45 protein-coding genes, 1 tRNA gene and 1 CRISPR repeat array (2 of these 47 only partly in view) are annotated in these 57,671 nt (G+C 50.3%); of the genes, 20 read left to right on the top strand and 26 right to left on the bottom strand.

All coding sequences use genetic code 11. The features are described 5' to 3' along the window. The 4 genes from CA264_RS08465 to CA264_RS08450 all read left to right on the top strand — a co-directional run. Positions 1–397, top strand: the 3' end of a protein-coding gene (locus CA264_RS08465) for a Kelch repeat-containing protein (RefSeq protein ID WP_025606310.1). The gene continues 521 nt to the left of window position 1, outside the view; the window shows 397 of its 918 coding nt (coding positions 522–918); the start codon falls outside the window, past its left edge; its stop codon occupies positions 395–397. A 349-nt stretch (positions 398–746) separates the two neighbouring features. Then, positions 747–2,312: a T9SS type A sorting domain-containing protein gene (locus CA264_RS08460; protein ID WP_025606308.1), complete on the top strand. Its 1,566-nt coding sequence runs from the start codon at positions 747–749 to the stop codon at positions 2,310–2,312. 141 nt (positions 2,313–2,453) lie between these two features. Continuing rightward, complete coding sequence (locus tag CA264_RS08455) at positions 2,454–3,272, top strand: helix-turn-helix domain-containing protein (RefSeq protein ID WP_025606306.1); 819 nt, start codon at positions 2,454–2,456, stop codon at positions 3,270–3,272. Positions 3,273–3,348: 76 nt separating this feature from the next. Beyond that, a complete protein-coding gene (locus CA264_RS08450) occupies positions 3,349–4,212 on the top strand; it encodes a class I SAM-dependent methyltransferase (protein WP_025606304.1) in 864 nt (287 codons plus the stop codon). A 124-nt stretch (positions 4,213–4,336) separates the two neighbouring features. Beyond that, positions 4,337–9,748: direct repeats of the CRISPR family, unit length 30 nt; unit sequence CTTTCTATACCTCTAAGGTGCTATTGAAAT. A 218-nt stretch (positions 9,749–9,966) separates the two neighbouring features. Here CA264_RS08450 and cas2 read toward each other — a convergent pair. The 9 genes from cas2 to CA264_RS08405 all read right to left on the bottom strand — a co-directional run bounded on the left by cas2 (position 9,967) and on the right by CA264_RS08405 (position 19,912). Further along, positions 9,967–10,230 (bottom strand): CRISPR-associated endonuclease Cas2, encoded by a 264-nt coding sequence (cas2, locus tag CA264_RS08445; RefSeq protein ID WP_025606300.1) that lies wholly within the window; start codon positions 10,228–10,230, stop codon positions 9,967–9,969. Between the two features lie 117 nt (positions 10,231–10,347). Further along, positions 10,348–11,433, bottom strand: coding sequence for a type I-B CRISPR-associated endonuclease Cas1b (cas1b, locus tag CA264_RS08440; protein ID WP_025606298.1), 1,086 nt, complete (start codon positions 11,431–11,433; stop codon positions 10,348–10,350). 301 nt (positions 11,434–11,734) lie between these two features. Further along, positions 11,735–12,286 carry a CRISPR-associated protein Cas4 gene (locus CA264_RS08435; protein ID WP_025606296.1) on the bottom strand — a complete coding sequence of 184 codons (552 nt, stop codon included), beginning with the start codon at positions 12,284–12,286 and terminating at the stop codon, positions 11,735–11,737. A gap of 3 nt (positions 12,287–12,289) precedes the next feature. Beyond that, a complete protein-coding gene (locus CA264_RS08430) occupies positions 12,290–14,755 on the bottom strand; it encodes a CRISPR-associated helicase/endonuclease Cas3 (RefSeq protein ID WP_025606295.1) in 2,466 nt (821 codons plus the stop codon). Positions 14,756–14,904: 149 nt separating this feature from the next. After that, complete coding sequence (cas7p, locus tag CA264_RS08425; RefSeq protein ID WP_025606294.1) at positions 14,905–15,807, bottom strand: type I-PGING CRISPR-associated protein Cas7/Csp1; 903 nt, start codon at positions 15,805–15,807, stop codon at positions 14,905–14,907. A gap of 48 nt (positions 15,808–15,855) precedes the next feature. Beyond that, the gene (locus CA264_RS08420; RefSeq protein WP_157593664.1) at positions 15,856–17,436 is read right to left on the bottom strand and encodes a hypothetical protein; all 1,581 of its coding nucleotides are present in this window, start codon (positions 17,434–17,436) and stop codon (positions 15,856–15,858) included. Further along, the gene (locus tag CA264_RS08415; protein WP_025606290.1) at positions 17,433–18,233 is read right to left on the bottom strand and encodes a hypothetical protein; all 801 of its coding nucleotides are present in this window, start codon (positions 18,231–18,233) and stop codon (positions 17,433–17,435) included. The genes CA264_RS08420 and CA264_RS08415 overlap by 4 nt, the downstream gene beginning before the upstream one ends. 3 nt (positions 18,234–18,236) lie before the next feature. Then, on the bottom strand, positions 18,237–18,911 hold the full coding sequence (locus CA264_RS08410) for a CRISPR-associated endoribonuclease Cas6 (protein ID WP_025606288.1): 675 nt from the start codon (positions 18,909–18,911) through the stop codon (positions 18,237–18,239). A gap of 62 nt (positions 18,912–18,973) precedes the next feature. Then, positions 18,974–19,912 carry a helix-turn-helix transcriptional regulator gene (locus CA264_RS08405; RefSeq protein WP_025606286.1) on the bottom strand — a complete coding sequence of 313 codons (939 nt, stop codon included), beginning with the start codon at positions 19,910–19,912 and terminating at the stop codon, positions 18,974–18,976. Positions 19,913–20,649: 737 nt separating this feature from the next. Here CA264_RS08405 and CA264_RS08400 point away from each other — a divergent pair. Then, positions 20,650–21,297 carry a hypothetical protein gene (locus CA264_RS08400; protein WP_157593663.1) on the top strand — a complete coding sequence of 216 codons (648 nt, stop codon included), beginning with the start codon at positions 20,650–20,652 and terminating at the stop codon, positions 21,295–21,297. A 489-nt stretch (positions 21,298–21,786) separates the two neighbouring features. Next, positions 21,787–22,902, top strand: coding sequence for an acyltransferase family protein (locus tag CA264_RS08395; RefSeq protein WP_025606282.1), 1,116 nt, complete (start codon positions 21,787–21,789; stop codon positions 22,900–22,902). A gap of 384 nt (positions 22,903–23,286) precedes the next feature. Here CA264_RS08395 and CA264_RS08390 read toward each other — a convergent pair whose 3' ends face one another. Next, a complete protein-coding gene (locus CA264_RS08390; protein WP_025606280.1) occupies positions 23,287–24,600 on the bottom strand; it encodes a S41 family peptidase in 1,314 nt (437 codons plus the stop codon). 247 nt (positions 24,601–24,847) lie between these two features. On the opposite strand from CA264_RS08390, the gene CA264_RS08385 reads away from it, so the two are divergent. Further along, positions 24,848–25,903, top strand: coding sequence for a sensor histidine kinase (locus tag CA264_RS08385; RefSeq protein ID WP_025606279.1), 1,056 nt, complete (start codon positions 24,848–24,850; stop codon positions 25,901–25,903). A 5-nt stretch (positions 25,904–25,908) separates the two neighbouring features. Further along, positions 25,909–26,616 carry a LytR/AlgR family response regulator transcription factor gene (locus tag CA264_RS08380; RefSeq protein WP_025606277.1) on the top strand — a complete coding sequence of 236 codons (708 nt, stop codon included), beginning with the start codon at positions 25,909–25,911 and terminating at the stop codon, positions 26,614–26,616. 200 nt (positions 26,617–26,816) lie between these two features. On the opposite strand, the gene CA264_RS08375 is transcribed toward CA264_RS08380, so the two are convergent. Further along, positions 26,817–26,888, bottom strand: a tRNA-Glu gene (locus CA264_RS08375). Between the two features lie 228 nt (positions 26,889–27,116). On the opposite strand from CA264_RS08375, the gene CA264_RS08370 reads away from it, so the two are divergent. The 3 genes from CA264_RS08370 to CA264_RS08360 all read left to right on the top strand — a co-directional run bounded on the left by CA264_RS08370 (position 27,117) and on the right by CA264_RS08360 (position 28,675). Then, positions 27,117–27,392: a hypothetical protein gene (locus CA264_RS08370; protein WP_025606276.1), complete on the top strand. Its 276-nt coding sequence runs from the start codon at positions 27,117–27,119 to the stop codon at positions 27,390–27,392. 75 nt (positions 27,393–27,467) lie between these two features. After that, entirely contained in the window at positions 27,468–27,800 is a 333-nt protein-coding gene (locus tag CA264_RS08365) for a hypothetical protein (RefSeq protein ID WP_025606275.1), read from the top strand. 158 nt (positions 27,801–27,958) lie between these two features. Beyond that, on the top strand, positions 27,959–28,675 hold the full coding sequence (locus CA264_RS08360) for an SIMPL domain-containing protein (RefSeq protein WP_025606273.1): 717 nt from the start codon (positions 27,959–27,961) through the stop codon (positions 28,673–28,675). A gap of 74 nt (positions 28,676–28,749) precedes the next feature. On the opposite strand, the gene CA264_RS08355 is transcribed toward CA264_RS08360, so the two are convergent. Beyond that, the gene (locus tag CA264_RS08355) at positions 28,750–29,748 is read right to left on the bottom strand and encodes a hypothetical protein (protein ID WP_036775923.1); all 999 of its coding nucleotides are present in this window, start codon (positions 29,746–29,748) and stop codon (positions 28,750–28,752) included. Between the two features lie 412 nt (positions 29,749–30,160). Here CA264_RS08355 and CA264_RS08350 point away from each other — a divergent pair, with 412 nt between their 5' ends. Then, the gene (locus tag CA264_RS08350) at positions 30,161–31,714 is read left to right on the top strand and encodes a GAF domain-containing protein (RefSeq protein WP_025606269.1); all 1,554 of its coding nucleotides are present in this window, start codon (positions 30,161–30,163) and stop codon (positions 31,712–31,714) included. A gap of 27 nt (positions 31,715–31,741) precedes the next feature. Then, positions 31,742–35,875 (top strand): chemotaxis protein CheB, encoded by a 4,134-nt coding sequence (locus CA264_RS08345; protein ID WP_084196182.1) that lies wholly within the window; start codon positions 31,742–31,744, stop codon positions 35,873–35,875. A gap of 165 nt (positions 35,876–36,040) precedes the next feature. Here CA264_RS08345 and CA264_RS08340 read toward each other — a convergent pair whose 3' ends face one another. From CA264_RS08340 to CA264_RS08295, 10 genes are all read right to left on the bottom strand, one after another. Continuing rightward, positions 36,041–36,454, bottom strand: coding sequence for an OsmC family protein (locus tag CA264_RS08340; RefSeq protein WP_025606265.1), 414 nt, complete (start codon positions 36,452–36,454; stop codon positions 36,041–36,043). A 137-nt stretch (positions 36,455–36,591) separates the two neighbouring features. Further along, positions 36,592–37,443 (bottom strand): metallophosphoesterase, encoded by an 852-nt coding sequence (locus CA264_RS08335; protein WP_025606263.1) that lies wholly within the window; start codon positions 37,441–37,443, stop codon positions 36,592–36,594. A 143-nt stretch (positions 37,444–37,586) separates the two neighbouring features. Next, complete coding sequence (locus CA264_RS08330; protein ID WP_025606261.1) at positions 37,587–37,898, bottom strand: metal-sulfur cluster assembly factor; 312 nt, start codon at positions 37,896–37,898, stop codon at positions 37,587–37,589. A 7-nt stretch (positions 37,899–37,905) separates the two neighbouring features. After that, positions 37,906–38,334: a SufE family protein gene (locus CA264_RS08325; RefSeq protein ID WP_025606260.1), complete on the bottom strand. Its 429-nt coding sequence runs from the start codon at positions 38,332–38,334 to the stop codon at positions 37,906–37,908. A gap of 5 nt (positions 38,335–38,339) precedes the next feature. After that, the gene (locus CA264_RS08320) at positions 38,340–39,590 is read right to left on the bottom strand and encodes an aminotransferase class V-fold PLP-dependent enzyme (protein ID WP_025606259.1); all 1,251 of its coding nucleotides are present in this window, start codon (positions 39,588–39,590) and stop codon (positions 38,340–38,342) included. Between the two features lie 3 nt (positions 39,591–39,593). After that, positions 39,594–40,934 carry a Fe-S cluster assembly protein SufD gene (gene sufD, locus CA264_RS08315; RefSeq protein WP_025606258.1) on the bottom strand — a complete coding sequence of 447 codons (1,341 nt, stop codon included), beginning with the start codon at positions 40,932–40,934 and terminating at the stop codon, positions 39,594–39,596. Next, positions 40,935–41,705, bottom strand: a complete 771-nt coding sequence (sufC, locus tag CA264_RS08310; RefSeq protein WP_025606256.1) for a Fe-S cluster assembly ATPase SufC — start codon at positions 41,703–41,705, stop codon at positions 40,935–40,937. A 19-nt stretch (positions 41,706–41,724) separates the two neighbouring features. Continuing rightward, positions 41,725–43,179, bottom strand: a complete 1,455-nt coding sequence (gene sufB, locus CA264_RS08305; protein ID WP_036775919.1) for a Fe-S cluster assembly protein SufB — start codon at positions 43,177–43,179, stop codon at positions 41,725–41,727. 33 nt (positions 43,180–43,212) lie between these two features. Continuing rightward, positions 43,213–43,539: a HesB/IscA family protein gene (locus tag CA264_RS08300; RefSeq protein WP_025606254.1), complete on the bottom strand. Its 327-nt coding sequence runs from the start codon at positions 43,537–43,539 to the stop codon at positions 43,213–43,215. A gap of 260 nt (positions 43,540–43,799) precedes the next feature. Beyond that, positions 43,800–44,396, bottom strand: coding sequence for a pseudouridine synthase (locus tag CA264_RS08295; protein ID WP_025606252.1), 597 nt, complete (start codon positions 44,394–44,396; stop codon positions 43,800–43,802). Between the two features lie 344 nt (positions 44,397–44,740). Between CA264_RS08295 and CA264_RS08290 the strand changes: the two genes are divergently transcribed. From CA264_RS08290 to CA264_RS08280, 3 genes are all read left to right on the top strand, one after another. Continuing rightward, positions 44,741–45,889: a PQQ-dependent sugar dehydrogenase gene (locus tag CA264_RS08290; RefSeq protein WP_025606251.1), complete on the top strand. Its 1,149-nt coding sequence runs from the start codon at positions 44,741–44,743 to the stop codon at positions 45,887–45,889. A gap of 224 nt (positions 45,890–46,113) precedes the next feature. Next, entirely contained in the window at positions 46,114–46,698 is a 585-nt protein-coding gene (locus CA264_RS08285; RefSeq protein ID WP_025606250.1) for an EF-hand domain-containing protein, read from the top strand. Between the two features lie 264 nt (positions 46,699–46,962). Beyond that, entirely contained in the window at positions 46,963–48,468 is a 1,506-nt protein-coding gene (locus CA264_RS08280) for a Do family serine endopeptidase (protein ID WP_025606249.1), read from the top strand. A 102-nt stretch (positions 48,469–48,570) separates the two neighbouring features. Here CA264_RS08280 and CA264_RS08275 read toward each other — a convergent pair whose 3' ends face one another. Both CA264_RS08275 and CA264_RS08270 read right to left on the bottom strand, forming a co-directional pair. Next, positions 48,571–49,170, bottom strand: coding sequence for a DUF4136 domain-containing protein (locus tag CA264_RS08275; protein WP_025606248.1), 600 nt, complete (start codon positions 49,168–49,170; stop codon positions 48,571–48,573). A gap of 76 nt (positions 49,171–49,246) precedes the next feature. Next, a complete protein-coding gene (locus CA264_RS08270; RefSeq protein ID WP_025606247.1) occupies positions 49,247–49,837 on the bottom strand; it encodes an EF-hand domain-containing protein in 591 nt (196 codons plus the stop codon). A 767-nt stretch (positions 49,838–50,604) separates the two neighbouring features. Between CA264_RS08270 and CA264_RS08265 the strand changes: the two genes are divergently transcribed. From CA264_RS08265 to CA264_RS08250, 4 genes are all read left to right on the top strand, one after another. Beyond that, on the top strand, positions 50,605–51,138 hold the full coding sequence (locus CA264_RS08265) for a TetR/AcrR family transcriptional regulator (RefSeq protein WP_025606243.1): 534 nt from the start codon (positions 50,605–50,607) through the stop codon (positions 51,136–51,138). 184 nt (positions 51,139–51,322) lie between these two features. After that, on the top strand, positions 51,323–52,273 hold the full coding sequence (locus CA264_RS08260) for an NADP-dependent oxidoreductase (RefSeq protein ID WP_051364388.1): 951 nt from the start codon (positions 51,323–51,325) through the stop codon (positions 52,271–52,273). Between the two features lie 278 nt (positions 52,274–52,551). Further along, positions 52,552–53,361 carry a PepSY domain-containing protein gene (locus CA264_RS08255; RefSeq protein ID WP_025606240.1) on the top strand — a complete coding sequence of 270 codons (810 nt, stop codon included), beginning with the start codon at positions 52,552–52,554 and terminating at the stop codon, positions 53,359–53,361. 58 nt (positions 53,362–53,419) lie between these two features. Then, complete coding sequence (locus CA264_RS08250; protein WP_025606239.1) at positions 53,420–56,341, top strand: DEAD/DEAH box helicase; 2,922 nt, start codon at positions 53,420–53,422, stop codon at positions 56,339–56,341. A 190-nt stretch (positions 56,342–56,531) separates the two neighbouring features. Here CA264_RS08250 and CA264_RS08245 read toward each other — a convergent pair whose 3' ends face one another. Next, complete coding sequence (locus CA264_RS08245; protein ID WP_025606237.1) at positions 56,532–57,299, bottom strand: MBL fold metallo-hydrolase; 768 nt, start codon at positions 57,297–57,299, stop codon at positions 56,532–56,534. A 61-nt stretch (positions 57,300–57,360) separates the two neighbouring features. Beyond that, positions 57,361–57,671, bottom strand: the 3' portion of a protein-coding gene (locus tag CA264_RS22195) for a helix-turn-helix domain-containing protein (RefSeq protein ID WP_237151199.1). Its footprint extends 217 nt past the window's final position; 311 of the gene's 528 nt are visible here — the last part of the coding sequence; its start codon lies beyond the right edge, outside the window — the gene reads right to left on this strand; the stop codon is at positions 57,361–57,363.

Below are 57,671 nucleotides of genomic sequence, written 5' to 3'. Positions count from 1 at the left end.
TGAAGCCAAAGAAGCCAGGGGTGCTATAGTAGACGGGCACCTGTACACACTTGGAGGGTACAACGGCAAACAATCCTCTGAAGTCGCTATGTACGATTTGCACACCGGCACCTGGGCGCATGTTGCCGACCTGCCTGTGAAGGTTTCGGGGCATGCCGTTGCCGTGAATGGAACGGATATTTACCTGGTCGGCGACTACACTGACCTGGCTCGCCTGGGGTACTTCGACACCAGAACACGAACCTACCACGCCTTGCAAAGCAATATGACCGGGCGGCGACATGCCGCAAGCCACATCCTGGATGGCAAACTGTATGTAGCAGGCGGTAACCGGCAAACGCCAATTACAACGTCGCTGTCAAAGCTGGAAGCTGCAAGTATAGATACGGTGGATTAAGCAAGTATAGCATGCAGCCGTGTGTGCATCTGCTCTGCTGCTTGTAACCTGTGGCGTTACCTTACAAAGTATAAAATCGCCTCACTTATTAAGGGGAAAGATGCTGTGTCCCAAAAGCCGCACCACGTAAGATGGTGCGGCTTTTTTATTGCTGGCCTGTCGCAGCGCAGGATTAACTGCACCAGGTAAGGCGGCGGCGGCTGTGGCAGTGGCTATGTTCTGGCGATGCTTCCATTTCTCTGGGTGAGAGTTGAGGGAGATATTTTTAAATATCCTAATTTGTATAAGTAAAGTATAAAGTAGCGGGTGAGATACGCTAAGGTGTCAAATCGATTCAAGGTATAACGCAATGAGGCTGGTTCTGCTTTTCTTGTTCCTGTGTACACCGTTAGCGGCTTTCGCTCAGAAGGAGGCGGCTTACTGGTATTTTGGCAACAAGGCAGGGCTGCGTTTCATCGGCAAGGTGCCTGAGGCCCTTACGGATGGGAGCCTGGTAACAGAAAGCGCCACTGCCACCGTCTCAGACAGAGAGACGGGTGCGCTGCTGTTCTACACCAACGGCCGAAACACCTGGGACAGGCAGCACCGCCTGATGCCCGGGAGCGATACCTTCGAAGTGCCTTGCCCGTCCGCCATCAGCCAACCCGCCCTCATTATGCCGGTGCCCGGAAGCGAGCACCGTTACTACGTGTTCTCTGTGCGCTTCAGCGCCCCGGCCGACCACTACAACTGCATCTTCGGCTATATAGATGAGGTCCTGCAGCCTTCCTACAGCTGTGAGCTGCGCTACTCTATCGTGGACATGCGTCTGAATGGGGGGAGCGGAGACATCGTGGCTTCCGAGAAGGATGTGCTGTTGCAGGGCAATATCACAGAGAAGCTCACAGCAATTCCGCACGCCAACGGCAGCGATTTTTGGCTGCTCACCCACGAGTGGAACAGCGATGCTTTTCTGGTGCAAAAGGTTTCAGCGGCAGGCGTGGCAGCGGAGCCCTCCGTGCAGCGTATCGGGTCAGCCCACCGCAGCCGCACCTACGCTGGTAAGGTCAGCAACAGCGAGATAAGAGGAATGATGAAGCCTTCGCCCGACGGCACCATGCTGGCCTGCGCCGTCGACTTTGAGGAGGGGCGGCCGTTCGACCTGTTCGACTTTGATGCCTCCACCGGCACGCTCTCCAACTACCGGAGCCTCGGCGACCTGGAGGCGCAGTACGGGGTATCCTTCTCCCCCGACAACTCCAAGCTCTATGTCAGCTGCCTTAGCCCTCGCAACACTGCTTACAAGGACGTGATACGGCAGTATGACCTGTCCCTGCAGAGCGTAGAGGCCGTGGTTGCCTCAGGCAAAAGCATCATCCAGGGGAACCCTGACACTAACATTCCGCCCAGGCAGTTGGGCACAGGGTACTACGATCTGCAGATCGGGCCGGACGGCAGAATCTACGGCACGAGCCACCATGTGTACAGCGGGCCCGAAATCCCGGGCAACCACACGATGCTGGTCATCGGGCAACCGAACGCGCCTGGCTACAGCTGCCGGGTTAACCTGGTTGACTTCGACTTCGGGGACGGAAACGTGGCGCTTGGGCTGCCGAACTTCATACAGTCATACTTCAACGGGCTGGAGCCGGAAGGGCAGGAGCCGGTGGGCTGTACGCCGGAGGCTTTGCAGGTGTACCCCAACCCGACTGGCGGCAACGTGAGGTTCGGTACGGCGGGGGACTGTGACTTTAACCAGCGCTTCGACCTGATGGTCGTGAACGTGATCGGCCAGCAGGTCGTGCCCCTGAAAGAAGGAGTAACTGCAGGGCAGGAGGTGGATATATCGGGCCTGGCGGATGGGCTGTACCTGTTCTGCCTCACTTTTCCAGATGATCGGGTGGTTGTGCGAAAGGTGGTGAAGGTCAGTCTGTAGCGGCAACAGACTTTCAAAAGGAGCTCTACGCCTTGCATGAGTCGTGATTACTTTCGTTACTTTGAGGTAGTAATTCTCTGTACCACAGCAAGCGCTTAAAGCCCTCTTTGTAGCGGCGGAAGCTGCGCCACCCTTTAGAAGATGAACATTCGTGTGTTGCCCGTTAGCCCGATACTACAGCCCTATCTGCGTAAGGTGTGGGTGTTTGAGAGCGCTAACGATGTTCCGCTGACCGACATTAAAACAGTGGTTCCCTCGGGGCACATCACGCTCACCTTTACCTATAAAGGCAGCTACAGCACCTTGGTTCACTCCTCCAAATTGTTTCATACCAGGGAAGCCACCCTTAGCCTGATTGGCCACCAGTCCAGGCCTGTGCTACTGTGTGGGGGAGGAAACGTAGTGACAGTAGGCATCAGCTTTAAGCCCTTTGCTGCCTACAGGTTTTTCCCGTTCCCGCTGCAGGAGGTTGCAGATGCGATTGTGCCTGGGGATGACCTTTTCCCGAGGGATGCAGACCTGCTGGTTGAGCAGCTGCTAACCATAGGCGACCCTGACCGGATGGCTGCCAAACTGCAGGAGTACCTGATCGGCAGGTTGAGGCCAGCTACAAGCCTGGAGGGGATCGCGCGCTTTTCTATTGAAGAGCTCTTCAGGCTAAAGGGGCAGTTGGGCATGGGCCCGCTGGCAGAGAAGACGGGATACTCTCAGCGGCACCTTAACAGGGTTTTTAAGGAGGTGGTGGGGCTAAGCCCGAAAGACCTAGCCCGGATTGTTCGGATAAAGCACATGCTGCTGTTGCCGCCAGAACTTGCCCAGCCCGGTGAGCAGGCCTACTACGATCATTTCTTTGACCAGTCTCACTACATAAAGGAGTTTAAACGCTACACAGGCTACACGCCCCATAAGTACGCCAAGGTAGAAAATGCCTTCGGGTCTTTGTTCAACCAGTTGGAGTAGCGGCTGGGCTGTCCGGATTTTACAATTTTGGCTGGGCCTGCGTTGCTAGTTTTGCGCCAGATCAAACATACTTATCATGGACAAGACCAGAGATTACACCGCTATCAGTGACTCCGCGATCGCACTCATGCTGCTGAGGGCCCAGACAAAGATTCCGTACGCCTACGAAGCCGCCACCCATTTTTTATCCTCCGGAAAAGTAGAAGCCTCTTTCGACAAGAAGGACTTCGGGGCCTGGGCCAGCGTTGTGCATTTCGAGCACCGGTACGCCACGATCAACCAGCTTGTTGCTGACAGTAAAATGGATAACCTGCTGGAGCTCTCCTCGGGCTTAACCTTCAGGGGGCATGCGCTTTTGCAGCAGGGCCTGGTCAGGCATTGCATCGACACGGACCTGCCGCAGGTGATTCAGGCAAAGGAGAAGCTGGCAAACGAACTGGGCATTGCCTTGCCGGAGGGACGAAAGCTGCAGATGCTTCCGCTGAATGTGATGGACCGCGCGCAGTTTAACCACACAGTGGCAAACTTCGGTGATGGACCGCTGCTGATTGTAAACGAGGGCCTGCTGGTATACCTCAGCAGAACCGAAATTGAACAGCTCTGCCAAACAATCCACGATGTTCTAAAGGTGCGGGGAGGTTACTGGATAACTTCTGATATTTACATCAAGCATGATTTTGTACAAGGGGCAACCCGGCAGACCAAAGAGTGGGATGCCTTTTTCCAAAAGCAAGGTGCAAGCAACTTCTCTTTTGCGGATTTCCAGGAGGCGCAGGATTTCTTCGAGGCCAATGGGTTCAAGCTCGACAGGGTTGCTGCGCCTGCGTACGAAACGCTAAGTGCAACGCCCAGCCTGTTGGCTGTTGCCAATGAGCAGCAACTGAACGCCTTAAGAAGCGGAGGGCAGGTGCAGGCCACCTGGAGGCTAAGCTGCAAGTAAAGTCAGCGGAAACAGCGTGAGGGCAGGCCGGTTTCTGCAGGTTTGGGAGCCTTGGGATATGGTTGCTGCATCCCTGTCTACTTTTGTCGACAGGGGTGCAGCGGCTTGTGAGGCTAATACTTTACTTTCTATACCTCTAAGGTGCTATTGAAATTCACCTTCTGAAAATCCTACAGCGAAGTGCATCAGGCTTTCTATACCTCTAAGGTGCTATTGAAATAAAGAACCAGAGGAGATGATAGCCCCTGGCGTATAGCTTTCTATACCTCTAAGGTGCTATTGAAATTCGATTGTAGCCAAAGACGGGGAAGTTGAGGCGCGTATCTTTCTATACCTCTAAGGTGCTATTGAAATGGAGGTCTTCACCTACCCGGGCGATGAGGTGAAACCTTTCTATACCTCTAAGGTGCTATTGAAATTGATCACCAGCGAGTGGGCCAACGACACCATAGGCGCTTTCTATACCTCTAAGGTGCTATTGAAATGTGTACATAAAGATGCACCTACGCGACGCGGAGGAGGCTTTCTATACCTCTAAGGTGCTATTGAAATGCCTGGTCTGCCTTTGCCTTCAGGGCATTGTAGTCCTCTTTCTATACCTCTAAGGTGCTATTGAAATACGCGCGGCTCTTTCGGCTTGCAGTCTTGGGTGTCTTTCTTTCTATACCTCTAAGGTGCTATTGAAATACCGCCACACCTTACCGCCTCGATGGCAAAGGGCTCTTTCTATACCTCTAAGGTGCTATTGAAATCCTTCATGGCCCAGAACTCCTTTATCTTCTCCTCACTTTCTATACCTCTAAGGTGCTATTGAAATTGTACCATAGCCGCAGAAACACGCGGGGGTACGCGCCTTTCTATACCTCTAAGGTGCTATTGAAATTAGCTTTTAGGTATGCGTTTGTCGAATACCTGCAAGCCTTTCTATACCTCTAAGGTGCTATTGAAATTGGAGATCAGCACACCGTCCGCGGTCCGGTATTGCACTTTCTATACCTCTAAGGTGCTATTGAAATGCTCTTCCATTTCTTCTGCTGCCTCTTGGATGCGCCTTTCTATACCTCTAAGGTGCTATTGAAATCTCCTCGTTAAAGGTCCAGTTACCGTTCACATCGTAACCTTTCTATACCTCTAAGGTGCTATTGAAATTGCACCTTACGCGAAACTGGGGGCTGCAGTGCTGCAGGACTTTCTATACCTCTAAGGTGCTATTGAAATTCTAAAGGTGCCTTTCTCTGTAGCCCAAACACCACCTTTCTATACCTCTAAGGTGCTATTGAAATGCCCTTAAACGTCAGGTCTGTGTTCTTAAAGAAAGTAACAATCTTTCTATACCTCTAAGGTGCTATTGAAATCGGGAACATGAGATAAGCCGATTGAAGGGGGAGCCTTTCTATACCTCTAAGGTGCTATTGAAATGGTGCTTCCAAAATCATGATTGATTACAACTCTGATCTTTCTATACCTCTAAGGTGCTATTGAAATGACGTGCACACGCTTAAGAACATGCTGGCGCATGAGTCTTTCTATACCTCTAAGGTGCTATTGAAATGCTCTCTTACTGCCGTGGTTATCCCTCTTGATCAACTTTCTATACCTCTAAGGTGCTATTGAAATGCTCTCTTACTGCCGTGGTTATCCCTCTTGATCAACTTTCTATACCTCTAAGGTGCTATTGAAATGGAGCTTAAAGATATTGTGCCAAAAACTAAATTAGTCTTTCTATACCTCTAAGGTGCTATTGAAATTTGTGTCCACAGACCGCACGAAGCTGTGGAAAGCAACTTTCTATACCTCTAAGGTGCTATTGAAATTTGTTCAGCTCGTCTATCTTTGCCTGCAAGGCGCGCCTTTCTATACCTCTAAGGTGCTATTGAAATTTTGGCAACAGAACCTTTAACCTGCGCTCGTCAATCTTTCTATACCTCTAAGGTGCTATTGAAATGAGTTCCTGCAGTACGCTGCTGCATAGCGCTCCAATCCTTTCTATACCTCTAAGGTGCTATTGAAATAGGCGCAGGAAGTAGAGCCGCCAGTAGCCGCCAGCACTTTCTATACCTCTAAGGTGCTATTGAAATTAGCCTGCGGCCTGCAGGACCAGGGGTACAAGGCAGGCAGCTTTCTATACCTCTAAGGTGCTATTGAAATTGCCCAATCCCAAACCAGCACCAACGCGCTATGTCAAGCTTTCTATACCTCTAAGGTGCTATTGAAATTGAAGGTTTTAGGCGAGTAGGAGCAAACGTTCTGATCTTTCTATACCTCTAAGGTGCTATTGAAATTGAAAAAGCAGCAGCAGCTGAGGCCGCACGATTAACTTTCTATACCTCTAAGGTGCTATTGAAATCAAGGTCGTCTGCGCCCGCCGCCGAAGGCAAGCCGCCTTTCTATACCTCTAAGGTGCTATTGAAATGATAATGGATTATGAAGGCGGCGCGCAGGAGCCAGCTTTCTATACCTCTAAGGTGCTATTGAAATGTAGGCATCAGAGCTTTGCAACCCTGCCCGCTCCAAACTTTCTATACCTCTAAGGTGCTATTGAAATGACCGCGAGCATCTCCGTGTCGGTCAGTACGCTCACCTTTCTATACCTCTAAGGTGCTATTGAAATCGGGAACATGAGATAAGCCGATTGAAGGGGGAGCCTTTCTATACCTCTAAGGTGCTATTGAAATGGTGCTTCCAAAATCATGATTGATTACAACTCTGATCTTTCTATACCTCTAAGGTGCTATTGAAATGACGTGCACACGCTTAAGAACATGCTGGCGCATGAGTCTTTCTATACCTCTAAGGTGCTATTGAAATGCTCTCTTACTGCCGTGGTTATCCCTCTTGATCAACTTTCTATACCTCTAAGGTGCTATTGAAATGGAGCTTAAAGATATTGTGCCAAAAACTAAATTAGTCTTTCTATACCTCTAAGGTGCTATTGAAATGAGGGGGGTTGCGGTAGGCCTCCTGAGCCAGGCGACGCACTTTCTATACCTCTAAGGTGCTATTGAAATAATTCAGGGACCTGGGCGTGTTCCAGAACCGCAACGCCTTTCTATACCTCTAAGGTGCTATTGAAATCCTCTCCGACTGGACCGGGCAGGCGTCCCACGACTACCTTTCTATACCTCTAAGGTGCTATTGAAATGTGGAGCTGGACTACCTGAGCGAAAAGTTTGAGAAGGCTTTCTATACCTCTAAGGTGCTATTGAAATGCTGGCAGACAAATATAACAAGAGCCTGGCGCAGCACCCTTTCTATACCTCTAAGGTGCTATTGAAATTCGCCTATTTTTTCTTTCAGCGCCGTTTTCTGTGCGTCTTTCTATACCTCTAAGGTGCTATTGAAATGCACCATCTGGAGAAAGCAAAACCAGAGCACCAAAATCGCTTTCTATACCTCTAAGGTGCTATTGAAATTGATGCCGCTGCCTGATCTGTCGGAGCTCATCGTCACCTTTCTATACCTCTAAGGTGCTATTGAAATACCGCCAGCACCTGGACCTGGTGAAGCTCCTTTACCCTTTCTATACCTCTAAGGTGCTATTGAAATGCAGGATTGAGGTCCAACCCATGCACAGGCAGGAACTTTCTATACCTCTAAGGTGCTATTGAAATGAACGACCTGCTGGTGAAGCGCGAGGCGCTGTACCCTTTCTATACCTCTAAGGTGCTATTGAAATATAGTATAGTAATATGGTACAAGGTCGGGGAGTTGTACTTTCTATACCTCTAAGGTGCTATTGAAATGTCGAACAATACCAAAGCCAAAGGCGAGGCCATCATCTTTCTATACCTCTAAGGTGCTATTGAAATTTATTCTGTCGCTGCTAATAAAAACTCTGCTATCTCCCTTTCTATACCTCTAAGGTGCTATTGAAATGGTGGTGCCCTCAGTGGTAATATCGTCCGTACTGTTGACTTTCTATACCTCTAAGGTGCTATTGAAATGAAAAAGGAAACAGACAATGCCCAAGCAAATCACAACTTTCTATACCTCTAAGGTGCTATTGAAATGTTGCCCACCTCCGATACGGTGTGCGTGTGGCCAGTGTCTTTCTATACCTCTAAGGTGCTATTGAAATCATCTTAGAGACGGAAGTTTCAAGCAAGTATTTCCTATCTTTCTATACCTCTAAGGTGCTATTGAAATGTACGTACCTAAGTACATTAGGACTACTGATATCAACTTTCTATACCTCTAAGGTGCTATTGAAATTCGAAGAAGCCCATCGTTATAGTTGCCACCTTGCTGCCTTTCTATACCTCTAAGGTGCTATTGAAATCCGGGCGCAGGCCGTGCAGCTGCGCCAGGCTTACAGCTTTCTATACCTCTAAGGTGCTATTGAAATTCAACGACGACCTGGTGATCATCGTGCCGCTGAATAGCTTTCTATACCTCTAAGGTGCTATTGAAATGAACTACACCCGCTTCGGGTGTTACCCTACGACCAGCTTTCTATACCTCTAAGGTGCTATTGAAATAAGCAAATACAATGGCAATTACAAAAGAAGAGAAGGCCTTTCTATACCTCTAAGGTGCTATTGAAATACACTGCTTAGAAGAAACGAAGTAAATACAGACTTCTTTCTATACCTCTAAGGTGCTATTGAAATGCTGCAAAAGGAGCAGGAACGGCAGGCAGAGCGCAACCTTTCTATACCTCTAAGGTGCTATTGAAATTATCCGAGACCAGGCAGTTATTGCCTCGCTTGCCACAAACTTTCTATACCTCTAAGGTGCTATTGAAATCCCGTTGCGCTGCCTGCTCCTGCTTTAGCTTTTGCCTTTCTATACCTCTAAGGTGCTATTGAAATAACATGCCGACCACCTCCACTGCAACACCCTCCTGCTTTCTATACCTCTAAGGTGCTATTGAAATGCAGGTGGATATTCCAGAGGCGCAGCAGGTGCCCACATCTTTCTATACCTCTAAGGTGCTATTGAAATGTCTAGTAGAACCTTTAAGTACACATTATCCCCAACTTTCTATACCTCTAAGGTGCTATTGAAATTGGGCTGAGGACTTTCACACTGACATAGACGAACCCCTTTCTATACCTCTAAGGTGCTATTGAAATACAAGCGCGGAGGTCGCTTTCTACAGCATTAAACTCACTTTCTATACCTCTAAGGTGCTATTGAAATGATTGGATGGCAAGGGCTAAGTCAAAGACGAAAGCGCCTTTCTATACCTCTAAGGTGCTATTGAAATTGCTTTATCCAAGATTGTTGCCTTTATCTGGTCGAACTTTCTATACCTCTAAGGTGCTATTGAAATAATTTGGCGACATAGTCTATGCCGCCCCTGTTAACTTTCTATACCTCTAAGGTGCTATTGAAATAATGTGCAGCACGCCCGCGTCCATGGAGGCCGAGGTCTTTCTATACCTCTAAGGTGCTATTGAAATTGCATTCACTTGAAGTATAGCAAAATGCGGTTTAAACTTTCTATACCTCTAAGGTGCTATTGAAATCGCAAGGGCATCATCACCAAGAGCGTGATCGAGACCTTTCTATACCTCTAAGGTGCTATTGAAATGCAGCCCAAAACTAACAATAAAAAGCCTTTCAGGCTTAATCTGGATGGATTTTAAATAAATAAGCTTTGCCTGAAAAGCGTCATGTGGCGGTAGTGTAAAAAAGACGGGGAGCTGACGACTTATTTAGGTGGCTTACTATCAGTGATTTAAATGTGATTTCAAGCCACTTCTAGCAATATTATGTAACGTATAGGTGTTGTTATCATTCACCTGACGACTACAGAAAACGCTGTGGCTTGCCTTTGTCCACTCCTAAAACATGGCGTTCGTGGTAGCGCTCCTCCCGCATGCGGTAAATTACCACACCGTCTCCTTCCTCCATAAGCATGTTGGCTTCGTGGCGGAGGCGCTGGTATTGGGCTTCTGTTAACTCACCTTCAAACACGGAATTTTGGATCCAGGTGAGGTACCTGCGGAAGAGTTTCAGCATCTTGCCTACGCGCTTCTGGTTTACATCATATACGGCTATAAAGTAAGGCATGTCGTTTAATTTATTGTAGTACGTCAAAGAACAGGTTGTTACTTAAGAGTTTAGGTGTAAGACACGAAATTGCCTCCCCCTTATCGAAAGCGATTAACAGACAATAGAAATGTAAAGCTACCACCACATGTGCAGGCCCTGGTACGTGTCCTGCTTCGGGTCGCAGAGGTGGCGCACGAGTTTGTGGCACTCCAGCCGTACCAGGCGCTCATAGGAGATATGGCGGTTCAATGTCCGGTGCAGTACCGTTTGCTGCAGGCGCTGGTCCAGATGCGCCATAAAAATCTTGCGTCCTTCTTCTTTCAGATAACACCCGCCTAGCCGTTGCTCAAAATGCTTTGGCTGTATCTCCCCATTCTTCAGGAGCTTAAAAATGGCGCGATCTATGAGCAGGGGCTTAAAAATCTCGGCCAGGTCCAGTGACAGCGAATAACGACGGTCGCCGGGCTCGTGCAGAAACGACACCGTAGGGTCCAGCGCCGTACGATAAATCTGCCGCAGCACCACCGAGTAACAAATAGAATTTCCGAATGAGATCAGGGCATTCAGCGGGTTTGACGGTGGCCGGCGCTCCCGTTTATCAAACGGAAACTTCTTTGCCACGGCCTCACCCAATATAAGCGGCCAGGTCTTGTAGTAGCAGTCGCGGGCACGGCCCTCGGCACTCATTAACGTAGGTATATCAGGGCAGGCAGCAATGCGACCGCGTTCTGTTTCAATCTGCTCACAGCTCTCCTGCATAGCCAGCGCCTCCGGCTCGGGCAGGCGTGGCACATAGTAGCGCATCACCCGCAAGATGTTAAATAGTGCCGCGTCAACAAATTCCTTCGCCAGTACCATCCGTTTCTTTGGACTGAGATAATGTTGCGCCTGTGCCATCCGGACACGGCCGCTCACCACCGGTTGGCGAGGGTACAAGGAGGCCGTATAGTTACCATAATAATCGAAGAAGAACAGCGGAATGCCCTGCTGGGCCAGAAAAGTTACCAGTTTTGTGTTGATGTCTATCTCCCCGAACAAGTATAAACTGTCCACCGACTCCACGGCAAAAGGCAGGCGCGGCCCATCGGCTGGTTGACTGGGTAAACCTTCTGTGTCTTCATCGTCAGGAATACGGCAGTCGGAAACGGCCTTTTCAAGGGCCAGCGTGTTATGCTTGCGGCGCAAACGGCCGCTGGAGAACAAGTAAAAAGGACGTTTCATGGGGCTTTGCCGAATTATGAATTAAAGATTATACTTGGAGGCAGGTAGGCTTCCTATTCATCAAACCAATACTCAAGCTTAAAGCATGGGTTGTACAGACCTACACACCAAACTGTGCCCAACTATGCCGCAAGTTTAGCGGCAGCGCAACTTGTGGCCTAATAAGCAGCCAGTTTGTAACTGGCGTGATCCAAAACTATACTTTCACCAGTTACAAACTGGCTGCTATACTTTACCACGAGTTCCCGCTTCGCTCAAACTGGCGGCATGTGTGATTAATCGCTCTACAACAGGATCATACTTATCCATAGCAAAGCTCCTCAAAGGCGCACTTGCTGCAGAACGCACGCTTGCTGATCCGGGCAGGAGGGTGTGGTTCCTCCAACAACCTTGTCAGGTGCCGAAGCTGCAACACCAACGCTTCTTCCTGCTGCGGCCCCATTGTAACCGGCTCTGATCGTCGCAAGGCAGGATAGTCGATCTGGCCTTTAAATGGTGCCCCGCCCGGACCTGTTACGCCATTCAGCTTCAGGAGCCACAGGTAAAAGCGCACCTGGCTCAGGTGCGCCTCCTGGCAGGTACGTCCTTTCTTGGTTTCATGCAGCACCCCGTCGCGCAGCAAGGCCCGGTCAACTTTGCCTACAAGCGGTGTGCCGTCGGGAGCGGTAGCGTGCAGGTCCAGGTGTTTCTCGTTGCGGCTGTAACTGGTTTCATCCAGCAGTTTGCCCAGCGCCACGTCTTCAGATTCCTGCTCCATATAAATTCCCTGCCGCACCAGCCAAGCCTTGCGCGGGCAGATGAGGTAGTAGGAGAAAAGCATACCACCAATTGGATAAGATGTAGATGTACTCATAGTTTAACCAAAGTTTGCTAGATCGTCAGGGGGCGCATTAAGGATTGGATAGTTACTTCCTAATGCTGCCAAACCTATTTCATCGTTGTAGCCGGAGTAGATATATAGTTTATGTATATCTTTTTCATCTTGCCCTATAGAATAAGCGAATACAGTCAACTGTCCGGTTTTAAGCCCTTTTTTAATCAAGTAGGTGGGGCAGGAGATACTGTACTCCAGCTGATAGCTTCTAAAAGCATCGTAGTTTAGAAAAGGAAACACCCTCTGATCATTTCCTTCTGCGGCATCTGTATCAGAAGGAGGTCTTACGTAAACTGTGTCTTGGGCATCTATATCACGAGACTTCCAGAGGCCCGCCTGTCCATTCTCTTCATCAGTCTTAGCATGAGGTACTATGAGCCAGTTGTCCCGCATGCAGTTGTAAAGCAGGTTTCGGTTTGATTCAGCATGTGACATCAACGCTTCTGGTTCAGGATATAGCTCATTCACCTTAATTACAAACTCTCCGGAGGTGATTAATTTGGGAGTACCGCCAGCATACTCTTTTTGAATAGCTGTGAGGGTTTTTGTGAACGCTTCCGTGGCCTCCCATACGTTGCTAGCCTGGTTGTATGAACCGTAAGGAGCTGGATAAATAGCACCTTTACTCATAGGAGAACCAACGAAAACAACTCCCTTTTCACTTTCGGCAAAACGATTAAGTCTACCGATACGTTGTGCAAGTCTGTCCCAAGGGCAAACATCAGAATACATGATAGGAGAGCTAATATTTATACTCATCTCACCTATCTGCGTAAGTATTGCAATTCCTTTGGCACTTCTGTTTTTCCAAGCATCTTTACCCAAGTGCAGTATAAGCTTTTCTTCCAAGTATTTCTTATCTGGCTCTGTAAAACGACTGTGGTAGAAAATTAGAGGTACATCTTGGCCAGCAAGTGACTTTTGCAAGAATTGATAGAATGAGAAGCCACGAGCGACAGTATTGGCGAATACAATGCCTTGCCCTGTATTAATCATCTGTTCAAAAACCCGCTGCAATTCCTCTGATAGTTCCTGGGAGATTTCTTCGTCTTCAAGATCATCATTAGGATGCGCATTAACTTCAGCTAAAGCTTCTCCTACAAATTGAAGATGTCTGATGGGCTCTGCTTCCCGTTGCGCTTCCTGAATAGAATCCGTTATTTCGTAAAATTGACGAGCAGAGTCAGGTACAGTTGCACTCATAATAAGTATAGGCACTTTTAGCAACCTTAGCGCTTTAATCAGTACCTGTATATTGGCTTGAATATAAGAATCATAAAAGTCTGCTTCGTCTATCACCACGCAGGAGTTGGCAAGGAAGAAGAATGTACTGTGGTGTTCTTCCTTTGTGCCGGTAAGGCACATTAGCAAGTGGTCGATTGTACATACGCTTACAGGTGTAGCCAATAGCTGTGCTAGTTTGTGCACCTCTTTTGCATTATCCCTGTCTGATCCCTTAAGTTCATTCCCGAAACGAGAATACCAGGCGCTGGAGTGGTAAAGGCCTGTATCACTTACACTTTCACCAATGTTAAGTGCAAGTGCGTTTGAGGTAAACCTCGTTGGCATGGCAATGATCAGCCTGTCAGCTCTTCCTTTATCTACTTGTTCTTTTGCCCAAAGTAAAGAAGCGTCCGTTTTCCCACTACCTGTGGGGGCTCGCAATATACTTACAGGTTGCTGGGCGCAAGCTAAGGCCTGTTGCTGAACTGGCCGCAGGCTTAGACAACCGTCTGATTGCTTATGAGGAAACTCATACTCAAATTTAGTGAGTGTAGGCAACTGCTTACCTGCTTCCTTGCGGCTGGCGCGTGTATCTGCTAGCTGAAGGAGACTTCTGACAGCAGTCACTTTATAGCGTTCCCGTAGTGTTAGTTCCCATTTTCTGAATGGCTTTTCTCTGCGCCCAATAATATTTCCTTCATAAACTAGGCCCTCCCAATAATCACTAAATCGGCCATTCGCATCTTCTTTCCAGCGCTTAAGATGGCGATGGTGTAACTTTCCATGATGCGCAGCAATAGCAGCTCGCACAGCAAGCGATAACTTTTCAGGTTTACTTAAATCCAGCGATGCAAATTCATGGCGCAATTGTGCCTTTTGTAAATGTGGAGCAGAGGCTTTCTGTGCAATAAAGCAATCAAGGGTATATTCCTGGTAAGTTGCGGGAGCGTTTATTGCTGCTATTTTACCGTTTGCTTTGCACCATGTTTCATATAAAGCAAAATCTTGCTGACACGCTCTCTGCCATACATCATCTTCTTTACCTGCATCGTGCCAGTGAACCGCCAGGCAGAGTTCTTCCTGCAAATCTCCTCCCGCAAGTTCTTTGTACTTGATGCTCAGGTAAGGCAAGTTTTTTAAAAAATATTCTGCTTCCTCCCACACATGTTGCGTGTGGGAGGATAGCAAAATGCCTGATGGCTTGGCTAATGTTGATGCATGCATAGCTGCGTAGGATATGAGACGCTGGTTTATCTTAAAATCAGTACACCTGTCATTCTGGAAGAATCTTGGTTAAAGTGATTTTTAGCGGCTTACCCACAAAATCCTTTCAGAATGACATCTAGGTTTAGGAGGTGCCGGCTTGTAATTGCTTAGTGAGCTGCCGGTGTGTAAAGCTCATTTCCCTGTAAAGCCTCAAAAGCTTTTTGATACGCTTCATAAACAGGTGTTTCAGTTAGCTCACCTGTGTCATCTCCTAAGAAATAAAGGGCGTCGCGGCTATCTAATTCTTTTAAGATATTTTCTCTTTCAGCAGCTGTTGTCTGTGGTGCAAAGTAACGGATGGCTTTGCGGCTATGGCGGTTGTCCAGTACAATCAGTACTTTCTGCGGCTCACCAGAAACAGCGTTGCGGGCTTGATTGGCGTAATCTGTCATGGAATTAGTAGCTTCCAGAAACAGCTTTACTCGGCGTTGCTTTTCAGAGGTATCTGCTAAATGATTTTCATATTCCGTAGCAACGTGCTTTTCAGCTTCGTACTGGTATTTTTTAGTTAACCCAATGGCACCAACGTCTAAATGGAAATTCATCAGCATTGTATCTGTTTGGCTGTACTCGTTCGTAGCAAGTGCTTGTTTCTTTCCTTCGCCTTTGTTTTGGCCATCCATCTTGAGACGTACCAACAGGTCTCTGCCTACTTCGCTTTCTTGTAAGGCAATGGCAGGCGTGGCGGTGAGGGGAGCTGTTCTTCTGCCAGAATAATCACCTTGGTTGGTGTCTAAGAAGCCTCCTAAATCACTTCGTAGATCTTTGCTGATGTCCAGCGAAACGCCGTCTCCATTGGATACATAGGTGCTGCCGTTTTGCTCATCATCAGCGTTTAAGCGTTCCATAGCACTAAACAAAACATGGCGCTGCATTTGGCCGGATATGTAAACACGGCCATCAGGGCGTCGCTTGATAGAAGAAGCATTGCCCAAAAGCTTTTCACCTCGGTTAGCAGCATGGTCAGACATTGGGGCAACAACAGAAACAAGTATAGATTTTATTTTCATGGTGGTATCTTTAATAGTTTAAAATTTAAGGTAGAGATTAAGTATAAATTAAGCTTCTGCTGATGCTACAGTTGTATTTTTAGCTTCTTCTGTGGAGGCAGTTGCAACAGATCGTAGGCGCATGAAAGCGGTAATAAGATACTGTGCCTGCTTCAGCGACACTTTCTCTGTCAGCACTTCTTCCATAAACTCACCAGCTTCGGGGTAAAAGTCTTTGCCTGTCATTCTGCCGATGGTTATGCTGATCTGACTCAGGAGTTCAGGTTTAGATTTTGCGCTGAGTACTCTGCTTTCAAGTTCAGTAAGAATACGTGCTTTATTTTCATCTACACTAAGACCTGCTCTGCCTGCTTTTTGGTCTTCTTCATACTTCTTGTTAGCTGTGCGGTAAGCAGCATTGTTTAGTGACTGGCCGTAAGCACGCGCAGAACGGACAAGTGTAGGAGATAGGTTTTCTGCATCCATAAAATAATTGTTGAATATTGGTGAGAATTCAGCGGGATATTCCGCTCTGTAAGCCATGAAATTTTTAAAGTCGGTAGAAGTATAAAGTTGTAACAAATGAGTAAAAGCCAGGTTGAATAACTGTCGCTTCGGATCATCAAACTTTTCCACTCCATAGATCTTGCTTCGCCACACAGCCTTTTGCAACTTAGGCACGTCATGCTGTAGTGCGAGTGAGATAAGGTGGTGGCTAAAGCGCTCCTGGCGGGCAAATTCATACGAAACAATATAAAGCGGGCGTCCTTTCAGACTATCCAGAACAGCTTTAATGTGCGCTGCTCGCTTGCCTTGTTCAAGATTCTTTTTATACCATTCAGCTATCGCAGCCACAACTGAAACTGCGTTCAATTTGCTATCCGAGGGAGCGTTTGGATAATTTCCTTTATGCAGATTTGGTCTTCTAAAAGATTTCTTATCAGGAGCCACTTCACCTATCATGTAGTGATCTGCTTTTATAGACTCTTGCATTTTCCTGAACTCTTCTACAAAGTCAACCATAGGGTAGCTAGGCTCCTCTTGATCCTGTTCTACACTATAAAGAGGTAAGTCAGGAATCATAACGGCGTTGGCAAAACTACCTTTTTGATAAGCTGCGTATACAGCTGGCTTAAATCTGGTAAGCGTAGTGATACAGGTAAATGCGGCATCACGTAACGATGCTTTTGGATTCTGAGCACTTTTGCTCCCATTATTCACCTTTGAGGTAAGAGGTGCAAAAGAGCGTTTCAAATCATAGGGTTTAAAAAGATCTTTTTCCGTCTTACACTTCTCTAATGTCTGTATAAGCAGTTTAGCCTCACCAACTGTATTTGCCGCCGACCCATCTGAAGTAACTACATGAGGAGCTAGAAAGTATCCTTTTGCGGCAATCTGTCCACTAGCTTTTCCAGGGTTAAGGTCTGTTTTTACATAATCAAAAGTTAGTGCTGTCGTGGCCTCTAAAGCAGGATCATCTTTAGTGAACACAGAAAAGTAATTTAAACCGTCTTTCAAGGTTTCTACTGCCAACTGCCTTACGTCTTCCCACGTCTCCAAATGCTCGGGAATGTTAAAACTTTCAGAGGCAACTAAAGCTGCGGCAAATCCATAGCGGGGGTAGGGGTGCTGAAAATCTATCTGTTTCATATCTTTTCGATTGTAGCGTGTACCCATCCATCATTTGAACCGAGGTATAACGGAGCCGCTGGGTTCTCTAATGCTTCAGTAAGCAGGTCTAAAACTTTAGGTGTTGTATTAAAGCGGAATAGATAATCTGGATCTCCAACTTTCTTATTGATTCTTGTTGGCTCCACATACTCTCTTACAGTTGGCAGACTTGCGTAGTACTGCGGGAAAAGATCCCGAATACTCCGATAATTGACTTTGGCTCCTTCTTGCAAATTATCAAAATCGGTTGCTTGTATGTCTTTGTATTCTGCTCTGTCCCCAAATTCAATTTCTTTATTGCGAACTCTATTTATGGTCGTTTCCAATGAAGCATCATAGTGTCTGCTGCCTCCAAAGAACGACCTGCCAGAGTCCCGTAAAAGCTGTGACCACAGATCATCATAAGTAAGTGTATCTGGCTCGAAAACGCAGGGTTCAAACTCCAGGTGGTACTGTAGAAAAGAGAAATATTTGCTGTCTGACATTTCAGGTTGTGCTGTCAGCCAAGAGGACTTTGCATCTTTTTTATTTGCTTTCTTTGCGTCTTTCTGCAACTGCTTGAACAGAGCTTTCCTGATATCTTCAGCGAAATGCCAGCCTAAGGCATTCTCCAGCATTCCGAACAACATGTGCGGGGAAGGGGAACGAAGGCTTTGGTAATAATTACCTGGATGACCACTTGCCATTGAAAGTGGAGCTAGTGCTTCTATTTGTAATAAACCACTTGCAGTATACTCTGGTGGCTCAAAGAAAAAAGAGAAATCCATATTGTTCATGTTTTATTGTAAAGCACCAAAACCAGACCCAGTAAGCTCGCCTATGCCCACTAACCATGCAAAACGGGTGATAGAAGGTTTTCCCTCTACAACCACAGGGCAGCTACTGCACTTATGATCCACACCTTTTATGGATACCATTCTAGTCCGAGATTTACCCTTATTGTCTCTGTAAAATCTCACATTTGTGTTTTCTGCATCTTCAGTACTGAAGCCTGCATCCAGCATTTTTTTTCGGAAAACCCTAGTTAGAGCTTCATCTGCCTCTGGGTTGTCGTAAAGCAGGTATTCTCTTGTTAGATCATCTCTAACTTGCCGTGCTACTACGGCACCATCAACTCTAAAAATCTGCTTTTCAGTAAACTGTGGGAAAGGCATTTCTAGCGCTTTATCAACCTGCATTCCAAAGAAGGCACTCCGGTCTGCAAGTATACCTTTGGCTAGTTGTATGCCATAGTCGCTATCATAAAAGCTTACATTCCATGTCGCGCCATTTGGAAACCAGAGGCCATTCCCGATGCGCTCTCCACCTCTTAACCACCCAAAGCTGTACAAGCTGAGTCCGTCGTGAAGGTCGTTCCCTGGGCCTAGCCAGTGGTGCAGCCGCTTAGTGAGCACATGCAGGTGGTTGAAGGGCACCGGCTGCGTATTAGGCGATAGTTTAAGTTGTATCCTCATATTTTGATTTTAATAAAGCAATGCTAATAATTTGATCCGCCAAAGTATGGCAGAGTGCCAGTTTATTCTAAAATAATTTCATTTCTGTACTTCCTTATTAACTGCTGTACCCGCTCCCTTATCTTTACCCGCAACTTGGCCGGTTCCAGCACCTCAACATGCTCGCCTAGCCCCAGTATAATAGACTCAAGTTCATGGTTAAGGGCAATGCGAAGTGAAATTGTCATGCTGCCGGCGGTATGTTCCTCCAAAATTGTTTGGCTATGGTGAATAGGAACAGTCTTAATATAGGGAGCCATTGTTCCGCTCACCCGCAGTACGACCTGTGCCACTTCTTGGTCAGGACCAAAATGCACTCCCAAAGCCTCCTGCTTTAGCAGCAGGAACTCGGCTCTTTTATTTTGCAGCACCGGAACGTTTGTGAGCTGTGGCTCCTGCATCCGCTCCAACCCAAAGGTTTTGAAGCGCTCGTCAGCAGCATCCCATGCAGCCAGGTACCATCGGTTGCGGTACTCTAGCAGAACCAGCGGGTCTATCTGGTAGGGCTTGGGTAAAGGAGTCTGGAAGGTCTGATATTGGAAGGTGAGTTGGCGTTGCATCCGGAGAGCGTTCCAGAGCAGGGGCAGGTGCTGCAGGCCCAACTGCGACTGGTTGTCTTCCAGCAGCAGGTATTTGCTGGTGCGCAGGGCATCAGACGAATGGGTGAGAAAGGCCAGTCGCTCACTACGCTCCAACAGCTGGAAGAACTGGCGGAAGTTCAACAGGTCTTCGTCCTCAGGTTGATTGAGGAAGTAGCCCCTGTGCCGACGGCAGTAACTAATGGTGATGCCATAAAAGTTCTGAATCTCTTTGATGTCACGATCAAAGGTCCGCTCCGAAACCGAATCAAGGTCTTCCTGGTGCAGGCGGTCCAGCAGCTTGGTTTTGCTGGGGTAGGAAAAAGGCGGCTGTACCAGGCGTAGCATCGTTAAGTGCCGCTGGAGTATAGTAAGTTGGCTCATAGCTTGGCTTGGGGTTGAAGTCTAATATAATAATATTATTAAATATATTGGTTATTTTATGTTAATGTTTGCTGCGAGAAGAGTATTAAGGTGAAAGTGGTATCTGTGCAGGTGTAGCGTGTTCCAGGATTGGTTGTATGCTTACTGCCTTGTTTTGCTCCTTATTCCTCGCAGTGCAATTCGTGTTGGATGTGTAGCTGTCCTGTAAAGAAAAGCAGGAACTGCCAGGCCTCTCCAGTAGGGGCAGCCCCAAGCTTTTGTGTTTTTAACAGCAAGCGCAAGCAGAGTGCCTAGGTTTTGCACCATTCTTATCTACAGAGAACAACCTGCTTAAAACTTGGAGGCCCTTCTGCTTTTCTGCATACCCTTCGTCGTGTTTTTCTGCTGGCGTCCCTGCTGTTTTACCCTCCCTGAAAAGCAACGTTGCTGCCAACAGGTGGCTTGGCTTGCATCCGAAGCACTTTTACAACCCGTAGGGGTACAATTCAGTCCCGGTCTACAAAGTTTTGGTTGCCTTGGAGCAGTGCGTAGGAGAGGTGTAGTATGTTGTTTTATTACTACGATTTATAACGATGCGTTACTCCACTAGTCCCTGGATGTGCGTTGCGTATACAGCTACTGTAAGAGAGAGGAATATTTTAAAAATAGCACCTGTTAGCAGACTCTCTCCTCCGCAACCAGGGACAAAGTCTGTAGTTCTGCGTATCCGTTAGGTGTATGTTCTAAACCAGACTATAATGAAAGAATTGTTGTGCCTGATTAGCCTTGTGGCAGTTACCTCCTGCACGGAAAACACGGCTTCCAGGGAAGAGCCAGTTTCAGGAGGTACTGCGGTGGCTATTTCCCAGAACGACCCCTCTGAAGCGTTGCCTGATATAAAACGTGTGGAGGACATAAAGGACGCGTACGCGTACGTTACCTCCAGGGTGGAAAGCGGCAAGATGGACTCCAGCTCGTTCAACTACAACTGCTACGGAGAGAGGAAGGGAACGGTAAGCTACTTTTCTGAGAAAGGGCAGCTCCGGCTTATAAGGCACAGCTACAGTGAATACAGCCACTTTTCAGCAGTAGACAGCTACTATGTGCAAGCGGGTGCGCCTTTTTTTGTCTTTCACGACCGGTTGGCCTGGAGCTTTGTGCAAGAGGGCCAGACCAAAGACGATGTGACGCAGAGCAGGATCTACCTTATAAACAACAGACCTGTTAAATGCCTTCAAAAGAAGTTTACAGTTTACACCAATACGAAGGGTGCTGTCGATCCTGACACGATAGCCAACAAAGAAATTGACTGCACCTCATTGGAGCCTATTCAGAATGACTTCGACTTTCTTGTAAAGTACAGGGCGCAGCGGGAGGATCTGGAATGCCTGGAGGGTTTACATTAGCCAACTACGTACCCTTGGGGCGCTGTAGCTACAACGTACAGGGAGGCGGCACTGGAGCAGCGAATTTTGCCGTGAGGCAGACTTAGCTATGGCACACGTCGAGTTTGGCGCTAAACAACAATGGTACAAAAGAGGTGATAAGCAATTGAGCAAAATGTAGCTCCGGTTCCGGTTAAGGCTGTTTTTATAGACACGGATTAAGCAAGCTCTAGCCAGCGGCGGATGATGGCTTGGTTTAGGCGTTGTGAAGTATACTATGTAATGCTTGATGACACACAAATGTAGAATGCAGTTGATTAGCTGCTTGCCTTGCTGTTAAGCAACTATAGGAGCTTAGATTAAATTCGTTGTGGTAACAGCATTTTTGCACGAGTCTCTGCCATAGATGCAATAAACTTAATATATTGGGTCTTTATCCGTTTCGTGCTGCCCCTGTAAGCCTTTGTCCGTGGCTTGCAGTGGGCTGCGCGCCACCCTTAACAGAGACCGATGCATCAGCTCCAAGTACACCCCAACCACCTAAAGGCCACTCCCGACACGCTAAAGGCGAAGCAACACTTTGTGGTTCTCGACGGGTTAAGGGGGGTAGCGGCCCTGGCTGTTGTGGTTTTCCACTTCATGGAGTGGGTTTACCCAGACTTCAGCAAGAATTTCATCGGGCAAGGTTTTCTGGCTGTTGACTTCTTTTTCTGCTTGTCAGGCTTTGTTATCGGGTATGCTTATGACGACCGCCTCAGTAGCATGGGAGTTATGGAGTTCTTTAAATCAAGGCTGATACGGTTGCACCCCCTGGTTGTGCTGGGCTCTGTGTTGGGCCTGCTGGCTTTTCTCTTTGATCCGTTCGCAGCTTACACAGGAGCCTACGGCACAGGTAAACTTCTGCTGGTGTTTCTCTGCTCCGTGTTTCTCATTCCTTTCCCGGCCATGAAAGAACGGTCTTTTAACCTCTTTGGCCTTAATGCCCCTTCGTGGTCTTTGTTCTGGGAGTACGTTGCCAACCTGGTCTATGCTCTTGTTCTCTACAGGCTCTCCCGCCGCTACCTGGCAGCCCTCACAATGCTGGCAGCGGTAGCCCTTTGCCTGGTCAGCTATCGTGCAGGCAACCTGCTCGGGGGCTGGGCAGGGGATAACTTCTGGGACGGCTGCGCCCGTGTCTCTTACTCCTTCTCGGCCGGGCTGCTCATCTACCGCGCTAACTGGGTAATCAAAAACAGGATTGGGTTCATCGGGCTGACCATCTTGCTGTTGCTGGCCTTTGTCATGCCCCATTTCGAGTGGAACTGGGTATCTGAAACACTGGTTGTTTTGTTTTACTTTCCATTGCTTGTTGCCTTGGGGGCCGGCTCCAGCGTGTCGCCGGGCCTGCAAAAGCTCTGTGTGTTCTCAGGGAACATCTCATACCCTCTGTACATGACCCACTACGCCGTTATCTGGATGTTTGGCAACTATTACACCAGCAACAAGCCGGCAGGCGCCGAGCTGTTTTTTCTTGTGGCAGGAGGAACAGTGTTGCTGATCGGCGTAGCCTATGTTGTGATGGTGGGATATGACCTGCCTGTCAGGAGGTACCTAAGCAGCAAAAGACGACCTCCCAAATCGAACTAGCAGTTGGTTTTGATGATGGGGCCTTGAAGTATGAAAACCTATGTGCGGTTGCTCAGTTAGAGTACTGAACCTTATCATAGTCCGGTACTGGTGAAGGAGCGAAGAAGGCTACAGGCGATAAGGTGTGCAACGGGGGCATGCGCATGAAAGCACGAGGTGTTAAAACCCATTGTCACCGCGGATGAGCGACTTTTTTGCTTTTTACAAGGAGGTGTCGCAGAAAATGGAGCAAGAATAAAAAAAGGCCTCCAGCGGTAGCTGAAGGCCTTTCGTGTAGCCCGAAGGATGAAATTATCGAACCATATCCACAGGGATTTAATAGTTCTAAAGGAATATTTACGACAATAAAAACACTTTTTAGCATTGGCTTGTCTGCTTGATCTTTTATTTTCTCTGTTCCTCAAATATACCTCCATCACTTACAAAAAGTGTGGCTTTGGAATAGCTGCCTTTGCTGTCCTTTACAAATTCAATATGGGCATTGCCATCTAGCACGAAAAGGTTTTTTGAAATATGTGCCAGTTCAGTTACGTTATCAGCGAATTTACAGAAAAGCCTATTGCCATCTCGATATATGACTAGCGGCCCATAGGTGCCGGTAATTTTATCAAACTGGTCTAAGGGGAGGGTGAGAAGATCATCGTTTACGTGAAGTGCGTTAATCAAGTAGTCCAGCTTCTGCTTCTCTTTCTTGGTTTCCGCAATTATTTGGCGCTCTCTGAATATAAGTTCCTGCGCTTTTACAAGTGCTTTTGAAGCATCAACCTGGAAATCAGGTACTACACCCGTTCCTTCCCAGTTGGTTTGAGTAACAGGGTTTAGGGAGCGGGCAAACGAAATTGATACGACAAAGCCCTGACCCACAGTAAAGGGCATCGTTGGATGCGCGCCACCGCCGGTTATTTCTCCTACAATAGTGGCCCGTTTAGCCTGTTGCATCGCATAGCTAAAGTCTTCAGCAGCTGAAAAAGTCTTTCTGCTGGTTAAAATATATATGGGCATAGACAAAGTTAAACTATCCGTTTTAGCTGGGTCGGCATAATAAAAGGTGGTGTCTTTATTCGAGCGGTTTACCAGATCGTTCATCCGAGTCTTTTCTTTAAAGAAGTAACTTTCCACCTGGCTTACCATGTCCGGCTCACCACCCTGGTTTTCTCTTAAGTCAATTATGATGGCATTGGTATTAGCTAAAAAGCCCAACGCTGATGCTATAATCGGTTTTGCTTCAGTAATATGTTCTACAAAGCCGTTGATAAGAAGATAGCCTATGTTGCCGGGTAACACCTCTACTTTCTTAAACAAATAGTTTTTCTCTCTCTCGAATATTTTGGATCTCCTGATTTCTTCCTCTGAAGGCACTACTTTCCCCTGGATTTGTCCCGATAAGTTAGGGTTGTATTCAACAAGCAGATGAGGATCGCGGTGTATTTTATAGATGTCAGCCTGTATTTGTTTAGCTAGCTTCTGGGGGTCTTTTGAAGATGAAGAATAGGCTTTCTTCTTTGTCTGCGTTTGCAGAAACGCTATGATCGCTTGGGCCTTACCGGGAAAGACATAATGCTTGTCTAAGCTTGCGCTTATCGACTCAATGAGGTGGTCAACTTTAACGGCGGGTTTACTAGTGGTCTGTCCGTTGCATAAGTAAGATGTGCAGAACAGAAGTAACAGGCATAGGAAATAGGATGTAGCGTTTTTCATTTTATATAAATTATGTGAAGGATAACTGCTCTGTTTTTACTATTCTTTCGCTTTACTTTATCCAAAAGTGAAGACTTCCATTAACTCCAGCAATTCAATTATTTATGCCGCCGGATATACTGTGTGAATTAGTAAATCGAAGGGATGAATGGAATACAGATAGCCAGACAGGCAATTGATATAATTAAGCGGTGTTAGCTGCTTCCTTTGAGGTATATTTGGCTTTGGGTATCAAGCCAGCAGCTCTATGATTCAGGATATAAGAAAGCTTAACAACAGGGTTTATTTAGAACCCTTCCTGCATGTACTTGTGTGGAGCTCTTTGATCTTATTTATATGGCATACGGTCAACACGATAGGACCTTTCCGGAAGCAGGACGGAAGTATATACTTTCCATTAATCTGGAGCACTGGTCTCAGTATGCTGTTGTTTTATGTGAATGGCTTGTATTTGATTCCCTTGTTTGTAAACAAACGGCTATTTAAAAAATACGCCTTTTGGGCAATCCTTTTATTTGTTGCCATTGTTCTTCTAAACTCATTTTTTGACCAGCTCTATAGCCTCTCACTTTTTTCAACTGAAAAGGAATCTTTTTTATCAGATCTCTTAATGAACCTGCAGAGTAAGACAGTTATACTCTCTTTATCCATGGGCTATGGGCTGACGAGGCAGTGGTTTAAAAATCAGGAACATCAACAAAAACTAGTTCAAGACGATCTTAAAACCCAGTTAAAATACCTGAAAGCGCAGATCAACCCCCACTTTCTTTTCAATACCTTAAACATGGCCTTTGCTTCAGCCACTAAAAGCAATGATGTGGTGACTGCCGATATTATAGAAAAGCTCTCTGGGCTTATGCGCTATGTTTTATATGAAAGCAATGAAGAGAAGGTCTTTCTTGAAAAAGAGATTCTTTATGTTGATAACACTGTGAACCTTCAGCTACAGCGCTTGTCACCTGAATTAGCAAGTCAGGTAAATTATCAGGTAGAAGGGGACTGGCAAAGCCATAAAATAGCTCCTATGATTCTTATTCCCTTTATTGAAAATGTGTTTAAGCATGGAGTCATCCTGAGTCAAAAATCAGATATATCTATCTCAATATTTTTAAGAGACTATACTTTGACACTGGAAACGAGAAACGCTATGCCCGATCATTTTATCAGAAAAGATGCCGTCTCTGGCATTGGCCTGAAAAATGCCAGAGAACGGCTGCTGCTTATTTATCCGGGCAAACATAGCTTAAAAATTGATGATTCGGGTTCATCTTATCATGTAAAGCTTCAAATCGAAATCAACTGAAAACCATGAGATGCATCGCTGTTGATGATGAGCCGTTTGCGCTTGAACTTATTGCCGGTTATATTCAGAAAACTCCGTCTTTACAATTTATGAACGGGTTTACCAACCCGTTCGAGGCCATGTCCTTTTTGGTGAATACTCCGGTAGACCTTGTTTTCTTAGACATAAATATGCCTGAAATATCAGGAATGGAATTGTTAAAGTCACTACCTACTATCCCTAAGGTAATATTTACCACAGCTTATGCAGAGTTTGGGGCTGAGAGCTATGAATTTAATGCTGTTGATTTTCTCTTAAAGCCTGTAAAATACGACCGGTTTCTTAGAGCAGTGAATAAAGTGAATTCTTACTCTCCAATACAAAGAGAAAGCACTGTAATAAATCATGCCGTAGAGCAGCATAGCGAATCAATACTGATTAAAAGCGGCCAACAAATGTTCCGGATAGAAACCGATGACATCTTTTATATTGAAGGTGCAGGTAACTATATAACCTTTTATACCAAAACCGGGAAGATCATGACACTGCTGCCGATGAATGATATACTAAAAATGCTTTCTCCCAAGACTTTCGCAAGGATCCATAAATCCTATATTATATCATTGAAGCACATTAGCATCATAGAACGGGCCAAGGTCATGATAAACAGTACCCCAATACCAATTGGCATTACATATCGGGAACAATTTTCAAAAATGATAAGGAATAGTTAAGAGCCTGAATCAAGTATAGTTCAACAGCGATACAGACACAGATTAGTTTGGTCCTGATAGAGAAGAAACGTATGGAGGTAGGGTAGAGGTACTTTGGAACGTGCGATTCCCTGCTTCCTGGGAAGTTCTACAAGTCTAGCCAAAGGGGGAATTATAGAATCAAAAAAGCCGCTCCAGATTTACCTGAAGCGGCTTTTTAGTAGCCCGTAGGGGAATCGAACCCCTGTTACCAGAATGAAAATCTGGCGTCCTAACCCCTAGACGAACGGGCCATTTTGGTGATGGTTTGTCGCTCATTTCCCTGATTGACGATGCAAATATAGCGGGTGATTTTGGTTTTGCAATAGCATCGCAGGAAATATCTTTCCTGTGTTAATGATGTGTTTGATAATCAGCAAGAAAAATTTTGAGGAGTTCCGGAGTTTGTAAATGCTAACCAATAGTGCCTTCTTGCGTTAGTATAAAACAATTATTTATTAACTGTAACAGCAGAGAAAAAGATGGCAAGAAAGCTACAGTATGAGGGTGTTAAACCAGAAGCCTTTGACCAACTGAGAGGCAAGTTGAAGTCCTATGGTCTGAACCTGACGGGGAATAACGGCAGCTTCAGTGAAAAAGGCGTTTCAGGTAACTATGCCTATGACCCCGCAACAGAGGTGCTGCGCCTGGAGGAGCTGCAGGTCGGTTTTCCGGCCAGTATGATGCTGAGCGTTGATACTCTTCAGTCCCGCATGGACGAGCTCATGGTGCAACACGGGGCTAGGCCGCTGCGTTAGCATCGAAAGAAGCCTTTTAAGGTACGACCACGTATACCTCATAAACTAGACATACAAAAACAGAAAACAACAACTATGGAAAACGATACTTCTCAGAACCAGAACCAAAATCAGAACAAGAATAACAACGGTAACCAGCAAAACAGCAACCAGAAGAAGCAGGATGGAAACGTGCTGCAGATGCTTCAGCCGCACGATATGTCCAGAACGGTAGAGTCTGCGATGCATGTGATGCAGGGGAGACAGGAGAAACTGCCGGACCTTATGCAGGATGTTGGGCACATCATTCTGAAAGCCACCAGGCGCTTTAGCACCACGCAGCTTATTCTGGCTGCCGGGGCCTTAACGGTAGGAGCCATCCTGATCTCGCGTTACAGTTCACCGGATGATGAGTATGAGGAGGCTTAATAACTTTTTGGCATACCATACAGAGCCCTTAACCATTGGTTAAGGGCTTTTTTTATTGTGTTTGTAAACATGTGGCATGCCATTTGATTACATTGCATCTATATAGTTAACGGCTATACTTCGTTAACGCCATAACTTATAACCCTAAAAGTAAAACCATGAAAAAGACGAATGTAATGCTGCTGCTTATGATGTTTGTTGCGTCTGCCTTTACCGTGCAGGCACAACAGGGTGCACCACTGCCTCCTTTGGTAAGCGTAAACGGCACAGGCGAAGTACGGGTGCAGCCCAATGAGGTGGTTGTAAACCTGGGAGTGGAAACGCGCGAGAAAACCCTGGATGCGGCCAGAAAGGAAACAGACAAAAAAGCGGCCGCTATTATCAACTACCTGAAAAAGCAGGGTGTTGACGCCAAGAACATCCAGACATCTTTTGTAACGCTGCAGCCCGTTTACAACAGCGGAGAGTACGGCCGCACAGCGCCGGACTTCTACCTGGCCCAGAAGAACATGACGGTAGTGATCAAAAAAATGAACAAGTTTGATGAGCTGCTGTCAGGGCTGTATGAGATAGGGGCCAACCACGTGAACGGGGTGCAGTTCCAGGTTTCGGATATGGAGAAGTATAAAGCGGAGGCCCGTAAGAAAGCGGTGGCCAATGCCCGCGAAAAGGCGACTTCACTCACCTCTGAGTTAGGTGCTAAGGTTGGGCGGGTGTATGCCATCAACGAGGGTGGCAGCAACGGCGGCCCGAGGCCCATGTATAAAATGGCTATGATGGAGTCAGCTGCTTATAACAGCGCAGACGGGCCCTCCATCGCCGGCGGCGAGGTTGTGATCACCGAAGATGTAGCCGTTAGCTTCATCATTGAGTAACGCCCTTATACATAAAAACGGCGGCGCCACCTACTTAGCTGTGGGTGGCGCCGCCGTTTTACCTTGTTGTGGAGCTACACCTGTTTCAGGTAGCGCTCCATTGGCTTAAAATTATTCTCCTCATCCAGCAGGAAGCTCAGGGGCTGTTTCGGGTTCTGGAGTATCTCCGCCTCCCGTATGCTCCAGGGCTTCAGCATCTCCTCCAGCATGTGGGCGTAGGCCGTCATTTCCCAGGGGTTGAAGATCTCGTTGGTCACATCGTCAATGAGTGTGTCCAGTACCAGGTGATCGTCTTCCGGCTTTACAGGGCGTATAAAATACTCCGGCACCACGCTAAAGATATAGGCGGCGTAGAAAACCCGGGCTTTAAACTCAGCCAGCTGAATCGGGTGTAAACTGTGCCCCTCAGTTACCTGGTACAACTTTCCGAGCGCTCTGCGGATGATGCCGTTGTCCAGCAAGGTGCACACAATGGCGGCCGAGCCCATTTTAATGCTGAACGACATGGTCGTCAGCTCGTCCTGGTACTCAAACGGCAGCTCATCCTCGGTCGGGTCTACCTCCAGTATAAACAGGGAGCAGGGCAGGAAGTCCGAGAAGACCATCGGCACGCGCAGCGACTGGAGCACCTGGTAAAAGGAGCGGAACTTGCCCAGCATCTTCGGGTCCTCGCTTACGGCGTACTCCGGCATCACCAGCGGGTTTGCCTCCTTAATCAGCTCTGTTACCAGCGAGCCGTAGTACATTTTGCCGATCCACTGGAAGAGGCGCTGGGGCGGCAGCGCCTGCAGGCCCTCCACACCTTTGGCGGCAGCCTGCTCCACCTCCGCCTCCAGGGGTAGCAGGTAGTGGGTATGGCAGCGGTCGCAGCACGGTATGGTCAGCTGGCTGAAGGTGGTCACACTTTTGTCGAGCAGCAGCAGCTCCTTGTTCTGGAGGCTATACTTGTACTGCAGCCACTCGGCAAATACAGGTGCCCGGTGTTCCTGCGTAATAATAGTGCCGCAAAGGAAGCAGTTCGTATCGCTGAACTGCATTCGCTCGAACGGATCGTATAGGGTAAGGTCAATCATATCTAAAGTCTATTCTACCTACAAAGATACATAAGCTGCCATGAGTTCCGAAAGAGTTGCCAATTTGAACAAACAAGGCAACGCGTGTCATGGCAGGTGTTATAACAAATAAGCACGGAAACTGTTAGGGTTCTGAACCGAAAAAAGCGCTCAGCTCACCAAGCGGTAAGAAGTGGCTGCGCAGCTCGGTTTGTACCAGCCAAAGGCGGTTGAAATGGTGCTTGTACGGGTGTGGGGCGGAATATATGTCTTTGGCACAAGGGGATTAAGTCTTATATTTGATAGCGTGTACAGATGTTGGTAAACGGCCAGCGTAATGCGTGGCGGCGTGAGCTAAGACCAACAGGCTGCCTGCTCGGCAAATAAAGTATGAACATAACTGATGCTCCAGGCGGGCACAACGATCAACTGAATGAATAATAAAGCAGCACCCATCAACCTTTCCATAGACCATAACTATGATTCTGAGTTCTGCGGGAGCATCCCGCTGCACCTGGTTAACCTCATACAGCCGCACGGCGTGTTGCTGGTGCTCGATAAGGAAGAACTCCGAATTAAGCAGGTAAGTGAGAATGTGGAGCAGCATTTAGCTATCGCCGTTGACGAACTGCTGGAGCAGCCGTTTTCAAGCTACCTGCCGGACCTGCAGTACCAGGACCTGCTGTACAAGATAAACAGCGGCAACAGCCAGGAGAAGATTCCGTTTAGCCTGACCCTTCAGCTGCAGGGCAGGGAGCAGGATTTTATTGCCCTGGTGCACCCGGAGCAGGAGCACGTGCTGGTGGAGCTGGAAGAGAACGCAGCTTCTTCGGACAAGTCGTTCATCGGAATTTACCAGCACATCAAGTACATTACCACGTTGCTGAAGCAGGCGTCCACTACGTCCGCAACGGCCCAGTTGGCTGCCGATGAGCTGAAGAAATTTACCGGCTTCGACCGTGTGCTGGTCTACCAGTTCGACCCGCAGTGGAACGGCATTGTAGTGGCCCAGGCCAAGGAGGACGACATGGACGATTACATGGACCTGCGCTTCCCGGCCTCAGACGTGCCCAAGCAGGCGCGCGACCTGTACTTTAAAAACCCGTACCGCCTCATCCCGACCCGCGACTACAAGCCGCAGCGCCTGATCCCCATCGTGAACCCGATTACGCAGCGTTTCACCGATCTGTCGGACTGCAACCTGCGCAGCGTGGCCAGCGTGCACCTGGAGTACCTGGCCAACATGCAAATTGTAGCCTCCATGTCGCTGCCCCTGATCGTGGACAACAAGCTTTGGGGCCTTATTTCCTGCCACCACAAAACGGCCAAGAACCCAAGCTACGAGCAGCGCTCCGGTATGGAGTTGCTGGCCGGGATCGTGTCGGCACAATTGGCCGGCAAGGAAAGGGAGAGCGCTATTCTGCTCCGGGCACAGCTGCGAAGCATACATGCGCACTTGCTGGAGCAGCTGTATAATAGCCAGAACTTTGTGGAAGGCCTGCTGAGCGGCAGCGTTACCATACAGGACCTGCTGTCGCTTACCGGGGCGGCGGTGCTGTACGAAGGCAATGTCTGGACGAGCGGTGATACGCCGGGTGAGCAGGAGCTTCGGGAGCTGGTGTCGTGGCTGCGCCGCAACCGGAGCGAGAAAATTATTGCAACGGCCACTCTCCCGCAGGAGTACGCGCACAGCCGCATCTATAAGGACGTGGCCAGCGGCTTGGTGGCATTGCCCATCAACCCGGAGCAGGGCGAGTACATCCTGGGCTTCCGCCCGGAGGTGCTGCAGACAGTGAACTGGGGCGGCGACCCGAAGAAGGCGATACAAATGGAGGATGACGGCAAGACTTATCACCCCCGCAACTCATTTGCCACCTACAAGGAAACCGTGAAGTATACTTCGCTGCCATGGCAGGAGGAGGAGATAGAGGCCGCTGCCGTACTGCGAAGTGCCGTGCTGGAGAAGATCATCAAGGATAAGTATTAAAACATAGCCGCTCTACAAAACCGGAGTATGCCAGACTCTAATGAACTAATGCCAGCACCAGCACCCGCGCAGAAGAAGTACATAAAGCCCGCCGACCATTACCTGGTGGGCATTGGCGCCTCTGCCGGCGGTCTGGAGGCTATACATGACCTCTTCGACCACTTTCCGAATAACTCCAGCTTTTCCTTTGTCATAATTCAGCACCTGTCGCCGGACCACAAGAGCCTGATGGCGGAGCTGCTGTCCAAACACACGCGCATGCAGGTGCAGGAGGCCGAGGATAAGATGCATACCAAGCCCAACTGCGTGTATGTGCTGCCGAGCGGCAAACAGCTAACCCTGGAGCATGGGCGTCTGCGCCTGGCGGAGAAAGCACGGAACCGCGAGCCCAACTTTGCCATCGACCTCTTTTTTGAGTCCATGGCCAAAGACCGGGGCCAGTACGCCATTGGCGTCGTGCTGTCGGGTACGGGCACAGACGCCACAAAAGGCGCCAGGGCTATAAAAGAGGCGGGCGGCATGGTGGTGGTGCAGGACCCTGAGACGGCAAAGTTCGACGGCATGCCGCGCAGCGCCATCGACACCGGCTTTGTAGACTATGTGCTGCCGCCAGCGCGAATGCCGGAGGAGATTCTGGCCTACACGCGCAACATACCGCTGCCGGTATCCGCCGCCATGGAGGAAGAAGATGAGAAAGAGGAAGGGGCGGATGAGGTTGTGCTGGAGCAGATACTGGACCTGGTGCGCTCCCAGACGCAGACCGACTTCACAAACTATAAGCAGGCAACCATCAACCGCCGGATACGCAAGCGGATGGAAGGCCTGCAGGTAAGCTCGCTTCGCAGTTACCTGGCTTACCTGCACAAGCACCCTGGCGAAAGCAAGCAGCTTTGCCAGGAGTTCTTTATAAACGTTACCCGCTTTTTTCGCGATGCCGAGGCCTTCGAGGTGCTGGAGCAGGAGGTGATTCCCGCTATTATCGCGCGCAAGGGGCAGGACGAGACGATAAAAGTATGGGTGGCCGCCTGCAGTACCGGGGAGGAGGTGTACTCACTTGCCATACTTTTCAGGGAGGCGTTCGATAAGCTGGGGCAGGAGCCGAGGGTGAAGCTTTTCGCCACAGACATAGACCAGCGTGCGATCACGCAGGCGTCCAAAGGGATGTACCCGGCCGCTATCGTGAAGGAGGTGACGGAGGAGCGCCTGCACAGGTACTTTCACCAGAAGGGCCACCGCTATGTGGTGAACGAGGATGTTCGGAAGCTGGTGGTTTTTGCGCAGCATGACCTGCAGAAAGACCCTCCGTTCAGCCACATCGACCTGATCAGCTGCCGCAACATGCTCATCTACCTCAACCCCGGGCTGCAGAAAAAGGTGCTTTCGCTTTTCCCGTACGCGCTGAACATGAACGGCTACCTGTTGCTTGGCCCGAGCGAGCACATAGGCGAGCTAAAGTCTTTTTTTACCGAGGAAAACCGCAAATGGAAGCTGTTTCGGAAAGTGAAAGAAACCAGGGGGAAACAGAAGCCCTACGGTGTCAGCGACTACTCCTCCGTTATCAGGCAAAGCAGCCAGAGCAGTAGTTTTGCCAGTGCCCAGGTAAGCCGCTACAGCGATGCCTTTATGGATGCCGTGGTGGAGGACTTTAAGGTAACGGGCCTGTATGTGGATGAGAACTACCAGTTGCTGCACGGCATCGGGGACATCAACCGCTTTCTGAAGTTTCCGGACAAGCGCTTTCACTTCAACCTCATTAAAATGGTACCCGAGGAGCTGGCCGTTACGCTGAGCGTGGGCATCCGGAAGGCCCTGAAGCAGGACCGCAAGGTGGTGGCCCGGCAGGTAGCCGTAAAAATGGATAAAAAGGAGCAGATGATCCACGTATCCATCCGGCCTATCTCCATCGAAAAAGGGCAGGCGAAGGTAATCCTGGTGCTGCTGCAGGAAGTGGGGGAAGTGAGCCCGCTGCCAAAAATTTCAGAGCTCTCGCTGGTGTCAGACTCCGACTACTACAAACAGCTCTCCGCACTGGAGATGGAGTTGAACGAGGCCCGCGAAAGCCTGCAGTTAACGGTGCAGGACCTCAGCACGTCCAACGAGGAGCTGCAGTCCAGCAACGAGGAGCTCATGTCCAGCAACGAGGAACTGCAGAGCTCCAACGAGGAGATGCAGTCGCTGAACGAGGAGCTGCACACGGTAAACTCAGAGCACCAGCTTAAGATACGGGAGCTGCAGGAGCTGAACGAGGACCTGGATAACTACATCCGCAGCTCCAATGTGGGGCAGATTTTTGTGGACCATGACCTGGTGATCCGCAAGTTCACCCCTTCCGTGGAGAGCCTGATCAACATAATTGAAACGGATCTGGGCCGGCCTATTCATCACCTGTCGCACAACCTGAAGTACTCCCGCCTGATTGAAGACATCCAGCAGGTAAACAACAACTCGCAGGAGGTAGAGCAGGAGGTGGAGACGAAGTCGGGCAGGTATTACCTCATGCGGATTATCCCTTACCTGAAGCACAACGGCAACAAGGACGGCGTCGTGATCAGCTTTGTAGAGGTAACCACCCTCAAAACACTGAGCAATGTGGTGCAGGGCGTGCTGAACAGTTCCCTGAGCAGCATCATGGCCTTTTCGGCAAACCGGGACGACAGAGATGCGATCGAGGACTTTAGCTGGAGCCTGCTCAACAGAAAGGCTGAGGGGCTGCTAGGTGCTTCGCATGCCGAGCTGCTTCACTCCAGCGTGCTGGCCACCATGCCTTTCCTGAAGAAGAACGGGCTGTTTAAGAAGTTTGTAAACGTAGTTGAGACCGGGCTGCCGCTGCATATGGAGCAGCCGCTGGAAATAAACGGGCAGAAGGCCTGGTACGAAATCGCCGCCGTTAAAATGGGCGATGGCCTGACGGTAACGATGGCAGACGTCACCGCGAAGAAAAACAGTGAAGAGAAGGTAATGCAGGCCTACGAGGACCTGAAGAAAGCGGAGGAGGACCTGATAAAGCTGAACAGCGAACTGGAAAAGCGGGTAACCGACCGCACACAGGCCTTGGGCGCAAGCGAAGAGCGCTTCCGGCTGGTGTCTATGGCTACCAACGATGTGGTGTGGGACTGGAACCTGGTAACCAATGATATCTGGTGGAGCGACAGCCTGAACCACATGCTGGGCTATGAGAGCGATGAGTGGGGCAAGGGCGTGAACGGATGGTTTAACCGCGTGCATGCCGACGACCGCGACAGAGTAGTGAAAGGTATAAACAAGGCGATAAACTACGGCAAAGACCAATGGGCGGATGAGTACATGATCGAAAAAGCGGACGGCTCGTATGCCTATGTTTCGAACCGGGCCTACATCATGCACAACGAGTACGGTGTTCCGTACCGCATCCTGGGGTCTTTTATCGACCTGTCGGACCTGAAAGAGACGCAGGAGGAGCTACAACTGACCAATGACCACCTGCTGCGGGTGATCGCTGACCTGGACACCTTCGTGTACACTGCCTCCCACGATCTGAAAGCGCCGGTTGCCAACATCGAAGGGCTGCTGCTGCTGCTGGAAGAGCAGATCGGCTCGGCAGGCCCCATACCCGGGGAACCGACACAGCCGCTGTTTGAGATGCTCAAGGACTCGATCCGCCGCTTCCGCAACGTGATCAAAGACCTGACCGATATAGCCAAAGTGCAGCGCGACGTGGACGGTGAAACGGAGCCGATCGAGTTTCAGGAGGTAATGGATGATGTGCTGGCCAACATGCAGGAACTGCTGACAAAGGAGGGTGCGCAGGTGGAGGTGGACTTTAAATATGCTTCCAAGGTGGAGTTTTCCCGAAAGAACCTGTACAGCATCCTCTACAACCTGCTGAGCAACTCCATTAAGTATAAATCACCGGACAGGCCGCCTAAGGTTAGCTTTACCACAGAGAAAGTAGACGGCTACATGCTGCTTTCGGTTCAGGACAACGGGTTGGGTATGAGTGAGGATAACCTCTCCAAAATGTTTACCCTGTTCAAGCGCTTCCACTCGCACGTGGACGGCACCGGCATGGGCCTTTATATCGTAAAGCGTATGATGGACAATGCTAACGGCATGATTGAAGTAGAGAGTGAGCAGGGGAAAGGCACTACGTTTAAGCTGTACTTTAAGCGGGAAAAATCCTAAAGCACAGGGGTCTGTGCCTGCCGTACTTTATACTTAAAAACAAAAAGCCTGTACTGCTGAAGTGTATACTTTTGCAGTACAGGCTTTTTGTTTTGCAGCTAGTGGTAAAGCAAGCGTTGCCGCGCGAAGTACGTACTTCCTCGTCAGTGCTTACTTTTGCAGCATCTATTTATTAAGGGAAGCGTTGACGGAGATTTCTGTATTAAGCAGCTTTGAGATAGGGCAGTTCTTTTCTGCATCCTGTACCAGCTCGTTAAACTTGGCCTCGTCAATTCCGGGTACCTGTGCCTTAAGCTCCAGCTTTGAGCTGGTGATGGCACCGTTCTCCAGCGTAATAACGCAATTGGTATCCAGTCGGTCGGCGGTAAAGCCTGCCTCGTTTAGGTTAAAGCTGAGCTTCATGGTAAAGCAGCCCGCGTGTGCCGCAGCAATGAGCTCTTCCGGGTTGGTGCCTTTGCCCTCCTCAAAGCGGGATTTAAACGAGTACTGCGTTTGCTCCAGGATGCCACTCTGAGTTGATAAATGGCCTTTTCCGTCTTTTCCTGTGCCTTCCCAAACGGCTGTTGCTTTTCTTTTCATAGGTTTTCTTTTTTTTGTGGATGATTCTCTGATGTATGGCAGCGATAGCTCACGCTGCCTGCCTCGTAGTACCATCAACAGGTTTCAGGCGTTTTGGGTTATCTTTTCTTTGATAAAGTATATTTAAATAGGGCGCCTCAGACCTGGTACCGGAGCAGGATAACCTCGGAGCGGGCATCGAAGCGCAGCGGCAGGGAAGAAGTGCCAAAGCCTTTGGACACGTACAGGTAGGGTGGGGTATCGTTGTACCAACCGTTTACATAGCCCCCCGACTTCGGGGGGAGCTTCGGCACAAAGCCCGGCAGCCGGACCTGCCCGCCGTGGGTATGGCCGGCAAACACGTAGCCGATGTTAAGCTGCTCTCCGGGGCTGCGTGTAGCATTTAGCTTTTCCAGCTGCCTTTTGGCATGCTCCTGCTGCAAGGGGCTGTGCACCAGCAGCAGGTGATGCTTCTCCCGGCCTACACCCTGCACGGCAGCCGTAAAGTTGCTGTCTCCCTCCAGCAGGTCATCCAGCCCCGTAATCATTATCCTGTGCCCCCGTAGCGTATATGCCTTCGATTCGTTTAGCAGGAAATCGCAGTTATGCCTTTCGTATACTTGCCGGATGTCATCTATGGCAGGCGCAGCGCGGTAGTCGTTGTTGCCGGGTATGGCCACCTTTTTCACGTTTGGGTCAAGCAGTTGGAAAAAGGCGTCTGCAGGAGGCGTATGGCCGGTGGAGTCCAGTGTGTCGCCGGTGATAAGGATCAGGTCTGGCTGTAGTTGGTTTACTTTCCGGGCCAGCCTGCTGTACTGGGGCAGCAGCGCGTCCTTAAAGTGCAGGTCGGTCAGCAGAACGATCCGCAGCTCCTCATCGCCGGTGTTTGGCCCGATAGCAAAGTTTTTTACCTTAAAGAAGTACTTCTCCAGGATCAGTGAGTCCAGCAGCACGGCAGCTGCGCCCACAGCCAGGGTTCCTAAAATCCAGTTAATCTTCGTTTGTTTCATGTAGCCGGTTGAAGTGCGTTTGCCGCTCCCTCTGCCGCTTAACGCACAGGGGGGCGGAAGAAAAGTGAGGAAGGAGGTAAGGGGAGGGCAGTTTGCCTTCAGGGGAAAAAAGCAACTGCCGCAGGGGGTAGTGCCGGGCTACGCTAGAGAAAGCCCAGCTCCAGTTTGGCTTCTTCGCTCATCATATCGCGCGTCCAGGGCGGGTCGAAGGTGAGCATCACAAAAGCGTCTTCCACCCCCTCAATAGCCTCCAGTTTCTGCTGTACCTCAAACATGATGTCGTCTGCTACAGGGCAGGCAGGTGCCGTAAGTGTCATGGTTACCTGTACTTTGCTGCCTTCCGTTACTTTGATCTCATATACCAAGCCCAGGTCGTAAATATTCACCGGGATTTCCGGGTCATGCACGGTCCGGAGTGCGTCTTCTACTTTATCTCTGATCTCTGATGCGTTCATGTTATATTTATTGTTGAAGGGATTTCGCCTGATAGGCCACCGCGTAAAGTTTCATCTGCTTCAGCATGGACAGCAAGCCGTTGGAGCGGGTGGGGGAGAGGTGGCTCTGCAGACCGATCTTATCGATGAAGTAGATCTCGGCATCCGCGATATCCTTTGGCTTTTGCCCGCTTAGCACCTGTATCACCATGCTCACCAGGCCCTTGGTGATCAGCGCATCGCTGTCGGCGCTGAAGTGCAGCAGCCCGTCCCGCATTTCCGTATGCAGCCATACTTTGGACTGGCAGCCTTTGATCAGGTTTTCATCCGTTTTATACTTGGCATCGATCAGGGGCAGCTCTTTCCCCAGCTGGATGATGTACTCATACTTGTCCATCCAGTCGTCGAACAGCTCAAACTCTTCTACAATCTCGTCTTGTCGCGCGTTTATCGTCATTTGTATCAACTTAAAAGCATGGCGGCTTTCTGAATGGCCGCTACCAGTTTGTCTATCTCCTCCGTGGTGTTGTAAAACGCCAGCGAAGCCCGTACCGTACCCGGTATGCCATAGTAATGCATGATGGGCTCTGTGCAGTGGTGGCCGGTGCGTACGGCAATTCCGTGCTTGTCCAGTATCTCACCTACATCGAAGGGGTGCGTGTTGCCCACCAGGAATGAGATGGACGCCGCTTTGCTCTCAGCCTCCCCAATAAACCGGAGCCCTTTTACCTCCTGCAGCGCCTCTGTGGTGTAGGCAAGCAGCTGCGCTTCCGTTTCCGCAATGTTCGCCATGCCCAGGTGCTGCAGGTAATCAATGGCAGCGCCCAGCCCGATGCCTTCGGCAATGGCTGGCGTGCCGGCCTCAAACTTCAACGGCAGGTCGTTATACGTGGTTTTCTCGAAGGTCACGGTTTTGATCATGTCGCCGCCGCCCTGGTACGGGGGTATCTGCTGCAGCCACTTTTCTTTACCGTAGAGCACGCCGATCCCGGTGGGGCCGTACATCTTATGGCCGGAGAAAGCCAGAAAGTCGGCATCCAGCTCCTGTACATCTACGGGCATGTGCTGTATCGCCTGCGCCGCATCCACCAACACAGGTATCCCCTGCCCATGGGCCAGCTCAATCATCTCCTTCACAGGGTTAACCGTGCCGAGGGTGTTGGATACGTAGGTGACGGAAACCAGCTTGACCGTTTCGTCCAGCATGCGCTCAAACTCCTCCAGCAGCAGTTCGCCCTTTTCATTCATCGGTGCCACCCGCAGCTCCGCTCCGTGTTCTTCGCAGGCCATTTGCCAAGGCACGATGTTGGAGTGGTGCTCCATGGCAGAGACGATAATGCTGTTGCCGGGCCTCAGGAACTTACGCCCAAAGCAGCTGGCCACCAGGTTAATGCTTTCGGTGGTGCCTTTGGTAAAGATCACCTCGTGCAGGTGCTCGGCATTGATAAAGCCTTGTACTTTCTTGCGCACCAGCTCATACTCGGCGGTAGCTTTCTGGCTCAGGTAATGCACGCCCCGGTGAATGTTGCTGTTGTACTGGGTGTAATAGTCGTTCATGGCCTGGATAACGGCCGAGGGCTTTTGCGTGGTGGCGGCATTGTCCAGGTACACCAGCGGCTTTCCGTAGACCTGTGTCTGCAGGATCGGGAAATCACTTCTCAGCTGTGCAATATCCAGTTTTCTGGCCGTTGATATGGTTGAGTTTCCAGGCATGCGTTATACATTTAGCAGCTCCTGCTTGGCAGGTATATGCTGGTTGATGAGTTTATTCAGGTGTGTCTCCAGCTCCGGCAGGTTGATCTTCTCGGTGACATCAAAGGCGAACGCCGTTACGAGCATGGCTCTGGCCGTATCTTCGCTTATGCCCCGCGACTGCAGGTAGAACATGGCCTCCTGGCTCAGCTGCCCGATGGTGGAGCCGTGGCTGCATTTTACGTCATCGGCATAGATCTCCAGCTGCGGCTTGGAGTTGATGACGGCCTTGGGGCTGAGCAGCAGGTTGTTGTTCTGCTGAAAGGCATTTGTTTTTTGCGCATCCTGGTGCACGTACACTTTCCCGTTAAATACGCCCACCGCCTTGTCCAGCAGTACGCCTTTGTAAATCTCGTTGCTGTTGCAGTGCGCCAGGCGGTGGTTCATAAACGTATGGTTGTCCACGAGCTGGTGATCGCTGCCTAAGTACAGGCCGTAGAGGTGGCTCTCGGTGTGCTCATCGTCCAGGTTTACATGCAGGTTATTGCGCAGCAGCTCGGCCGCCGGAAGCGAGAAGGTATAGTTGGTGTACACGCTGTCGCGCTTTTGGCTGACCTCCGTGTGCTGTAGGTGGCGCAGCCCCGCTTCTGCCGTTTGCAGCATGTAATGGGTAAGGTGGGCATTCTCTTCCACCACTACCTCTGAGAGGCTATTGACGAAAACCTTGGCGGCACTGCCTTCAGACACAACCGATTCGACAAGGCTAAGCGAGGCGCTGCGGTGCGCCACAACCAGGTGCCTTGGCTGCACAAACAGGTTTTCGAGGGCCGAATAGGTATGAATAATGTGCAGCGGCTTATCCAACTGTGCGTTTGCCTTGATCTCAATAAAAAGGCCGTCAGAAAAGAGTGCCGTGTTCAGAGCGGCAAAGTGGTGCTGCGCCGTGTCTGCTATCTTACCGAAGTACTGCAGCGTTGCCGGGTCCTGCTTGGCCTCAGCCATAGGGCGCACCGTCAGGAAGGGAGGGAGCGCCTCCTGGGCAAGGGGCGTTTGCAGCTGCCCGTTCAGGAGCACCAGTGTGTAGCAGTCCAGGCCTTCAATCGTAGCCTTGCCTGCTGCGTGTGCCATGGCAGCGCCGGCTGCTCTTACGTCCAGTGCATAGCCTTCTTTAAGAAAAGGGACGACGTTGGTATACTTCCAGTCTTCCACTTTGGTGGTCGGAAAGCCTTCTCTTTCAAAGCTGTTGAAGGCTTTCTGCCTTAGTTGCAGTAGCAGATCGGGTTCTGCCTGTTGGTCTACGGCGAACTTCCCGCCAAACTCATCCAGCAGTTCCTGATACAAAGGTATGGATACCTGGTTTGCCATTTATGATTGTGCGTTTTCAGTTTCAGGATAAGATTCTTTGAGCCAGTCGTAGCCTTTCTCTTCCAGCTCGAGGGCCAGTTCTTTAGTGCCCGACTTCACAATGCGGCCGTCGTAGAGCACGTGCACAAAATCCGGCACGATGTACTCGAGCAGGCGCTGGTAGTGCGTTATGATGGCAAAGGCATTGTGCTGGCTGCGCAGCTTGTTTACGCCGTTCGACACGATACGCAGCGCGTCAATGTCGAGCCCGGAGTCGGTTTCGTCGAGGATGGAGAGCTTGGGCTCCAGCATGGCCAGCTGCAGGATTTCGTTGCGCTTCTTCTCGCCACCCGAAAAGCCTTCGTTCAGGGAGCGGTTAATGAGCTTGGCGTCAAACTCCACCAGTTTCTGCTTCTCCTTCGTCAGGCGCAGAAACTCCTTCGCCTCCATCGGCGGCAGGCCTTTGTAGTCCCTTATCTCGTTCAGGGCCGTGCGCAGAAAATTGATGTTGGATACGCCGGGGATTTCTATCGGGTACTGGAAGGCCAGAAACAGGCCTTCGCGGGCGCGTATTTCCGGTGCCATCTCCAGCAGGTCCTTGCCTTCGAACAGTACCTCGCCCGCTGTTACGTTATAGTTCTCGCGGCCAGCCAAAACAGCCGACAATGTGCTCTTGCCGGAGCCGTTGGGGCCCATGATCGCGTGTACTTCACCCGGTTTAATCTCCAGGTTTATACCTTTCAGAATCTTTTTGCCCTCTACATCGGCGTGCAGATTTTTTATACTTAGCATTTTCTCTCTCTTTAAAATATTAACCTACGCTTCCTTCCAGCGTGATTGATAATAGCTTCTGTGCCTCCACCGCAAACTCCATCGGGAGCTGGTTGAGCACTTCCTTGGCATAGCCGTTCACGATCAGGGCCACCGCCTTCTCAGAGTCTATGCCCCGTTGGTTTAGGTAGAAGATCTGGTCCTCACCGATCTTGGAGGTGGTCGCCTCGTGCTCTACCATGGCTGTGCTGTTCTTGGTTTCGATGTACGGGAAGGTATGTGCCCCGCACCTGTCTCCGATCAACAGCGAGTCGCACTGGGTAAAGTTCCGGGCATTGTCTGCCTTGGCGCCTACGTGCACCAGGCCGCGATAGCTGTTATTGCTGCGGCCGGCCGAAATACCTTTCGAAATAATACGGCTCTTGGTGTTGCGGCCCAGGTGATACATTTTGGTGCCGGTGTCGGCAATCTGCCTGTTGCCGGTTACAGCCACAGAGTAAAACTCACCACTGGAGTTATCGCCCTGCAGGATCACGCTGGGGTACTTCCAGGTAATGGCAGAGCCGGTCTCTACCTGTGTCCAGGAGATTTTGGAGTTGACACCGCGGCAGGCCCCCCGCTTGGTCACGAAGTTGTAAATACCGCCTTTGCCCTCTTTATCGCCCGGGTACCAGTTCTGTACCGTGGAGTACTTTATCTCGGCGTTATCCAGGGCAATCAGTTCCACTACCGCGGCATGCAGCTGGTTCTCATCGCGCATCGGTGCGGTACAGCCCTCCAGGTAGCTAACGTAGCTGCCCTCGTCGGCGATAATAAGGGTGCGCTCAAACTGCCCCGTTCCCTGGGTGTTTATCCTGAAGTACGTCGAAAGCTCCATCGGGCAGCGTACCCCTTTGGGGATGTACACGAAGGAGCCGTCAGAGAAGGCAGCGGTGTTGAGGGCCGCAAAAATGTTGTCTGAGTGCGGCACGACCGAGCCCAGGTACTTCTGCACCAGTTCCGGGTGCTCCTGTACGGCCTCCCCGATGGAGCAGAAAATAATGCCCAGTTCTTTGAGCTTCTCCTTGTAAGTAGTGGCAACCGAAATACTATCGAAAACGGCATCCACGGCTACACCGGCCAGTACTTTCTGCTCGTTGAGCGGTATGCCCAGCTTCTCAAACGTGGCCAGCAGCTCCGGGTCTACCTCGTCCAGGCTTTCGTACTTCTTCTTGTTTTTAGGGGCTGCGTAGTAGGAAATAGCCTGGAAATCTATGGCTGGCATTTCAAAGTTTTGCCAGGAGGGCATCTTTTCATTCAAAAAAGCTTTGTAGCCCTTTAACCGCCATTGCAATAGCCACTCCGGTTCGTTCTTCTTCTCCGAGATAAAGCGAATCACCTCCGCGTTAAGACCGGCTGGGGCAACGTCCATCTCAATGTCCGTCACAAAGCCGTACTCGTACTCTTTGGTGGCAATTTCGTTGATTAACTCGTTACTATCTATTGTCTTTGCCATAATTGTATTATACTAATAGTTTGCAGTGTAGCGTTATACTGCAAAACTTTCTCCGCAACTGCATGTTCTGGATGCGTTTGGATTATTGAAATACAGCCCTTTCCCGTTCAGGCCGCCCGAGTAATCTAACTCGGTGCCTAGCAGGTAAAACAGGCTCATTTTATCGGTTACAATGGTAAGTCCATTGCTTTCAAATACTTCATCTTCTTCCCTTCGTTCAGTGTCGAATGCCAGCTGATACTCCAGACCGGAGCATCCGCCGCTCTTTACACCGACACGTATGAGCGTATCGGCACTCCGCTGTTCTTTTTCGAGCTGGTTGCTGATGTATGCTTTCGCTTTTTCGGATACCGTGATCATAAGCTTCTCCTTTAGGATAAAACAAATATGAGTGCTATTTAGTGCTCTTAGTTAAACAGTTTATCAGTGGCATTGTTTAATCATACGCTAAAGTAGGGGGATTGTGTGCTTAGGCAGGTCTGGAGGTGGATGTTCCCGGCTCACGGGTATGGTAGTGTAACCGTGGCATGTAGGCACTGCCGCCAGCGGGGGGAAAGAAAAAGGCCGCCTTCTTATGTCACGGGCACAAGAAGGCGGCCTTTGTTTTACGTGTGTCAAGCTTAGGGATGCTGTGCCCCCTCAGGTACAAACTCACCCATCGCGAAATCATTTACCTCTTCTACTGCGCCTGATGGCAATTGCCGAAGGTGAAAGTTTCCCACGCGTACCCTGATCAGCCGCAGCGTTGGAAACCCAACGGCTGCCGTCATCTTCCGGACCTGACGGTTCTTGCCTTCTGTAAGTGTAATGGAAACCCAGCTGGTTGGGCCGTGGCGGTCGTCCCGTATTCTGCGGCTCCGCTCCGGGAAGTCCGGGGCCGGATCAAGCTTAAAAGCCGCGCAAGGTTTCGTGGTGTAGGGGGTGCCCTCTACAGTAATGGTTACCCCCTGTTGCAGCTTCCGCAGTGCCTCCTCGGTTAGCAGCCCGTCTACCTGGGCATAGTATTCTTTCTCTACCGTCTTGCTGCGGACGTATTCGCTCATTTTGCCGTCGGTGGTCAGCAGCAGCAGCCCTTCGCTGCCTTCATCCAAACGCCCAATGGCCATGGTGCCCTCCGGGAAGTCGTGCAGCTCGCCGAGCAGCTTCTTTTTCTTCTTATCGCAAACAAACTGGCTCAGGTAGCCAAACGGTTTATGAATGATAAAATGTCGGTGCATTTCGGGTGATCTTTTAATGTAAAAGCAGCCGGTACTGTCGTTGTGCAGCAAAGGCTTGTAATGATAAAGGGCAAAAGTACGCTTTTGCCAGCTTAGTTTTCCAGACTGCTGCTTTAAAAGTAGCCCTGCCTAGCGCCTTCGGAAGTATAGGCAAGTATAAAATCTAAGAAAGGCTCAGGGAGTTCGGTTACGGCCTGGCACGGCGGCAGGCCGGGGAGAGCTGTGGGTTATTTTGTGTTGAACATAAAGATGTTATAGTTGCTGCTGCGGCTGTAAAATCTGAACATCGGGCTTTGTGCTGCGTTATCAGACTAGAAAGCGATTGTAAGAAGTAAAAGAAAACTATGAAAACAACAGGAACAACACAGCTGTCACGCTTGCTCCGCGGCGTAACAGGAGTGCTGGCGCTTATGCTGCTAGCCGAATGTGCTTTCGGGCAAAAATCGACGGTGCAAACCGAGGCTGGCACTGTAAAGGTAGAAACCCTGGCAAAAGACCTTACCCACCCCTGGGGCATGGCCTTTCTGCCGGATAAGCGGCTATTGGTGACAGAGCGTACGGGAAAACTAAGGATACTTGACACCAACAACAAGCTATCGGAACCACTTGCGGGCACCCCGCGCGTGTTCGACAAAGGACAGGGCGGACTTCTGGACGTCGCGCTGGACCCGAACTTCCAGCAGAACCAGTTGGTGTACCTTTCATTTGCAGAGCCGGGAGAAAGCAACACCGCCTCTACGGCGCTTGGCCGGGGCAAACTGGTCGGCAACGAGATTCAGGACTTTGAGGTGATTTTTCGGCAGGAGCCTAAGGTAGAAGGCCCCAACCACTTCGGGGGCCGCATCGTGTTCACCCCGGAGGGGCAGGTGCTGCTAACCCTGGGCGAGCGGTTTAAGTTTGAGCCCGCCCAAAACCTGTCTAACCACCTGGGTGCGATTGTGCGCATTAACCAGGATGGGACAGTGCCGCAGGATAATCCTTTTGTGGGGCAGGCGAATGCTGAGGACGCAATCTGGTCTTACGGCCACCGCAACATCGAGAGCGCAGCCATAGACCCCAAAACTAACAAGCTCTGGGTCGCCGAAATGGGCCCTCTGGGCGGCGACGAGTTCAACCAGCCCGCGGCCGGCAAAAACTACGGGTGGCCTGTGGTAAGCTGGGGCAAAAACTATGACGGCACCGATATTCCCGATCCGCCTACCCACCCAGCGTTTGCTGACGCCGTCATACAGTGGACGCCTACTATTTCCCCGTCCGGTATGGTTTTCTACACGGGCGCTATGTTTCCGGCGTGGCAGGGGAGTACCCTTATCGGGGGGCTAACAAGCAGCGGCATTGTGCGGGTGCAGGTAAACGGAGAGCAGGCAGAGGAAGTAGAACGCATCCCCTTGGCAACACGCGTGCGCGATGTTGAGCAGGCGCCGGACGGTTCAGTGTACGTGCTGACGGACCAGCCTGACGGAAAGATTCTGCGCCTGAGCCCCTTAAAGTAGATTCTAAACAAAAACACATCAAAAGCAAAGCCTCTATACATGTATAGAGGCTTTGTTGCTTTATAGGATGGTTTGTATAGTTTGTTGTATTCCCTCGCAGGGCTCTTGCCATACTTTAAAGCAAGGTAATCCTTCGCATGGTGCAGTTCACCAACTTTAAGCTACTTCTTTAGCAGCGCTTCGTACACTTTTTCAGGTTGTATGTTGCACTAAATCAAAAAGCTATGAAAAAGATTAACACTCACTTACAGTTCATGGTAAAGGCTGGCCTGTGCTTATACCTGCTCATAAGCCTGTCCGCCTGCGCAGGAGAGGTGGGAGACACGGCTGTGAACGACCCGGAGATTGTGGCTGGTACGGAAACAGCAGGAGCCACACAGGATGATGGCTGGGATTCGGATGAGTTTAACTCTGATTTTGCCTCTACCAACTACTACGAGGAGTGGGACGAGAACGATGATAACCTGCTTGACGACAACGAGTTTATGGGCGGCTTCTTCGACACGTGGGATGCAAACAACGACAACCAGCTGGATGAGAACGAGTTCACGACGGCTTCCAACGACTGGGGGCTGGAGAACGAGAGCTGGGCAGACTGGGACACGAGCGGCGACGGCATCCTGGACGAGAACGAGTTTAACACAGGCTTTGCCGACAACGGCTGGTTCGACGACTGGGACGCTGATAATGATAACATGCTGGCAGAGCGCGAGTACACCGACGGTGTTTTCGGGGTTTGGGACGAAAACGACGACAGCCTGCTCGATACGAATGAGTATGGCCTTTACGACACGTACTATGGTGTGTAAGCTACAGGAGCATACACATCGGCAAAGCAAAGGGAGCAGCGAACGTTGCTCCCTTTGCTTTGCCGGCCATCAGAAAAGAGGTTCCGCTTAAACATGCTTCTGTAAACTCAACAGGTGTGCCGCAGGCTTCATAAGTGCCGGGCCAAAGGCAGCATCATGAAATAGCATAAAGTTTGGTACAGTATTTGGAAATAGGCTAAGGGCGGGTTTTGATGATTTAACGCGCTTACTATTAGATTTTTAAAATATTTGCTACTAGACTATATGAAGACTAAACAGTTATTTGCTGGCTTAACGCTTTCGGCTATTTTGGGTGGAGGCGTAGCTGTGGGAGGGTACAGGTTAATGGAAAGTGATACCTTAGACTACCTGCAGGCGAAAGTCGGCACCCCGGAGGTACGTTACACAAGCGAGATGCGCAGCAGCACCCCTATCGTACCGGAAGGGCTGAATTTTATGAAAGCCTCAGAAGCTGCCACCCCGGCTGTCGTGCACATCATGACGGAGTATAACGGTGCTTCTGCATCAAGTAGGGGCGGGAGCCAGATGGACCCACGCCTGCGCGACTTCTTTGGTGATTCGTTTGGAGAGCGGCAGCAGCCGCGCGGGCCGCAGAAAGCCTCGGGCTCCGGGGTGATTATTGCCACAAACGGGTATATCGTCACCAATAATCACGTAATTGACAAGGCGGATAAAATAGAGGTTGTTTTTAACGACAAGCGCAGACTCACGGCCACGCTGGTCGGCACAGACCCTACTACGGATATAGCCCTGCTGAAAGTGGAGGCAGACGGGCTGCCAACAGTGCGCTACGGAAACTCCGACGACCTGCAGGTGGGCGAGTGGGTATTGGCCGTAGGTAACCCCATGAACCTTACCTCAACCGTTACGGCTGGTATCGTGAGTGCCAAAGGCCGCAGCATCGATATTCTCCGTTCTAATAACCCAAGCCAGCAGTATAGCGTGGAGTCTTTTATCCAGACGGATGCGGCTGTTAACCCGGGCAACTCGGGTGGCGCACTGGTGAACTTGAACGGCGACCTAGTTGGCATTAATACGGCCATTGCCTCGCAGACGGGCTCCTTTACAGGCTATTCGTTTGCCGTGCCTTCTTCTATCGTGAGTAAGGTGGTTGACGACCTGATGAAGTACGGAGAAGTACAGCGTGCATTACTTGGTGCCCGTATCCAGGAGATAGACGCCGCTTTTGCCAAAGAAAATAATATCAGGACGCTGAACGGCGTGTACATTGCCGGTGTAGCCGAAGGCAGCGGGGCCCAGGAGGCCGGGTTGCGGGAAGGCGATGTTGTGACGGCTGTGAACGGTGTTCCGGTGGCCAAGTCTTCGCAGTTGCTGGAGCAGGTTGCCCGCTACCGCCCCGGCGATAAAGTTAAAGTGAGCTACCTGCGCGATAACGACGCAAAAACGGCGAATGTCACTTTAAAGAACCTGAATAACGGCACAGAAGTCGTGCGGCACAGTAAGGCTAGCTCCGTTACGTTTGGAGGTGCCACGTTTGAGCCCGTTAGCAAGCAGGAAATGAGCAAGCTGGGTATAGCTGGCGGTGCGAAAGTCTCTGGGGTAGCTAAAAGCGCCTTCCGCAATACAGGTATAAAAGATGGCTTTATCATTACGCGCGTAGACAGGTACGAGGTAAAAACACCAGCGGATGCAGAGCGCTACCTGCGCAACTTAAACGATGATGTGGTGTACTTGGAGGGTGTGTATCCGGATGGGCTAAAGGCTTACTACCCTGTAGGAAGGGAGTAGGCGTAACAAACGCTTATAGTAAAAAAGGCCTCTGCAGAAATGCAGAGGCCTTTTTTATTTAGCAGCAAGCTTTAGCGACTGTTTTCAGTGCTCGGCTGCGTTTTACATGTTGCTGCCAGGCGGGTACTTTTGCAGAATCTCCGATACGATCTTGTTGACACGCTCCTGGTCTATGCCGCCCGACATGTCCACGGCTGCCTCGCCAATGCCGCGCCACACCAGCTCGTTGGTGTCGGGGTTGATCAGGTCCACCACCACGGTTCCCTCTTTGTATTGGTTGATGGTGCGGTAGGTGGTAGGGAAGCGGTTAAAGCCGTAGTTGTAGCGGTAACCGTACCAGTAGCTATAGCCATAGCCGAACCCCGTAGGGTACGCATAGTTGGTGTTCACCTCCGTTTCAGTGTTCACGGCCACGTCGTAGGCCACTTTCAGGTCAGGGTTGGAGGTGTCAAAGCGCAGGCCCTGGTTGCCCAGCGACTGGCGAATGGCATTGCGCAGGTACTGGTCCAGCGATGCGTTAAAGTTAACGGATGCATCACGGGGTTGTGAGGGCCGGTCCTGGTAAAAACTGAAGGTCTGGTACTGGCTGAAATTAGCCGATCGGTCATAGTCTGTGGCTACCTGAACAGAGGGGGCGCAGCCTGCCAGCAGCAGAAAGCACAGCCCCAGCAGCAGGTGCACAGGTTTTGTTGCTTGTTTCATAGTTCGTTGTTATTGAGTGTGCGTGGAAAGGGCACCTTAAAAGCGGTGCCCTGTTTTAATTGCTTAAACTATGGTGTTAGGCACCATAGTAGGTGTTATAGTAGCCGTACTCGTCGCTGCCGAGCAGGTTGTCATCGTTTTCATCCCAAACTCCGAAAACACCTTCTGAGTATTCGCGCTCTGCCAGCATGTTATCGTTGTCTGCGTCCCAGTCGTCGAACCAGCCGTTGTCGGCAAAGCCTGTGTTAAACTCGTTCTCGTCCAGGATGCCGTCGCCGCTCGTGTCCCAGTCTGCCCAGCTCTCGTTCTCCAGCCCCCAGTCGTTGGAAGCCGTCGTGAATTCGTTCTCGTCCAGCTGGTTGTCATTGTTAACGTCCCAGGTGCTGTACATGCCGCCTCTGTACTCATTCTCGTCAAGTAGGTTGTCGTCATTCTCATCCCACTCCTCGTAGTAGTTGGTAGAGGCAAAATCAGAGTTAAATTGGTTCAGGTCTATATTGTCCCTGCCCACGTCTTCACTTAGCTCCTCCGCAATAGGGGCCTCGGATGTCGCCACCTCCGTGTCTGCTACTTCTGTATTGCTATCGCAGGCAACCATGCCGGTTAGCAGTAGCATGCTCAGCCCGCAACCTGTTATTTTGCCGATGTAAGTTGTTCTCTTTTTCATAGTTATTGATTTAGATTAATATATGTTGTTCTATATAAGTACGAAATGAGCTTGCATACGATGCGTATGTATTGATTGACAGCTATTTATGGTGCTGGCTGTGTTGCTGCCATCTATGCCCGCGTCCAACGCATCTGCCGGGAGCCGGTTAAACCGTCTGTCGCTCCGTCTCATCCGAATAAGCAAAGGGCACGCTCATGTTCATATAAGCTTCGGTAGCCACTTCCGGCTCTTGCGTATGGCCCTTTTACCTGCCCATCTCGGTATCAGTGTGTGAAGCACTTAATAGCTAGCAGCCTTAGAGACAGGTCTCCCTAAACCTACGGCAGCATAGGGGCACCGTTACAGATTTCTTGGTATAAGGGGGAAAACAGAGTGCAAAACGGGTATTACAGAAAGGCTACAGCGTGAGCAGAAAGATGCTGGTTGGCTGTAAAATTGTACCCTCTGTGCTGTTTTGCCTGCTCACTTGGATGCATTTATTGCTCCAGCTAAGCAAGGACAGTAACGTGTGCAGACAGAGTTTTGAGCCGTTGCCTTGCAGGAAAAGAGCATCGGCCGTAAAGCCAAACCTGGTGGCGGGGCAAGGCCTCCGTTTTAAACGGCACCACGGCAGCAACGTACATCGTGTCGGGAGAGGCGCTAAGGAAGTACAGCTGTACATTGCTGTCGGTACCTTTTAGCTCGTGTCCGCAGCTGCGGCAGCACGCCGGCTATACCGAAGCAAGTACAGCTACTTTTAGCGCTGCAGCATAAACGCAAAACAGATGAGTAAGAAACAAGACATACTTGACGCTGCTTCAAAGCTTTTCACAGAAAACGGGGCGCGTGCGACATCTACCAAATCCATTGCAATAGAGGCAGATACCTCGGAGGGCTTGATCTTTAAGCACTTTGGCTCAAAGGATAATCTGCTGGAAGAGATCATCAAGAAAGGGTATCAGGCCGCGGCCAGAACAACCAGCCCTTACCTGGTGGGGCAGTCGGCGCGGGAGTACGTTGCCAACATGATTGAGCTGCCCATTATTCTGACAAAGTCTAACCCCGATTTCTGGCGCATGCAGTATAAAATCATGCCTTTAAACCCGATTTCCTCCCGGTACCATGATCACTTTATGCGCCCGTGCCTGCTGAGGCTAACGGAGTGTTTTCAGGAGCTGCACTACGAAAATCCGGCCTTAGAGGCAGAGCTGTTGCTGGTGCACATCGATGGGGTCTGGAAGTACTTTGCAGCCCACGAATTTGATATTTCTAAAGAGCAGGCACTGGTGCACGCCATGAAGCAGAAGTATAAGCTATAATGCTTCTGCCTGTGCATGTTAGTGGCTGGCCAGGCTTACGCTTAGCTTAAAAAGCCAGTGTTAGGAGTAGCTGAGGATGCCTGGTGGCTTCATCCGGAATCCAAACAAGAACCTGGGTTAGGGGTTGTAGGTATAAATTAAGTATAAAAGCAAAAAGATTGAACGTATAACCTGGAACCAAGCTATGGAAGAAAAAATGAAAGCAGCCGTTTATGATGAATTTGGCGGACCCGAGAAAATACAAATCCGTGAAGTTGCTGTGCCGGAGGTGAAAGAGGGAGAAGTGCTTGTGCGTATAAAGGCTGCCGGCGTAAACCCGGTGGATTATGTGGTGCGGGAGGGCTACTTAAAGGACGCGCTGCCTTACCAGTTTCCGGTCATCCCCGGTTGGGACGTGGCAGGTGTGGTAGAGGAAAGAGGGTTTAGTGCCAGGCGGTTTAACGTGGGCGACGAAGTATACGCCTATGCCCGCCGCCCTGTAGTGCAGCACGGTACCTTTGCAGAGTATATTGTGATTCCCGAAAGCTACCTGGCCGCGAGGCCGCAGCGAATTTCCTGGGAAGAGGCCGCCGGCATACCGCTTGTTGGCCTGACGGCGTATCAGTCGCTGTACGACGCGGGCCAGCTGCTGGAAGGGCAGACCGTGCTGATACTGGGGGCATCCGGTGGCGTGGGAAGCCTGGGGATACAGCTAGCCAAGGTAAAAGGCGCGCGCGTGATAGGGGTAGCCAGTGAAAAGAACCATGCCTTTATGAAGGAGCTCGGTGCTGACGAAACCATTGACTACAGGAATAACAATGTGGGAGAGGCGGTTAAGGCCGTGGCGCCGGACGGTGTGGATTTGATCTTTGACTGCGCGAGCGGTGAGACGTTACAGCAGAGCCTTTTGGCCTTGAAGCCGTCCGGAAAGCTGGTCTCTATCCTCAACCAAGGGGAGGGGCTGGATGCCGGCATCGACTTTCAGTATGTGTTTGTGGAGCCGAATGCCCGGCAGCTGCAGCACCTTCAGGAACTGGCTGACGCGGGGCAGCTAAAGGTATTCGTGAGTGGCACCTACGCGCTAGACGAAACTGCTGAGGCAATGAAGCAAATCCAAACGACGCACACCACCGGTAAAATCGTCATCGTGCCGTAAATCCGCTCTTCCCGCTGGCGCATTATTTGTGCATCAGTAGCGTACCTCCATAAACCACACGCCCCAAGTATAAGCTCAGTTATACTTGGGGCGTGTTTTTGTTCGTGTCCGTGCATTCGCATCGTAGTGGTAGCTTTTCAAAAGTTAAAACAAAGCTGTAAAGTTAAGCCCGAAGAGTTTTCGGCTCAGGCGGTGGCTTTTTCATCTACCGTACTAAAAACGAAGTATAGCCGGTGCCGGAGTAGGTGGCGCTGCGGTATAAGTGTTATCTTAGTCTCATGAAGCTAAGAAGTAAGAACTACTACATCCGTAAGTCGCACCGCTACCTGGGGCTTATACTTGGCGTGCAGTTCCTTTTCTGGACCCTTGGTGGGCTGTACTTCAGTTGGAATGACCTGGATGAGGTGCACGGGGACCATCTCCGAAAGGAGAAGCGCAACTATCCGGCTTCCCTGCGCATGGTGTCGCCACAGCTGGTACTTGACAGCCTGAAAGCCACGGCGCAGGTCGACTCGGTGCTGTCTGTTCAGCTGATCGAGATAGTGGGTGTGCCTACCTACCAGCTGCGGTACTTCTCAGGGGCCACGGCGCCAACGGTACAGGATGCAGGCTCTCATACGGCGGGCCATTCTGCTCCGGTGCACGTGCAGCTGGCAAATGCCGCAACCGGGCAATTTATTTCTCCCCTGTCCGAAGAGGAGGCCGTGGCTGTAGCCAAAAGACAGTTAGCGGACCCGGTTAAGGTTGAGGAGGTGGCTTACCTGACGGAGGTGGGGCCACACCACGAGTACCGTGAAAAGCCTTTGCCGGCCTGGGCAATCACGTTTAGCCAGCCCGACAACTGCACCGTGTACGTAGCCGCTGAGCTGGGCACTTTTCAGGCAATCCGGCACAACCAATGGCGCGTGTTCGACTTTCTGTGGATGCTGCACACCATGGACTATGAAGGCCGCGATAACTTTGGTAACATACTGCTCCGGGCCTTTTCCTTCTTCGGCCTTTTTACGGTTCTGTCCGGCTTTGTGCTCTACTTCGTATCTTCTCCTTCTCTGCGAAAGACCCGGAAGGGAAGGCGGCAGGTTAATTAGTTCGCGTACCTTTGCACCTTAGGGTAGTGCCGATACGTGCAGGTGGTTTATAAACAGGATGATACAGGAGAAACAGGATTTTGAGCCGTTTAAGGCAGCAACAGTGCACGAGGTGCTGCCCATCAACGGGAGCCTTGGGGCGAATGCCGAGGAGACACTTTCTTCCACGTCTCCGGAAAAGGAAACCATCATTGTTATTGGCAAGCACAGGTACTACAACCTGTTTACGGCGCAGCTTGTAACCTGCCCGCGCAGCAGTACAGGCGAGCTGAAAAGCCCATTTACGGTGCTGAACACCCTTGATCTTGTCTGGAGTACGCAGCAGCCGGAGGAACTGAAGTTTTACGCTGCCATCAGTAAACTGCAGGGCTTCTACGAGGCTTCGGGCACTGATACAGCGGTCCTGAAGGCGCTGATCCGCAATCCCTTTCAGTACCCGTTTTATCTGCACGATAGCAACATCACGGAAAAAATAAGCCCACGTTCTATTTCTCCTGTTCAGGTAAGCCAAGCGGCAACAGACGGTAGTATTCACGTTAGCCAGAAAGGATTGCTGTACACCACAAGTATGGAGCTCTCTATTGATGGCGCCTACTGCCCCTTAAGCCGCATCAGTGTGCAGTATGATCAGTTTGTGGTGCTCGACACCGACTGGTACCTGTGCGCGAACCCGCACCTGTTGCAGGCTATCGCATACTTTAAAAGGCACGGCAACAGCGTTACACTGCCCCGGGCCGCTTTCCTGCAGTTCAGAAAAGAGGTGCTGGCGGAAATGGAAGACCATGTACATGTGGCGCATACATACCTGAAAGCCGCCACCCCGGCTCAACTGGCGACCGGTGGCTTTGGCCATGCACCCGAAAAACGGCTCTACCTTTCGGAGTCCGGCTCTTATGTTAAGCTCACCCCGGTGATGAAGTACGGGGAAACCGAAATTCCCGTGCTGTCGAGGCGGCAGATCTACGCGCAGGATAAGGCAGGGAAGTTAATTGGGGTAGCCAGAGACGGGGAAGCCGAGGATGCTTTTACGGCCTTACTGCTAAGGCAACACCCGGATTTTGAGGAGCAGCTGGAGACGCCGCTTCTGTACTTTTACCTGCACAAAAACCGCTTTCTGGATGAGGACTGGTTCCTGTGCGCCTTTGAAGTATGGCAGAGCCAGCAGATCACTGTGCTTGGGTTCAATGACTTACAAGGCAACAGGCTGAACCAGCACAAAGCTGTCATATCCATCCAGGTGTTAAGCGGTGTCAACTGGTTTAATGCCCAGGTGCATGTTCGGTTCGGCAGGCAGGAGGCTTCTCTCCAGCAGCTGTACCGGTCTGTGAAGGACAAGAGCAGGTATGTGCAGCTAGGCGACGGAACGAAGGGCATACTGCCGGAGGAGTGGCTGCAAAAACTGGAGCGCTATTTTAGGGCCGGTGAAGTGGCAGACGAAACCACACTGCGTATTCCGAAGGTAAGCTATGCGGCACTCTCTGAGCTTTTTGAGGCGCACATGCTGGCAGAAGAGGTGCGGGAGGAGCTGAACCGGTACCAGGTACAGCTGTCGGACCTTGCTGCTATCAAGCCAGTTTCGGTGCCCGCAGGTCTCCATGCCGAGTTGCGCCCGTACCAGCTGCAGGGGCTCAGCTGGCTCAGCTTTCTTGACAGCCTGAACTTCGGAGGTTGCCTGGCGGATGATATGGGCCTGGGCAAATCAATCCAGATCATTGCCTTCATACTTCATTTAAAAGCAAAATCAGCGCAAAACGCGCACCTGCTGCTGGTCCCGACGTCGCTTATCCCTAACTGGGTAGCGGAGATGCAGAAGTTCGCGCCTTCCCTCAGCCTGCTCATACTTCAGGGAAGCGGCCGGCCGAAAAGTACAGCGCACTTTGCCGGTTACGACGTGGTCATCACCACGTATGGCACCCTGGTTGCAGACATTGCCTACCTGAAAGAGTATCAGTTCAGCTATGTCTTTCTGGATGAGTCCCAGAACATCAAGAACCCGCTCTCGCAGCGCTACAAGGCGGCGCGCCTGCTCAAAGCTCGTAACAGGGTGGCAATATCTGGCACTCCCCTCGAGAACAGCACTTTCGACCTGTACGCCCAGCTTTCTTTTGCCTGCCCCGGCCTGTTAGGAACAAAGCAGTTCTTCAGAAACACCTACGCCATTCCCATAGATAAATTTAAGAACAAACGAAGCGCCAGGGCTTTACAGGACAAAATCAGCCCGTTTATACTTAGGCGCACCAAAAAAGAAGTGGCAACAGAGCTCCCAGAGAAAACGGAGGTTGTGCTGCATTGTGAGATGGGGTCTGAACAGCGAACAGTCTACGAGGCCTATGAAAGGGAGTTCCGTGACTACATAGCGGCCAGGGGAGAGGATGAAATACAGAAGAACGCCATGCATGTGCTCCGGGGCATCACTAGGCTGCGCCAGCTATGCAACGCTCCGCAGCTGATCGGGGAGGATAAGGTTGCCTCCTCGAAGATTGCGATACTGCTGGAGCAAATACGGCATATCTCGCGCCACCATAAAGTGCTGGTCTTCTCTCAGTTCGTGTCGATGCTGGACCTGATCAGGAAAGAGCTGGAAAAGGAGGGGCTAGGCTATGCACTTCTGACAGGCAGCACCAGGGACAGGGGCGAAGTAGTGAACCGTTTTCAGGAGGATGAGGCGACGCGGGTTTTCCTGATAAGTCTGAAGGCGGGTGGAACGGGGCTGAACCTGACGGCGGCAGACTATGTGTTTCTCGTAGACCCGTGGTGGAACCCAGCCGTGGAAAATCAGGCCATCGACCGCAGCTACAGGATCGGGCAGAAAAACAACGTTATCGCCGTGCGGCTTATTTGCCCGGACACAGTGGAGGAAAAGATTCTGCAGCTGCAGCAGAATAAAGCGCAGCTGGCCTCCGATCTGGTTGGTACGGGAGACGACTTTTTTAGGTCCCTCTCTAAAGCAGCGCTGCTGGCGCTGGCGACTAATAACTAGCGTCTTGGCAGCGGCAGCAGTGAGCTTTGCGGGTGTCTGTTTGATCTTTCAGAAGTACGCTAAAGTCATGTAAAAGCCTTCCATCGTTAACTAAGAGGCTTTTTAGAGTAAAGGTCGGGTTAGCAAACTTCCTGTACAGGTGTTTCGCTGCTTTGGAGTAACATGCTAGAATTTAAGCGAAGGTGCCGAGCTATAGTTGTACCTCTTCGCCATCCTGCGGAATCAGCAGCTTGCCTTCTTCCACAGCTGCCTTCTGGGCTTGCTGGCGAAGGGAAGCCCTTGTGGTGAGGCAGTGGTCCAGCGCATCCATGTGTACGGCTATAACCTTGGCGTCCCCGCTTTTTTTGATCAGCGCCATCGTCTGCTCCTCGTTCATAAGTATAGGCGTTGCTTCAAAACCAGGGAAAGCAGCACCGCCCGAATTTACCACGATGTAGTCAGGCGTATACTTTTGTATACTCTGCTCAATCTCGTCTATCCAGATGCTGTCGGCTACAATGTAAATGGTCGGTTGGTTATCTGCCTGCAGCACAAAGCCAGACACAGTGCCCATCCGCTTCAAAATCTCCCCGCTGCCGTGCTCACCACCTGTTCTGTGAATGGTGATGCCGTTCCATACAGTGCTGTCCTGTACCGTTTCAGCGTTGGTGAAGATTGCTTGCTGAAAAAACTCCTTATCGGCTGGCTGGTTGATCAGTTTTATCGACTTGTCCAGCGTTTCAGCAGCCACCGGATCAAAATGGTCAGGATGTGTATGCGTGACCAGCACCAGGTCTACATCCTTCACAATCTCCTCGATAGGCATGGGTAACTCTACCATTGGGTTTCTGGCCTTGCCTGCCAACGGATCAATGGTATCCTTTGGCATTAGCATTGGGTCTACCAATATTTTCTGCCCTGCATAGTTGATGAGCAGAGTTGCATTTCTGATTAACTGTATACTTGTATTTGTTGCCATTCTGTATTGATTTTTAAGTTCTTACTTCAGTACAACAAAGTTAAGCAGCTGTTGATTGGGCTTAGCTACCAAAGCTTTCTGCCTTGCTACCATTTTGATAATCCAGCAGGAAAGCGGAGGTGGTTTGCCCGGTTTGTGTTTTGAAAAAGCGCATCAGGTGGTTAGGCCCCGAGAAATTGAGTTCATGCGCTATGTCGGCCACCGTTAAATCAGAGTGGATCAGGTAGTTCTTGGTTTCGAAGAGCAGCCGCTGCTTTAACAAATGTGTGGCGGTTACATTAAACTGAGCCTGCACAGCTTTGTTGAGCGTAATCCTGCTTATACTTAATAGCGAAGTATACTCGCTGATCCGTTGCTTCTCCCTAAAGTGCA

The organism is Pontibacter actiniarum, from assembly GCF_003585765.1.
Taxonomy (GTDB): domain Bacteria; phylum Bacteroidota; class Bacteroidia; order Cytophagales; family Hymenobacteraceae; genus Pontibacter; species Pontibacter actiniarum.
This window is presented reverse-complemented; position numbering and strand designations above follow the sequence as displayed.

Coding starts and splice junctions, on each gene's coding strand:
- CA264_RS08460 (WP_025606308.1), top strand. CDS start 747: ATGAGGCTGGTTCTGCTTTTCTTGTTCCTGTGTACACCGTTAGCGGCT.
- CA264_RS08455 (WP_025606306.1), top strand. CDS start 2,454: ATGAACATTCGTGTGTTGCCCGTTAGCCCGATACTACAGCCCTATCTG.
- CA264_RS08450 (WP_025606304.1), top strand. CDS start 3,349: ATGGACAAGACCAGAGATTACACCGCTATCAGTGACTCCGCGATCGCA.
- cas2 (WP_025606300.1), bottom strand. CDS start 10,230: ATGCCTTACTTTATAGCCGTATATGATGTAAACCAGAAGCGCGTAGGC.
- cas1b (WP_025606298.1), bottom strand. CDS start 11,433: ATGAAACGTCCTTTTTACTTGTTCTCCAGCGGCCGTTTGCGCCGCAAG.
- CA264_RS08435 (WP_025606296.1), bottom strand. CDS start 12,286: ATGAGTACATCTACATCTTATCCAATTGGTGGTATGCTTTTCTCCTAC.
- CA264_RS08430 (WP_025606295.1), bottom strand. CDS start 14,755: ATGCATGCATCAACATTAGCCAAGCCATCAGGCATTTTGCTATCCTCC.
- cas7p (WP_025606294.1), bottom strand. CDS start 15,807: ATGAAAATAAAATCTATACTTGTTTCTGTTGTTGCCCCAATGTCTGAC.
- CA264_RS08420 (WP_157593664.1), bottom strand. CDS start 17,436: ATGAAACAGATAGATTTTCAGCACCCCTACCCCCGCTATGGATTTGCC.
- CA264_RS08415 (WP_025606290.1), bottom strand. CDS start 18,233: ATGAACAATATGGATTTCTCTTTTTTCTTTGAGCCACCAGAGTATACT.
- CA264_RS08410 (WP_025606288.1), bottom strand. CDS start 18,911: ATGAGGATACAACTTAAACTATCGCCTAATACGCAGCCGGTGCCCTTC.
- CA264_RS08405 (WP_025606286.1), bottom strand. CDS start 19,912: ATGAGCCAACTTACTATACTCCAGCGGCACTTAACGATGCTACGCCTG.
- CA264_RS08400 (WP_157593663.1), top strand. CDS start 20,650: ATGAAAGAATTGTTGTGCCTGATTAGCCTTGTGGCAGTTACCTCCTGC.
- CA264_RS08395 (WP_025606282.1), top strand. CDS start 21,787: ATGCATCAGCTCCAAGTACACCCCAACCACCTAAAGGCCACTCCCGAC.
- CA264_RS08390 (WP_025606280.1), bottom strand. CDS start 24,600: ATGAAAAACGCTACATCCTATTTCCTATGCCTGTTACTTCTGTTCTGC.
- CA264_RS08385 (WP_025606279.1), top strand. CDS start 24,848: ATGATTCAGGATATAAGAAAGCTTAACAACAGGGTTTATTTAGAACCC.
- CA264_RS08380 (WP_025606277.1), top strand. CDS start 25,909: ATGAGATGCATCGCTGTTGATGATGAGCCGTTTGCGCTTGAACTTATT.
- CA264_RS08370 (WP_025606276.1), top strand. CDS start 27,117: ATGGCAAGAAAGCTACAGTATGAGGGTGTTAAACCAGAAGCCTTTGAC.
- CA264_RS08365 (WP_025606275.1), top strand. CDS start 27,468: ATGGAAAACGATACTTCTCAGAACCAGAACCAAAATCAGAACAAGAAT.
- CA264_RS08360 (WP_025606273.1), top strand. CDS start 27,959: ATGAAAAAGACGAATGTAATGCTGCTGCTTATGATGTTTGTTGCGTCT.
- CA264_RS08355 (WP_036775923.1), bottom strand. CDS start 29,748: ATGATTGACCTTACCCTATACGATCCGTTCGAGCGAATGCAGTTCAGC.
- CA264_RS08350 (WP_025606269.1), top strand. CDS start 30,161: ATGAATAATAAAGCAGCACCCATCAACCTTTCCATAGACCATAACTAT.
- CA264_RS08345 (WP_084196182.1), top strand. CDS start 31,742: ATGCCAGACTCTAATGAACTAATGCCAGCACCAGCACCCGCGCAGAAG.
- CA264_RS08340 (WP_025606265.1), bottom strand. CDS start 36,454: ATGAAAAGAAAAGCAACAGCCGTTTGGGAAGGCACAGGAAAAGACGGA.
- CA264_RS08335 (WP_025606263.1), bottom strand. CDS start 37,443: ATGAAACAAACGAAGATTAACTGGATTTTAGGAACCCTGGCTGTGGGC.
- CA264_RS08330 (WP_025606261.1), bottom strand. CDS start 37,898: ATGAACGCATCAGAGATCAGAGATAAAGTAGAAGACGCACTCCGGACC.
- CA264_RS08325 (WP_025606260.1), bottom strand. CDS start 38,334: ATGACGATAAACGCGCGACAAGACGAGATTGTAGAAGAGTTTGAGCTG.
- CA264_RS08320 (WP_025606259.1), bottom strand. CDS start 39,590: ATGCCTGGAAACTCAACCATATCAACGGCCAGAAAACTGGATATTGCA.
- sufD (WP_025606258.1), bottom strand. CDS start 40,934: ATGGCAAACCAGGTATCCATACCTTTGTATCAGGAACTGCTGGATGAG.
- sufC (WP_025606256.1), bottom strand. CDS start 41,705: ATGCTAAGTATAAAAAATCTGCACGCCGATGTAGAGGGCAAAAAGATT.
- sufB (WP_036775919.1), bottom strand. CDS start 43,179: ATGGCAAAGACAATAGATAGTAACGAGTTAATCAACGAAATTGCCACC.
- CA264_RS08300 (WP_025606254.1), bottom strand. CDS start 43,539: ATGATCACGGTATCCGAAAAAGCGAAAGCATACATCAGCAACCAGCTC.
- CA264_RS08295 (WP_025606252.1), bottom strand. CDS start 44,396: ATGCACCGACATTTTATCATTCATAAACCGTTTGGCTACCTGAGCCAG.
- CA264_RS08290 (WP_025606251.1), top strand. CDS start 44,741: ATGAAAACAACAGGAACAACACAGCTGTCACGCTTGCTCCGCGGCGTA.
- CA264_RS08285 (WP_025606250.1), top strand. CDS start 46,114: ATGAAAAAGATTAACACTCACTTACAGTTCATGGTAAAGGCTGGCCTG.
- CA264_RS08280 (WP_025606249.1), top strand. CDS start 46,963: ATGAAGACTAAACAGTTATTTGCTGGCTTAACGCTTTCGGCTATTTTG.
- CA264_RS08275 (WP_025606248.1), bottom strand. CDS start 49,170: ATGAAACAAGCAACAAAACCTGTGCACCTGCTGCTGGGGCTGTGCTTT.
- CA264_RS08270 (WP_025606247.1), bottom strand. CDS start 49,837: ATGAAAAAGAGAACAACTTACATCGGCAAAATAACAGGTTGCGGGCTG.
- CA264_RS08265 (WP_025606243.1), top strand. CDS start 50,605: ATGAGTAAGAAACAAGACATACTTGACGCTGCTTCAAAGCTTTTCACA.
- CA264_RS08260 (WP_051364388.1), top strand. CDS start 51,323: ATGGAAGAAAAAATGAAAGCAGCCGTTTATGATGAATTTGGCGGACCC.
- CA264_RS08255 (WP_025606240.1), top strand. CDS start 52,552: ATGAAGCTAAGAAGTAAGAACTACTACATCCGTAAGTCGCACCGCTAC.
- CA264_RS08250 (WP_025606239.1), top strand. CDS start 53,420: ATGATACAGGAGAAACAGGATTTTGAGCCGTTTAAGGCAGCAACAGTG.
- CA264_RS08245 (WP_025606237.1), bottom strand. CDS start 57,299: ATGGCAACAAATACAAGTATACAGTTAATCAGAAATGCAACTCTGCTC.